44 protein-coding genes, 1 rRNA gene and 1 pseudogene are annotated in these 48,702 nt (G+C 42.4%); 31 read left to right on the top strand and 15 right to left on the bottom strand.

Annotated elements, in window-relative coordinates; all coding sequences use genetic code 11:
* Nucleotides 1-95: transposase domain-containing protein (locus tag FTU70_RS11345; protein ID WP_046889966.1), on the top strand; the 95-nt coding region annotated here is incomplete at its 5' end.
* Between the two features lie 59 nt (nucleotides 96-154).
* Here FTU70_RS11345 and FTU70_RS11340 read toward each other — a convergent pair.
* Nucleotides 155-928, bottom strand: coding sequence for an SDR family oxidoreductase (locus FTU70_RS11340; protein WP_104853255.1), 774 nt, complete (start codon nucleotides 926-928; stop codon nucleotides 155-157).
* 107 nt (nucleotides 929-1,035) lie between these two features.
* Here FTU70_RS11340 and mazG point away from each other — a divergent pair, with 107 nt between their 5' ends.
* The 9 genes from mazG to yjgA all read left to right on the top strand — a co-directional run bounded on the left by mazG (nucleotide 1,036) and on the right by yjgA (nucleotide 7,746).
* On the top strand, nucleotides 1,036-1,797 hold the full coding sequence (mazG, locus tag FTU70_RS11335) for a nucleoside triphosphate pyrophosphohydrolase (protein WP_004975111.1): 762 nt from the start codon (nucleotides 1,036-1,038) through the stop codon (nucleotides 1,795-1,797).
* 16 nt (nucleotides 1,798-1,813) lie between these two features.
* Nucleotides 1,814-2,281, top strand: coding sequence for a ComEA family DNA-binding protein (locus FTU70_RS11330; RefSeq protein ID WP_004975114.1), 468 nt, complete (start codon nucleotides 1,814-1,816; stop codon nucleotides 2,279-2,281).
* A 129-nt stretch (nucleotides 2,282-2,410) separates the two neighbouring features.
* Nucleotides 2,411-3,877: a polynucleotide adenylyltransferase PcnB gene (gene pcnB, locus FTU70_RS11325; RefSeq protein WP_180060596.1), complete on the top strand. Its 1,467-nt coding sequence runs from the start codon at nucleotides 2,411-2,413 to the stop codon at nucleotides 3,875-3,877.
* Nucleotides 3,874-4,362 carry a 2-amino-4-hydroxy-6-hydroxymethyldihydropteridine diphosphokinase gene (gene folK / locus FTU70_RS11320; protein WP_004975118.1) on the top strand — a complete coding sequence of 163 codons (489 nt, stop codon included), beginning with the start codon at nucleotides 3,874-3,876 and terminating at the stop codon, nucleotides 4,360-4,362. Before pcnB ends, folK begins: the two co-directional genes overlap by 4 nt.
* A gap of 49 nt (nucleotides 4,363-4,411) precedes the next feature.
* The gene (panB, locus tag FTU70_RS11315; protein WP_004975120.1) at nucleotides 4,412-5,221 is read left to right on the top strand and encodes a 3-methyl-2-oxobutanoate hydroxymethyltransferase; all 810 of its coding nucleotides are present in this window, start codon (nucleotides 4,412-4,414) and stop codon (nucleotides 5,219-5,221) included.
* A 1-nt stretch (nucleotide 5,222) separates the two neighbouring features.
* On the top strand, nucleotides 5,223-6,068 hold the full coding sequence (panC, locus tag FTU70_RS11310) for a pantoate--beta-alanine ligase (RefSeq protein ID WP_131260754.1): 846 nt from the start codon (nucleotides 5,223-5,225) through the stop codon (nucleotides 6,066-6,068).
* Between the two features lie 24 nt (nucleotides 6,069-6,092).
* A complete protein-coding gene (gene rapZ / locus FTU70_RS11305; RefSeq protein ID WP_154320378.1) occupies nucleotides 6,093-6,944 on the top strand; it encodes an RNase adapter RapZ in 852 nt (283 codons plus the stop codon).
* Nucleotides 6,941-7,210: an HPr family phosphocarrier protein gene (locus FTU70_RS11300; protein ID WP_026438354.1), complete on the top strand. Its 270-nt coding sequence runs from the start codon at nucleotides 6,941-6,943 to the stop codon at nucleotides 7,208-7,210. Before rapZ ends, FTU70_RS11300 begins: the two co-directional genes overlap by 4 nt.
* A 2-nt stretch (nucleotides 7,211-7,212) precedes the next feature.
* Complete coding sequence (yjgA, locus tag FTU70_RS11295) at nucleotides 7,213-7,746, top strand: ribosome biogenesis factor YjgA (RefSeq protein WP_167846246.1); 534 nt, start codon at nucleotides 7,213-7,215, stop codon at nucleotides 7,744-7,746.
* Nucleotides 7,747-7,853: 107 nt separating this feature from the next.
* On the opposite strand, the gene FTU70_RS11290 is transcribed toward yjgA, so the two are convergent.
* Together FTU70_RS11290 and FTU70_RS11285 are read right to left on the bottom strand one after the other, a co-directional pair.
* Entirely contained in the window at nucleotides 7,854-9,500 is a 1,647-nt protein-coding gene (locus tag FTU70_RS11290; RefSeq protein ID WP_131260752.1) for an acyl-CoA synthetase, read from the bottom strand.
* Between the two features lie 202 nt (nucleotides 9,501-9,702).
* A complete protein-coding gene (locus tag FTU70_RS11285) occupies nucleotides 9,703-10,731 on the bottom strand; it encodes an AraC family transcriptional regulator (RefSeq protein WP_004975134.1) in 1,029 nt (342 codons plus the stop codon).
* 121 nt (nucleotides 10,732-10,852) lie between these two features.
* On the opposite strand from FTU70_RS11285, the pseudogene FTU70_RS11280 reads away from it, so the two are divergent.
* The 8 genes and pseudogenes from FTU70_RS11280 to FTU70_RS11245 all read left to right on the top strand — a co-directional run bounded on the left by FTU70_RS11280 (nucleotide 10,853) and on the right by FTU70_RS11245 (nucleotide 19,559).
* A pseudogene (locus FTU70_RS11280) lies at nucleotides 10,853-12,570 on the top strand (neutral/alkaline non-lysosomal ceramidase N-terminal domain-containing protein).
* Nucleotides 12,571-12,761: 191 nt separating this feature from the next.
* Complete coding sequence (locus FTU70_RS11275) at nucleotides 12,762-14,045, top strand: D-arabinono-1,4-lactone oxidase (RefSeq protein ID WP_167846245.1); 1,284 nt, start codon at nucleotides 12,762-12,764, stop codon at nucleotides 14,043-14,045.
* Nucleotides 14,046-14,103: 58 nt separating this feature from the next.
* A complete protein-coding gene (locus tag FTU70_RS11270) occupies nucleotides 14,104-15,273 on the top strand; it encodes an alanine racemase (protein WP_180060595.1) in 1,170 nt (389 codons plus the stop codon).
* A gap of 188 nt (nucleotides 15,274-15,461) precedes the next feature.
* Nucleotides 15,462-17,384: a threonine--tRNA ligase gene (thrS, locus tag FTU70_RS11265; RefSeq protein WP_004975142.1), complete on the top strand. Its 1,923-nt coding sequence runs from the start codon at nucleotides 15,462-15,464 to the stop codon at nucleotides 17,382-17,384.
* A gap of 5 nt (nucleotides 17,385-17,389) precedes the next feature.
* Nucleotides 17,390-17,938 (top strand): translation initiation factor IF-3, encoded by a 549-nt coding sequence (infC, locus tag FTU70_RS11260; RefSeq protein ID WP_096902435.1) that lies wholly within the window; start codon nucleotides 17,390-17,392, stop codon nucleotides 17,936-17,938.
* Nucleotides 17,939-18,148: 210 nt separating this feature from the next.
* The gene (locus FTU70_RS11255; RefSeq protein ID WP_004975146.1) at nucleotides 18,149-18,766 is read left to right on the top strand and encodes a glutathione S-transferase N-terminal domain-containing protein; all 618 of its coding nucleotides are present in this window, start codon (nucleotides 18,149-18,151) and stop codon (nucleotides 18,764-18,766) included.
* Between the two features lie 72 nt (nucleotides 18,767-18,838).
* On the top strand, nucleotides 18,839-19,123 hold the full coding sequence (locus tag FTU70_RS11250; RefSeq protein WP_004975148.1) for a hypothetical protein: 285 nt from the start codon (nucleotides 18,839-18,841) through the stop codon (nucleotides 19,121-19,123).
* Nucleotides 19,124-19,130: 7 nt separating this feature from the next.
* On the top strand, nucleotides 19,131-19,559 hold the full coding sequence (locus FTU70_RS11245) for a YqaA family protein (protein WP_004975149.1): 429 nt from the start codon (nucleotides 19,131-19,133) through the stop codon (nucleotides 19,557-19,559).
* 28 nt (nucleotides 19,560-19,587) lie between these two features.
* Here the strand turns inward: FTU70_RS11245 and FTU70_RS11240 are convergent, their stop codons facing one another.
* Nucleotides 19,588-20,346: an energy transducer TonB gene (locus tag FTU70_RS11240; protein ID WP_026438356.1), complete on the bottom strand. Its 759-nt coding sequence runs from the start codon at nucleotides 20,344-20,346 to the stop codon at nucleotides 19,588-19,590.
* 340 nt (nucleotides 20,347-20,686) lie between these two features.
* On the opposite strand from FTU70_RS11240, the gene rpmI reads away from it, so the two are divergent.
* Both rpmI and rplT read left to right on the top strand, forming a co-directional pair.
* The gene (rpmI, locus tag FTU70_RS11235; protein ID WP_004975152.1) at nucleotides 20,687-20,881 is read left to right on the top strand and encodes a 50S ribosomal protein L35; all 195 of its coding nucleotides are present in this window, start codon (nucleotides 20,687-20,689) and stop codon (nucleotides 20,879-20,881) included.
* A gap of 11 nt (nucleotides 20,882-20,892) precedes the next feature.
* On the top strand, nucleotides 20,893-21,252 hold the full coding sequence (rplT, locus tag FTU70_RS11230; protein WP_004975153.1) for a 50S ribosomal protein L20: 360 nt from the start codon (nucleotides 20,893-20,895) through the stop codon (nucleotides 21,250-21,252).
* Nucleotides 21,253-21,544: 292 nt separating this feature from the next.
* On the opposite strand, the gene FTU70_RS11225 is transcribed toward rplT, so the two are convergent.
* On the bottom strand, nucleotides 21,545-22,573 hold the full coding sequence (locus FTU70_RS11225) for a hypothetical protein (RefSeq protein WP_004975155.1): 1,029 nt from the start codon (nucleotides 22,571-22,573) through the stop codon (nucleotides 21,545-21,547).
* Between the two features lie 159 nt (nucleotides 22,574-22,732).
* Here FTU70_RS11225 and pheS point away from each other — a divergent pair, with 159 nt between their 5' ends.
* From pheS to FTU70_RS11210, 3 genes are all read left to right on the top strand, one after another.
* Nucleotides 22,733-23,713 carry a phenylalanine--tRNA ligase subunit alpha gene (pheS, locus tag FTU70_RS11220; RefSeq protein ID WP_004975156.1) on the top strand — a complete coding sequence of 327 codons (981 nt, stop codon included), beginning with the start codon at nucleotides 22,733-22,735 and terminating at the stop codon, nucleotides 23,711-23,713.
* Nucleotides 23,714-23,887: 174 nt separating this feature from the next.
* A complete protein-coding gene (gene pheT / locus FTU70_RS11215; RefSeq protein WP_180060594.1) occupies nucleotides 23,888-26,269 on the top strand; it encodes a phenylalanine--tRNA ligase subunit beta in 2,382 nt (793 codons plus the stop codon).
* Entirely contained in the window at nucleotides 26,266-26,562 is a 297-nt protein-coding gene (locus tag FTU70_RS11210) for an integration host factor subunit alpha (RefSeq protein ID WP_004649746.1), read from the top strand. Before pheT ends, FTU70_RS11210 begins: the two co-directional genes overlap by 4 nt.
* Nucleotides 26,563-26,932: 370 nt before the next feature.
* Here the strand turns inward: FTU70_RS11210 and FTU70_RS11205 are convergent, their stop codons facing one another.
* From FTU70_RS11205 to trxA, 3 genes are all read right to left on the bottom strand, one after another.
* The gene (locus FTU70_RS11205) at nucleotides 26,933-27,220 is read right to left on the bottom strand and encodes a hypothetical protein (protein WP_004975160.1); all 288 of its coding nucleotides are present in this window, start codon (nucleotides 27,218-27,220) and stop codon (nucleotides 26,933-26,935) included.
* A gap of 421 nt (nucleotides 27,221-27,641) precedes the next feature.
* Nucleotides 27,642-28,910 (bottom strand): transcription termination factor Rho, encoded by a 1,269-nt coding sequence (gene rho, locus FTU70_RS11200; protein WP_004975162.1) that lies wholly within the window; start codon nucleotides 28,908-28,910, stop codon nucleotides 27,642-27,644.
* A gap of 322 nt (nucleotides 28,911-29,232) precedes the next feature.
* Entirely contained in the window at nucleotides 29,233-29,559 is a 327-nt protein-coding gene (trxA, locus tag FTU70_RS11195; RefSeq protein ID WP_004975164.1) for a thioredoxin, read from the bottom strand.
* Nucleotides 29,560-29,822: 263 nt separating this feature from the next.
* On the opposite strand from trxA, the gene ppx reads away from it, so the two are divergent.
* From ppx to FTU70_RS11170, 5 genes are read left to right on the top strand one after another with little or no spacing between them, the layout of a single operon-like run.
* On the top strand, nucleotides 29,823-31,343 hold the full coding sequence (ppx, locus tag FTU70_RS11190) for an exopolyphosphatase (RefSeq protein ID WP_180060593.1): 1,521 nt from the start codon (nucleotides 29,823-29,825) through the stop codon (nucleotides 31,341-31,343).
* Between the two features lie 32 nt (nucleotides 31,344-31,375).
* Nucleotides 31,376-32,197: an acetyl-CoA carboxylase carboxyltransferase subunit alpha gene (locus FTU70_RS11185; RefSeq protein WP_004975170.1), complete on the top strand. Its 822-nt coding sequence runs from the start codon at nucleotides 31,376-31,378 to the stop codon at nucleotides 32,195-32,197.
* The gene (gene tilS / locus FTU70_RS11180; RefSeq protein ID WP_180060592.1) at nucleotides 32,134-33,480 is read left to right on the top strand and encodes a tRNA lysidine(34) synthetase TilS; all 1,347 of its coding nucleotides are present in this window, start codon (nucleotides 32,134-32,136) and stop codon (nucleotides 33,478-33,480) included. The genes FTU70_RS11185 and tilS overlap by 64 nt, the downstream gene beginning before the upstream one ends.
* A 30-nt stretch (nucleotides 33,481-33,510) precedes the next feature.
* Nucleotides 33,511-34,338: a pyrroline-5-carboxylate reductase gene (proC, locus tag FTU70_RS11175; protein WP_096902428.1), complete on the top strand. Its 828-nt coding sequence runs from the start codon at nucleotides 33,511-33,513 to the stop codon at nucleotides 34,336-34,338.
* 42 nt (nucleotides 34,339-34,380) lie between these two features.
* Nucleotides 34,381-34,950 (top strand): YggT family protein, encoded by a 570-nt coding sequence (locus FTU70_RS11170; protein WP_004975174.1) that lies wholly within the window; start codon nucleotides 34,381-34,383, stop codon nucleotides 34,948-34,950.
* A gap of 162 nt (nucleotides 34,951-35,112) precedes the next feature.
* Here the strand turns inward: FTU70_RS11170 and polA are convergent, their stop codons facing one another.
* Nucleotides 35,113-37,872: a DNA polymerase I gene (gene polA, locus FTU70_RS11165; RefSeq protein ID WP_180060591.1), complete on the bottom strand. Its 2,760-nt coding sequence runs from the start codon at nucleotides 37,870-37,872 to the stop codon at nucleotides 35,113-35,115.
* 182 nt (nucleotides 37,873-38,054) lie between these two features.
* Between polA and FTU70_RS11160 the strand changes: the two genes are divergently transcribed.
* Nucleotides 38,055-41,093 carry a DUF2339 domain-containing protein gene (locus tag FTU70_RS11160; protein ID WP_180060590.1) on the top strand — a complete coding sequence of 1,013 codons (3,039 nt, stop codon included), beginning with the start codon at nucleotides 38,055-38,057 and terminating at the stop codon, nucleotides 41,091-41,093.
* Nucleotides 41,094-41,141: 48 nt separating this feature from the next.
* Here the strand turns inward: FTU70_RS11160 and FTU70_RS11155 are convergent, their stop codons facing one another.
* The gene (locus FTU70_RS11155; protein ID WP_096902425.1) at nucleotides 41,142-42,065 is read right to left on the bottom strand and encodes a mechanosensitive ion channel family protein; all 924 of its coding nucleotides are present in this window, start codon (nucleotides 42,063-42,065) and stop codon (nucleotides 41,142-41,144) included.
* A 9-nt stretch (nucleotides 42,066-42,074) separates the two neighbouring features.
* On the bottom strand, nucleotides 42,075-42,896 hold the full coding sequence (locus tag FTU70_RS11150) for a hypothetical protein (protein ID WP_004975182.1): 822 nt from the start codon (nucleotides 42,894-42,896) through the stop codon (nucleotides 42,075-42,077).
* Nucleotides 42,897-42,998: 102 nt separating this feature from the next.
* Here FTU70_RS11150 and gspE point away from each other — a divergent pair, with 102 nt between their 5' ends.
* A complete protein-coding gene (gene gspE, locus FTU70_RS11145) occupies nucleotides 42,999-44,486 on the top strand; it encodes a type II secretion system ATPase GspE (protein WP_004975184.1) in 1,488 nt (495 codons plus the stop codon).
* A gap of 76 nt (nucleotides 44,487-44,562) precedes the next feature.
* Here gspE and FTU70_RS11140 read toward each other — a convergent pair whose 3' ends face one another.
* The 4 genes from FTU70_RS11140 to FTU70_RS11125 all read right to left on the bottom strand — a co-directional run bounded on the left by FTU70_RS11140 (nucleotide 44,563) and on the right by FTU70_RS11125 (nucleotide 48,043).
* On the bottom strand, nucleotides 44,563-45,387 hold the full coding sequence (locus FTU70_RS11140; RefSeq protein ID WP_154320390.1) for a carbon-nitrogen hydrolase family protein: 825 nt from the start codon (nucleotides 45,385-45,387) through the stop codon (nucleotides 44,563-44,565).
* 21 nt (nucleotides 45,388-45,408) lie between these two features.
* Nucleotides 45,409-45,936 (bottom strand): anti-anti-sigma factor GigB, encoded by a 528-nt coding sequence (gene gigB, locus FTU70_RS11135; RefSeq protein ID WP_004975187.1) that lies wholly within the window; start codon nucleotides 45,934-45,936, stop codon nucleotides 45,409-45,411.
* A gap of 113 nt (nucleotides 45,937-46,049) precedes the next feature.
* Nucleotides 46,050-47,018 carry an RsbU family protein phosphatase GigA gene (gene gigA, locus FTU70_RS11130; protein ID WP_096902424.1) on the bottom strand — a complete coding sequence of 323 codons (969 nt, stop codon included), beginning with the start codon at nucleotides 47,016-47,018 and terminating at the stop codon, nucleotides 46,050-46,052.
* 101 nt (nucleotides 47,019-47,119) lie between these two features.
* Nucleotides 47,120-48,043, bottom strand: a complete 924-nt coding sequence (locus FTU70_RS11125; protein ID WP_180060589.1) for a VacJ family lipoprotein — start codon at nucleotides 48,041-48,043, stop codon at nucleotides 47,120-47,122.
* Nucleotides 48,044-48,589: 546 nt separating this feature from the next.
* Between FTU70_RS11125 and FTU70_RS11120 the strand changes: the two genes are divergently transcribed.
* A 16S ribosomal RNA gene (locus FTU70_RS11120) occupies nucleotides 48,590-48,702 on the top strand; the annotation flags it as partial.

The following is a 48,702-nucleotide window of genomic DNA, read 5'->3' as shown; positions in this document are numbered from 1 at the left end:
CCTATTTAAGTGATGTGCTGAAAAGGTTACCGACACACAAAGTGACCCAAATTGAAGAATTGCTGCCGCACTGCTGGAAACCTAAATCGAATTAAAAAATAGGTATGGGATTCAGCGGACGCTTACACTTAATTTAAATATGATAGATGTAGAATTAATGACGCTTCGCCAACAAGCTATTTGACAGACGATTTAACCATTGTGGGCTAATACTCGAAAGCTGCATTAGGGTTTTGGCTTTTAAACCGACCGCACGATGCGTATTGGTCAGGATCGAATCTTTAACCGTCGCTTGTTGATACACCACCTGGGCGACATCTTCTGTCGATAAATGCACACCCATGTTTTGAATGGTGGCTGCATCCATATCTTTCACCATTGCAGTTTGTACAAATAGCGGCATGACATCTAAGACCCGAATGCCGTATTTTTGCCACTCTATATCTAAACCTTCCGTAATGCCACGTACTGCAAATTTGGAAGCAGAATAAGAAATTAAATCGGCTTGTCCATAAATCGCAGATGCCGAAGACAGGTTAATCACCCGTGCAAAACTTGCTTGTTTTAAATAAGGCAAAGCCGCATGACAACCGTTTAATACACCATTCACATTCACTGCCATAGTCCGATGATGCGCTTCTATGGGTGTGTCTTCAAATGCGCCTGAGTAGAGAATTCCTGCATTATTCACCAAAATATTCAATTCACCTGCCCATTGGCAAAAATCGGATAACGCAGCTTGCCAACTGGCATAGTCTGCCACATCAAGCAAACCTGCATGTGCACGCTCACCCAATTGTTCTGCTAATTGCTGTGCTTGTGCGAGATGAATATCATAAATACCGACACGGTAACCTTGTTGATAAAACAATTGTGCGATTGCGGCACCAATGCCTTGTGCAGCGCCACTAATCAAGATACTGTGCATTTGAACTTGCTCCCTGATGTTATTTTTGTTGTGCATATCGTCCTTGCCATCTGAGCATAACAAAAAAATGGTGCATTCGTGCAATAAATTGAAATAAGGAACAACCCATGCAGCAATTGCTTTCAATCATGCAACAGTTACGTCAACAATGCCCGTGGGATCAAAAACAAACCCCAGAAAGTTTGACTCAATACGCGATTGAAGAAGCTTATGAAGTTGAAGCGGCAGTGCGTTCAGGCAAGGTAGATGATGTACGTGATGAGCTGGGTGATTTGTTGTTGCAAGTGGTGTTTCAGGCACAAATGTATAGCGAGCAAGGTGCATTTGATTTTCAAGATGTGGTACAAGCCATTTGCGATAAATTAATTCGTCGGCATCCACATGTGTTTCAGGCAGAACAGTTTGCGCAGCTTAGCGCAGAAGATGTCGCTGCCTTATGGAAAACCATCAAACAACAAGAAAAACAGGGTAAAGCAAAGTCACGTTTAGATGAGGTGAAACATGCACCCGCTTTGGTGCAGGCACAGCAAATTCAGCAGCATGCGGCACAATTGGGCTTTGACTTTCATACCGTGCAAGATGCGTATGGCAAGTTAGAAGAAGAATTGCAAGAATTACAACAGGCGATTCAACAGCAACAATCCGATGAAATACAGGATGAGTTAGGGGATTGTTTGTTTTCTTTAATCAATGTTGGGCGTAAACTTGGCGTGTCCAGTGAGTTGGCATTATTGGGCACAATTCATAAATTTAGAACACGCTTTGCTTACATTGAAGATCAGGCCGAATTACAACAAAAAACAATAGAAGATATGACTTTAGAAGAAATGGATCAACTTTGGGAGCAGGCAAAACAACAATTAAAATGACAGGTTTTGCGGCAGCATGAATATATCGCAGCAATTAAAAGTTTCTTTTCGCTTTTTTTCTTTTGGATGGCAGTACTGGCTTGCATTGCTGTTATGCAGTATCAGTGTATGGAGTACAGCACAAAATGTGCAGTCCAAGCCTGCTCAGGTGAATGGGCATAGCTATGATCAAAACTATTTAAAATGGAAAGCACAGCAAGCCGCGCAAGATCAGCGTTTAAGTGCGGCTCAAACCGCATCATCAAGCGCAGAACATTATTTAGCGCGTCCCACTCAGCAAAGTGCGCCTACAAATCAAGTGCGTTTAAATAGTGCTTCGTTAGAACAATTGCAGCAATTGTCTGGGGTGGGTAGGAAAAAAGCACAAGCGATTGTGGAATACCGAAAACAAAATGGAAAATTTCAAAGTATTGAAGAACTTCAGCAAGTCAAAGGGATTGGCCCTGCCTTATTTGCCAAGAATAAACACAAGTTGGCATTGTAGCTGCAAGCAGAATTTTAGCACTGCACATTGCAAAATTAGCGTGTGAATCAAATTGCCCTTTGATTGTGTTAGAGATATGATTAGCGACATCTTATCTGTTTTACGTTCAGACGTAGGAGACAGCGTCTTTTGCAAACTTTGCGCGCGTCAAAATGTGGTTTATCTACCGCTCAATTACCTTCTTCCATTTTAGATGTTCTAGATGCTTTAACCAAAGCAGGCTATGAAGCTTATATCGTCGGTGGTGGAGTTCGTGACTTAATGTTAGGGCTAAATCCGAAGGATTTTGATGCCGTAACCAATGCCACACCCTCACAAGTGAAAGAAGTTTTCGGACGACGTTGCCGAATTATTGGACGACGTTTTGAGCTGGCGCATGTCTATGCAGGGCGTGAACTAATTGAAGTGGCCACTTTCCGTGCGCCACCGAAAAAAGCTGTGACTTCTGCGGCGGGGATGATTCTGCGCGATAATAACTGGGGCACAATCGAGCAAGATTTTGCCCGTCGTGACTTTTCAATCAATGCGTTGTATTACCAGCCACGCAAAGGCATCGTGTTAGATTTTTGCAATGCCGTAGATGATATAAAGCACAGAAACTTGCGTTTATTGGGCGATCCAACTTTACGTTTTGAAGAAGACCCAGTGCGTATGCTGCGTACTTTGCGTTTTGCTGCCAAATTAAATTTCAATATTGATCCAAAAATTCTTAAAATTTTTACGCCTGAAATGACGCAGTTATTGCGTGATGTATCGCCACACCGTTTATATGATGAGTCGCAAAAACTCTTTACGATGGGACATTTAAATAAAGTCCTGCCGATGTTGATTGAGTTTGGTATTTGGCGTCAGTTATTTGCCGACATCAAGCCAGACATCAACTCATTTATTGAACGTGCAGCAAAAAATACCGATCAACGGATTACGATTGGTAAAACCATCAACCCTGCATTTTTCTATGCGGTGCTGTTGTGGCAACCGTTTTTAGAGCGTTGTGACTTTTATCTTTCTAAAGGTGTGGTGGCAGCCGAAGCGCGAGCCCAAGCAGGTTTAGATGTACTGAAACGTCAGGCGACACGTACCATTATTCCTCGTTTTGCTGAAACTTTTATTCGTGAAGTTTGGGAAATGCAAACCCGTTTATTGCAACCGAAACCACAGCAAATTGAAGCATTGTCTGGGCATGCGCGTTTCCGTGCAGGTTTTGACTTTTTATTACTGCGTGAAAAAGCAGGCGATAGCTCGACTTTAGGAATGGGTCAGTGGTGGGATGCCTACCAGCTTATGAGCACCGATGAAAAAGAACGTGCGATTGCCCAATATAACCGATTACGTGCCAAGAGCCGCCGTAAAACAGCGCAAGAACCTGTTGAAGTGGCACCAGCAACACATGCTGCCGATATGCAGATTGAACCCTTGGTGAATGAGCCTGAGCCTCGTAGTCGACGTGCGCGTAAAGCCAAACAGTATGAAGAAAATCGGGCGCAATTGACTGCTACAGCAAACGGTTCAGGTATTGGTGCAGATCATCCGATTTTAAAACGTAAACGTGTGCAACGTGATTTAAGCCAAGTGATTTTTGGGCCAACACAATGAGCAACATCACCTATATTGGTTTAGGCAGTAATTTGGGCGATTCGCGTCAAATTTTGACTGAAGCGGTGCAAAAACTGGCAACTTTGGGGCAAGTGCAGACTTCTAAACTGTATCAAAGCCCACCAATGGGGCCACAAGATCAGCCTAATTATTTGAATGCTGTGGTACGTTTAGATACCGAACTTGAAGCCTTGGCATTGTTAGATGAATTACAGCGTTTTGAACAAGAGTCGGGTCGGGTGCGTTTACGTCATTGGGGTGAGCGTACGCTAGATTTAGACTTGTTGATTTATGCTGATGCCAACATTCAAAATGAACGTCTGACTGTACCGCATGTGGGGGTGTTAGAACGTGATTTTGTCGTCATCCCGTTGTTAGATTTGGATGCTAACTTAAGCGTTAAGGGACAATTATTAAAACACTCGCCATTGCTTGAACATCCGAGCTTAACTGTTGTAGATGCCAGCAATTGGGCAGGGCTATAAAGTTTTAAATTAAGCATGCGTGATGCTTTTTCCATAGAGGAATATTTTCATGATTAGTTTAAGTGACCTAAGAAAATTTAAAGCGGAAGGTCGAAAATTCTCCTGCCTGACTTGCTATGATGCAAGCATGGCGAAAGCAATGGAAATTGCTGAAATTGATACGATTTTAATTGGCGATTCTTTGGGGATGTCCATTCAGGGGCGTGACTCAACCTTGCCTGTCAGCGTGGCGGATATGGCTTATCATACTGCGGCGGTGCGTCGTGGTAATCAACATGCTTTTATTTTGACTGACTTGCCATTTATGAGTTATGCCACCTTAAATGATGCATTGCAAAGCTCGAAAGAGGTGATGCAAGCGGGTGCACAAATGGTCAAAATGGAAGGTGGTGCATGGCTCAGCGAAACCGTTGCAACACTGACCCGTAATGGTATTCCTGTCTGTGTACATTTAGGTTTAACGCCACAATCGGTGCATGTATTTGGCGGTTATAAATTACAGGCACGTACCCGCGAAGCTGCAGATAAACTGATTGCTGACTGTAAAGCTGTGGTAGAAGCAGGCGCGGCGATTCTGTTACTAGAATGTGTGCCAGCACAGCTAGGTCAAGAAATTTCTGCCTTGTTCCCTGAAATTCCAGTGATTGGGATTGGTGCAGGTGCAGACACTGACGGTCAGGTACTAGTGGTGCAAGACATGCTGGGGCTGACTTTTGGTCGTGTCGCAAAATTTGTACGTAACTTTATGAAAGAACAAGCGGGTGAAACTGCCATTTTGGATGCGTTTAAAGCCTATCATGCTGCAGTTCAAGATGGTTCTTTCCCAGCACGTGAACAAACTTTCCAAGTCGAGTTGTAATATGAAAACTGAAACCACAATTCAAGGCTTAGCGGCTTCATTACAGCCTGCACGCGCTGCGCGTAAAACCATTGGTTTTGTTCCGACCATGGGCAATTTGCACGAAGGGCATTTGACCTTGGTGCGCGAAGCGAAAAAAATATGTGATGTGGTGGTGGTCAGTATTTTTGTCAATCCAATTCAATTTGGCCCTAATGAAGACTTTGACAGTTATCCGCGAACTTTAGACCAAGACAGCCAATTGTTGGCAGAGGTCGGTTGCGACATTATTTTTGCGCCTTCAGTTGAGCAAATGTATGGTAACAAACCACGTTTGACCAATATTTCAGTGAGTGAGATTACGGCAGACTTGTGTGGCTTGCAGCGTCTTGGACACTTTGATGGTGTTGCGGTGGTCGTGACCAAATTATTCAATATGGTACAGCCAAACTATGCTTTCTTTGGTGAAAAAGACTATCAACAACTGGCAGTCATTCGTCAGTTTGTACGTGACTTGAATATTCCGCTAGAAGTGATTGGTGTGCCAATTGTACGTGCAGCAGATGGTTTGGCACTTAGTTCACGCAATGGGTATTTGAGCGCTGAACAGCGTCAAATTGCACCGACAATCTATCAAAGTTTAAAGGCTGCTGCACAAGCATTACAGCAAGGTGAAACTTTGTCACAAGTGTTAGCGAATATTAAAGCAACATTGACAGCAGCAGGCTTTGTTGTGGACTATGTAGAGGCGCGTACAACAGAATTGCAGAAAATTGAAGCATTTAGTGAAGATCTGGTGTTGTTCGTTGCAGCAAAATTGGGCAATACACGTTTAATTGATAATTTGCAGGTCAAACATTCTGCATAGCTGGCAATAGAAGGGTTGCATGCCATGAAACGTATTTTGATCGTGACAGGTCAATCGGGTTCAGGAAAATCTTCGGCATTACAAGTGTTGGAAGATTTGGGTTATTACTGTATTGATAATTTACCTTTGGCATTGCTCCCCGAAATTGTGGATAAACTGGATCAGGAAAATAACTTGGAGCAGTTGGCATTGGGGGTAGATGTACGCAGCACCCGTGCCGACTTGCAAGAGTTTGATTTGGTATTTGAGCAACTGCAAAAGCATGGTTCAGTCGATATTATTTATCTGACCACGCAAGATCAGGAATTGATTGCCCGTTTTAGCGCATCACGCCGTCCGCATCCACTCTCTAGCCGTTTTAAAAGCTTGAATGAATGTATTCAAGAAGAAAAAAACTTGTTGATGCCGATTCAGTTCCGCTCTACGGTTCATATTGATACCACTGACAAAAGTGTGCATGATCTAAAACACGTATTGTTGTCTAAGCTTGGACAAACCGACAATCTTATTGTAATTTTACAATCCTTTGGCTATAAGCACGGAATTCCTTTAGATGCCGATTATGTGTTTGATGTGCGCCATTTGCCTAATCCACATTGGGATTTGGAGCTCAGGAAATATTCAGGCTTAGATGCCCCTGTGCAGGAATTTTTGCAACAAAGTTCACAAACGCATGAAATGTTTCACGACATTCAGCAGTTTTTAGAAAAATGGTTGCCAGCCTTTGCCGAAGGGCATCGACACTACATTACCATTTCAATTGGCTGTACGGGTGGGCAACACCGTTCTGTCTATATCGTTGATAGACTAAAAAAAGCACTTGAGGCAAAATGGTCTATTCAAGTCTTACACCGAGAAATGAAGCACTGGTCATGATTGACACAACTGTTGACGTAATTAATAAACTAGGTTTACATGCACGGGCATCTGGGAAACTGATTGAAGTGACCACCAAATTCCGTTCGTCAATCCAAATTGGTAAAGGCGACAAATTGGTTGATGCCAAAAATATTATGTCCTTGCTCATGTTAGGTGCAGGCAAGGGAACTACTTTACGCTTGGTGATTGATGGTGCAGATGAAGAAAAAGCTTTATCTGATATTCAAGCACTGTTTGCAGCAAAATTTTACGAGGCAGATTAATCGTGGCACGTCGACCGCAACGTTTTACCGAAGATGACTTTGAATCTTTAGAAGGGCGTGCAAGTAAAACCGAACAGAAAAAAGCCGTACAACGTATGGCCGCGCTTGGCGAACAATTGGCGCAGTTAAGTACTAAACAAATTCAAAAACTTCCAGTAGAAGAGCGTTTAATTGATGCTTTACTGGAATTGCAAAGTATTACTTCACATGAAGCACGTCGTCGTCAGTGTCAGCGTATTGGTAAATTGTTGCGTAATGAAGATGAAAGCGTAATTTTGTCTTATTTGACGCCGCAGCAAGGTGCGAAAAAAACCGCACAGTTACAGCGTTGGGTAGAGCGAATTATTAAAGACGGCGACCCTGTGATTAATGATTTTAGTAAAACCTATAAAGCAGCTGAGCGTCATACGCTGCGTCAGCATGTGTTGCGTATCCACCGTGATATGAAACAGGAAGTGTCTGCGGAAGAACTTGAAGCATCTAAGCTCAAGTTGTTTAACTATGTGCAGCAAGTGGCTTTGCTGTCAGAAAACTAAGCTATCAGAGAACCAAGTGATCAAACGCGAGCTTGTCTGATTGCAATAAAAAACGACTCATAACGAGTCGTTTTTTATTGTCTTTTATGTGTAAGGATTTTCAAATTTTAGCCGAACTCACCGACTGAACGCTCTTTGGCCCATTCACGCAGTACAAATTTTTGTAATTTACCTGTCGATGTTTTTGGAATTTCAGTAATCACCACATCCTTTGGTACTTTAAAACGCGCCAAATGTTGACTGCAATAGGCAATAATTTCTTCAGGGCTGACCTGCTTGCCTTCTTTCAGTTCAATAAAGGCACACGGGACTTCCTGCCAACGTGGATCTGGTTTTGCCACCACTGCAGCAGTCAAAATTGCAGGATGTTGATACAACACCTCTTCCACTTCGAGTGAAGAAATATTTTCACCACCTGAAATAATCACATCTTTAGAGCGGTCAGTAATTTTGGCGTAGCCATCGGGTTGGCAGACAGCTAAATCGCCCGTATGGAACCAGCCACCTGCAAATGCTTCTGCGGTGGCTTCTGGGTTTTTCAAATAACCTTTCATCACGATATTGCCACGGAACATAATTTCGCCCATGGTTTTGCCGTCTTTTGGTACAGGTTGCATGGTTTCTGGGTCTAAAACTTTCATGCCATCTTGCAGCGGATAAGGCACGCCTTGACGCGAATGTAATTGTGCTTGTTCTTGAATGGATAGGTCGCTCCAGCCTGCTTGAGAAGCACACAGCGCAGATGGGCCATAGGTTTCAGTTAAGCCATAAACGTGAGTTACGTTAATGCCAATATTGCGCATACCTTCAATAATTGCTGCTGGCGGTGCAGCACCCGCAACCATCACTTCAACACGGTGATCAAACTGGGTCTTTTTCTCCTCAGGGGTGTTGATGAGCATCGACAAGACAATTGGCGCACCGCAGAAATAATCGACTTTGTGCTCTGCAATTAATTTAAAAATCAGTTCAGGGTCGACTTTACGTAAGCAGATATTGGTGCCACCGTTGGCTGCCATCGTCCATGCAAAGCACCAGCCATTACAGTGGAATAGGGGCAGTGTCCATAGGTAGGTTGCACGTGGGGTCATCCCGCAGGCAATAATATTACTGGCTGCATTAATGTAGGCACCGCGATGATGATAGACCACGCCTTTCGGGTTGCCTGTCGTGCCAGACGTATAGTTCAGGCTAATTGCATCCCATTCATCTTGTGGCAAATGCCATTCAAAATTTGGGTCACCTGCAGCCAGCCAAGTTTCGTATTCAATCTGTCCGATGCTAAGGGCATTGGCAGCATGCTCATATTCTGCATCGTTGACATCAATCACGTAAATTTCATGATTGACCATCGCTAAGGCTTCTTGTGCCAAAGCCGCAAATTCAGGGTCAACCAAAAGCACTTTGGATTCTGCATGATCGAGCATAAACGCCAGTGTTTTGGCATCTAAACGAGTGTTTAGTGTGTTCAGCACTGCACCCGCCATTGGCACAGCAAAGTGTGCTTCTAGCATGGCAGGAACATTCGGAAGCAGCACCGAAACAGTGTCATTTTTGCTGATGCCTAAATTTTGAAGTTGATGTGCAAATTGGCAGCAGCGCAAATAAGTTTCGCGCCAGGTAATTTGACGTGAACCGTGAATAATCGCGTTTTGGTGCGGGTAAATATAAGCTGCCCGTTCTAAGTAACGTAACGGGGACAAGGCGACAAAGTTCGCAGGGGTACGCGGTAATTCATCGTATGCGCTGACCATTGTTATTCTCCATAATATGTGTCGTTATTTTATCCAACTTAAAAAGATAGGGATTTTATGGCAGCTTTGCAGTTATGCTTTAGTCGAAAATCTGTTGTTTTTGTTTTGAATCGCTTGTAAGTAAATTTAAAAAATAGTTTAAGTAAAATTTAGCAGCTATTTTTTATTCAATAAAAATAGTAGCTTATTGGAAAATATTAACTTATTCTGTCATTTGGCTTTTATAGAGTGATGGGCTGAGACCTGTCCAACGCTTAAATGCACGTCGAAATTCGCGTAATTCACTAAAGCCAAGTTGTTGGCTAATTTCAGTCATGCTCAAAGGCTGTTGTAGCAGTTGTTTGGCTTTATTTTCCAAAACGTGTTGGCGCAGGTTTTGGAAGTTGCAGCCTTCGGCAAGTAATTGTCTGCGTAAATGTCTTTCGCTCATTTGAAAATGTTGTGCCGCTTGGTGCATATCAAAGTGCTGAGGTAAATGCTGTTCGATTAGATAACTCAACACGTGTGCATATTGCTGTTGATTAATCGCCTGCATATCCTGATACGCTTGTTGGCAGACACGCAGGGCGGTGCTGTAATTGGCGGCACTAGAGGTTTTAATTTGGCGTCCTAAAATCTCTGGTCGGAACACCAAAGCATTCATGTATGATGAAAAGTGCAGAGGACATTGATAATGCACCTGATAAGCCTCTAAATAGTCGGGTTGGGCAAAACTAAAATGCACTTCGACCAAATCTTGATGATTGCCAAGCATGACGTCTAAGCAGCTAACAATACTGGAGAGGACTTCATCGCAAAAAAAGCGCAGTAAGTTCCCCGTGGGATAACGCTCTTTCATCACCAGTGTAGGAGAGGTCGAGGAAAAATCGTACTCCAAATCCATCACACTGCCTGAAATGGGATGGTACTGCAGTCCTGTCTGTAAGGCTTCTACAACATTTTGACTGGACACCATGGCAAAACCGAGCATGCCCATGGAAATCAGCCCCTTGTCACGTCCAATTTCTAAGCCTAAATGTGCACATTGAGTGTCTTGCAGGGCGCGTGTCACCACTTTGCAAATATCTTGAAATGAAACAAAACCATTGCCTTGGACGATTTGATCAAGATCTTGAGAAATTCCCTGAAACCATGGTTGATAGGGGATCTGTTGTTCTTTGGCGTAATGAATCAGACCTGACAATAAGGCAGGCGGCACGTGCTGCAGCAAGTAGTTTGAAGTTGCTGACATAAGTCCGATTATCCCCCCATGCCATTGTCGCTTTGACCCTTATTTGCCGTGATGCAATTTTGTTTAATGGCGTTGATCAGCGTCATGACTGATTGTATAGATGAAAAGGAATACGATTGCAATGTATTTGGTGGGTTGGGATAAACAGGAAATTCATATTCAGCCAAAAGGGCTTGCCATGTTTGGTTATGGCAACTGGAAACATCGTGCCTATGAACAACGAACAGCTTTATTTGCCCGCAGTATTTGTATTCAAACCTTAGACAATGACTTATTAATTTTTTGCTGTCTGGATATGGGGTGTGTGACCTATGCCATGCGTCATTTAGCGATACAGCGTTTACAGCGTAAACTGGGGGAGCGTTTTCAGCCGCAGCGTTTGGTATTGATGGCAACGCATACTCATTCTGCACCTGGCGGTTGTGCACATGAAGCGTTGTACAATATGCCCACACCTGGTTTTGTGCCTGAACATTTAAATGCAGTGGTCGATGCGATTGTGGGCAGTGTGCTCAAAGCTTTGGCGACCCAGAAAAAACCGATATTTATATGAGCAATGGTCGTTTTGCAGAAGAAACGCCAGTGGCATGGAATCGCTCTTTAACAGCGTATAACCGTAATCCTGATGTATCTCGTAGAACGCTGGAACAGGCACATTTGGCCTTAGATCGTGATATGCAATTGCTTGGTTTTTATCGCGAAGGTAATTTACAGGCAGTTTTTTCTTTATTTGGGGTGCATGCTACCTGTTTAAGCAGTCGTTTAAGCGCTCATGATGGTGATAACAAAGGTTATGCCGCACTTTGTACCGAGCGTGCACTGCAACAACGTGGGGTCAAAAATCCTGTGGCAATTTTTGCCCAAGCCGCAGCGGGTGATGTTTCTCCACATTATCATGGCCCTGAGCAGTCACAGGTACGTGCTGCAATGCGCGATGAAAAAGAATACGAATATACACAGCAAAATGGTCGCTATCAAAGTGAATTGGCACTGAAAGCTTTGGCACATAGAGGTACGCCGTTAATGGGAGCTTTAGATGCTGTGTGCCATTATGTCGATTTAAGCAATATTGAAATTCCAATTGAATTTGCGATGGGGCAAACAGATGCAAAAACCAGTGCAGCCTGTCATGGTGCAGCATTTTTTGCAGGAACACCTGTAGATGGTGCAGGTGTGGCACAACCGATTTTTAAAGGTATGCAATGGTTAGCGCAGCGAGTGAAAAAGAAAAAGTTGAGTAATCCTCAAGCCGCAGATTATACCTATTATCAACAGCTATATGCCTCACAAGGCCCCAAAGATCTTGTGCTGGAATGTGGTTCTAAAACCATTTTTGGCAAGCCACTGAATCATTATCCTAAATTTTTAGACAAACTGATTGCAGAAATGAACAAGCAGGCCAGTGTAGGCGCAATTGATCATAGCTTGTTGGTACCGAATGTAGTGCCATTACAATTAATTAAAATTGGCGACTTAACCTTGCTGTGCTGTCCTGGGGAAATTACTACTGTTGCAGCTAAGCGGCTCAAAGTAACCGTACAACAAGAATTGGAATCGACTCAAAAAGTATGGTTGGCTTCATATTGCAATGATTATATGGGCTATGTGACCACCTTCGAGGAATATCAACAACAAGCCTATGAAGGTGGTCACACTTTATATGGACAGTGGACTTTGGCAGCGTTGCAAACTAAATTTCAATATTTCGCAGAGCAATTGAATTTGCCTATTCCACAACGCGATACAGCATCGTTATTACCGCCCGCTGTACCTTTGGATGAATTAGAAAAAAGAACATATCGTGACAGTTTGAAAGCTAATGCGCTAAATGAATTGTAGTTTTTTTATACATTGTTCCATGTGAAACATATTCTAAATCATGTACTAGTCAGGAGGTTAATCTAAATCAATATGGATAGAGAGGTCATTTATCTCATCCATGTGTCTCTATTTTTTTAATGCGGTACTTTAAAAAGTAACGCAAAACAAACTGCAATAAAAATAAATGCCACGCAGAAAAAGGAAGGATTATGAAACAGCGTTGGAGTAACTGGTCTGGAAAGCAAACAGCCTATCCAGACTTTTTACAGCCGAAAAATGTAGATGAACTGAAAAAAATTGTGCGAAAGCACGACAAAATTAGAATGGTCGGAGCAGGGCATTCCTTTAGCCCCTTAGCCACAACCGATGATGTGATGGTGAATTTAGATCATATTCAGGGGGTGCATCAATTTAATGCACAAAAGCAGCAATGCACCTTACATGCAGGGACTCGGCTGTACAAACTGGGTGAATGTCTAGCTCCGATTCATCAGGCGCTGCAAAATCAGGGCGATATTGATCATCAGAGTTTGGCAGGTGTGGTTGCAACAGGAACACATGGCACAGGTGTGGATTTACCTTGTCTATCGGCTTTGGTGACTGATTTTGAACTGCTCACAGCAGAGGGTGAGGTGTTGCAATGTTCACCTGAACACAATGCTGAAATTTTTCAGGCAGGTCGGGTCGCGCTGGGCAGTTTTGGGGTGATGACCAAAATCACTTTACAAAACCGTTCGCGCTATAAACTCAAAGAGCAGCTACGTTTATGTGCCTTGAGTGATATTTATCAATATATAGACCGTTGGAAGCATCAACATCGCCATATTGAGTTTTGGGCATTTTTACACAGTGATCAGGTGATTTTAAAAACCTTAGATGAGAGCCGAGGATTGACGGATCCTCGTCCGCAATATTGGTTATCAGAAGACCGTTTATTAAATTTTTGTTCGGAAATAACCCGTGTTTTTCCACAGTTAAATCCGTATTTACAATCTTTGTTGGGCGTGTTTATCAAACCGAGTACTCATGTCGATTGGTCGAGTCAAATTTTCCCAACGCCACGCAATACCAAATTTAACGAAATGGAATACCAATTGCCTGCCGAGCAAGGTTTGGCGTGTTTAGAAGAATTATTGGCGGTTTTGAAACAACAGCGTGTCGCCATGTTTTTCCCAATCGAGTTTCGCTATGTCAAAGGCGATGATATTTGGCTGAGTCCTTTTTATGGACGGGATTCGGTGTCTATTTCAATCCACCAATTTTATAAACAAGATTGCCAACATATTTTTAAATGGGTTGAACCGATTTTACAAAAATATCAGGGACGTCCACATTGGGGCAAATTGCACAGTATGCAAGCGGATCAATTACGTGAGTTATATCCAAAATGGGATGATTTTATGCAACTTCGTGAGCAGCTTGATCCACAGCAAAAATGGATTAATCCATATTTAAGACAAATTTTCACGATTCCAAGTTTGAGTGCAGCGTGATGTTCAATAAACAACTCAAGCAATCGCAAAATAAGAGCATTCAATTAGGGAGCGTGACATGCAAAGTGATTATTTTCAGCAACTCACCCACAGTTTGCAGCAACAGGGTACAGGAACACCGCAACTGATTGTGGATATGGCACGTTTTCAGCATAACTTGGATTATGTTGCAGCCCATTTGCCTGCACGGTTGCAACCACGACTGGTGGTGAAATCGCTAGCGTGTTTGGAGATATTGCAACACGCAAGCCAAAGTCTGAATACGCAGCGTTTTATGTTGTTTCATCTGCCACATTTGTATGAAGTGATGCAGCACTTTCCACAAGCAGATGTACTGTTTGGCAAGCCAATGCCAATACGTGCGGTAGATGCTTTTTATCAGCAGGTGATGGCGTCTGCTGAGAATATCCAATTGCATTTACAATGGTTGGTTGATCAACCTGCACGTTTACAACAGTATTTACATTTGGCACAACAACGCCAGCTTTGTTTGAATATTAATCTTGAAATTGATATCGGTTTGCATCGTGGTGGGGCGCAAGATCATGCTGGATTTATGCAAATGCTGGAATTGATTCAGCAGCATCCACAACATTTAAAACTGTCAGGTTTGATGGGGTACGATGCGCATGTGGTGAAATTACCAAATGTATTTCATGCACAAGCCAAAGCCTATCAACACTCACAGCAGCAATATAGAAATTATAAACAACTGATTCAGCATCATTTTCCAAAGTTGTGGCAGGATGACTTGTGTTTTAACGGTGGTGGTAGCCTGACATTTATGCAGCATTGTCAGCACAGTGAATGTAATGATCTGGCTTTTGGTTCGATATTGCTTAAACCCAGTGATTTTGATTTAAAAATCTTGTCAGATTTGCAATCGGCTTTGTGGATTGCAACACCTGTTTTAAAGGTATTGGCTGGGGTACTAGTGCCAGGCTTAGATCGTTTGCAGTCCTATTTGCCACAATCCAATCAAGCCGTTTTTGTTTATGGTGGCTATTGGATGGCAGATTATGTTTATCCTGAGAGCAGTCATCCACATGCTTTATACGGACGCAGTAGCAATCAAGAGTTGATTCAAGTACCCAAACAGCATCGCATCCAAATAGATGATTATGTATTTTTACGCCCGCAACAGAGTGAGGCGGTGTTGCCACAGTTTGAAGCGGTGTATGCCTATCAACATGGACAATTCACGCCGTGGGCAACCTTTAGGGAATAAAAACAGCTGAAATGCCGATTCTTTGGCTTTTTTAGTACACAAAGGTTTAAACCTGTACGCAAGCCGTGTAAAATTTAAGGCGCTTTTTATTTATACACCGTTTTTATCTTTTGAGGGTCTCCCTTAATCATAATCTCGCGGTGATATGCTCCATGGTACGGGGCATCACTCCTTAAGGATTTTTATCTATGCCTATTATCACTTTGCCAAATGGCGATCAAAAACAGTTTGATCAAGCCGTATCTGTGATGGAAGTTGCTCAAAGCATCGGTCCGGGTCTTGCCAAAAATACAGTTGCTGGACGTGTGAATGATCGTTTGGTCGATGCCTGCGATTTAATTACCGAAGACGCAACCCTACAAATTATTACGCCTAAAGATGAAGAAGGCGTAGAGATTATCCGTCACTCATGTGCGCACTTGGTGGGGCATGCGGTAAAACAGCTTTTTCCTGAAGCGAAAATGGTGATTGGTCCTGTCATTGAAGAAGGTTTCTACTATGACATTTGGATGCCACGTCCATTTACGTTAGATGACTTGGCAGCAATCGAAGAGCGCATGAAAAAGCTCATCGACCAAGATTATGATGTTGTAAAAAAAATGACCCCGCGTGATGAAGTGATTGCAGAATTTACAGCGCGTGGCGAAGAATATAAATTACGTTTGATTGCAGACATGCCAAACGAAACCCAAATGGGCTTGTACTATCATCAAGACTATTTGGATATGTGCCGTGGTCCACACGTTCCAAACACTAAATTCTTAAAGTCGTTCAAACTCACCAAAATTTCTGGCGCTTACTGGCGCGGTGATGCGAAAAACGAACAGTTACAACGTATTTATGGTACGGCTTGGGCAGACAAAAAGCAGCTCGCGGCGTATATCAAACGTATTGAAGAAGCAGAAAAGCGTGACCACCGTAAAATTGGTAAAGCTTTGGACTTGTTCCACATGCAGGAAGAAGCGCCGGGCATGGTGTTTTGGCATCCAAATGGTTGGACGATTTACCAAGTACTTGAGCAATACATGCGTAAAGTACAACAAGACAACGGTTACCTAGAAATTCGTACCCCGCAAGTGGTCGATTTCACGCTATGGGAAAAATCAGGACATGCTGCCAACTACGCAGACAATATGTTTACCACCCATTCTGAAAACCGTAACTATGCAGTAAAACCAATGAACTGCCCATGTCACGTACAAGTCTTTAACCAAGGGCTAAAGTCATATCGTGATTTGCCAATTCGTCTGGCAGAATTTGGTTCATGTCACCGTAACGAGCCATCAGGTTCACTGCACGGCATTATGCGCGTACGTGGCTTTACTCAAGACGATGCCCACATTTTCTGTACCAAAGAACAAATTGGGCCAGAAGTTGCAGACTTCATCAAACTGACTTTAGATGTTTATAAAGATTTCGGTTTTGAAGAGGTGCAAATGAAACTGTCTACACGTCCTGAAAAACGTGTGGGAGATGATGCACTTTGGGATATGGCAGAAAAATCTTTGGCTGATGCCTTGGATGCTGCAGGTCTGGAATGGGAGTTACAACCGGGTGAAGGTGCGTTCTACGGCCCGAAAATTGAATTCTCACTGAAAGACTGCTTAGGTCGTGTGTGGCAATGTGGTACAATTCAGTGTGACTTTAACTTGCCTGAGCGTTTAGAGGCATCTTATGTCACTGAAGACAATGATCGTGATCAGCCTGTAATGTTGCACCGCGCAATTCTTGGCAGCTTTGAACGATTTATTGGTATACTTATTGAACACTATGCAGGCTTTATGCCACCATGGTTAGCGCCAGTGCAAGCTTGTGTCATGAATATTACCGATTCACAAGCTGCTGCAAGTGAACAGGTCGTCGCAAAACTTAAAGAAAACGGTATTCGTGCTATTTCTGACTTGAGAAATGAGAAAATCGGCTTTAAGATTCGTGAGCGTACATTAGAGCGTATTCCATACTTACTGGTACTTGGGGACCGTGAAGTGGAAGAAGGAACGGTAAACGTCCGTACTCGCTCAGGAACAAATTTGGGTACTATGTCAATTGATGCTTTCATTGACCTAGTGAAAACAGCCGTCGCAGAACGCGGCCGGTATATTGTGGAGTAACAGCGATTAAACAGCCTGACCGTAATCAACAGGGCGGAAAATCTAACCGTCCTGCTTTGAATGATGAAATTCGTGCAAAAGAAGTCCGTCTTGTAGACGAAAATGGTGAGCAAAAAGGTATTGTAAGCTTGGCTGATGCTTTACGCGCAGCAGAAAGCGTTGACCTTGACTTGGTGGAAATTGTGGCAAATGCCGAACCACCGGTGTGCAAAATCATGGACTTTAACAAGCATTTGTTTGATCTAAAGCAAAAGCAGAAAGAAGCGAAGAAAAAACAGCATCAAGTACAGGTGAAAGAAATCAAGCTCCGCCCTGCGACTGATGTTGGTGATTACAACGTAAAATTACGTGCAATTATCAAATTCCTTGAAGAAGGGAACAAGGTAAAAATCACTTTACGCTTCCGTGGTCGTGAAATGGCTCACCAACAGTTAGGTTTGGCTCAATTGCAAAAAGTTGAAGCAGATGTAATTGAATATGGTGTAGTTGAACAAGCACCAAAAATGGAAGGTCGTCAAATGGGTATGTTGCTTGGTCCTAAAAAGAAAAAGTAATCCCATCTTGAACAAAAGAAGCACTGCACCTTGGCGGTGCTTTTTTTGCGTGATGAAAGTGAGCATCTATGTTTCATGTTTATGAGATATGCCATTCGATAAAAAAACTCTACGCAGCGACACGCAACAAACGCTTAAAAACATGCTATAACTAAAACCGCAGTAGAAGAATGCTGGTCAAAAAGCAAAAAAAGTAATCAAGGATAAAACATGATTGATCTTTATTATTGGGGCACCCCCAACGGTCATAAAATTAGTATTGCACTTGAAGAAATGGGTTTGGAATATCAAATTTTCCCCATCAATATTTCAGAAGATGATCAATTTCAGCCAGATTTTTTAAAAATTTCGCCCAATAATAAAATTCCTGCAATTGTCGATCAGAACGGTCCGCGTGGTGAGCCAATCTCTGTGTTTGAGTCGGGTGCAATTTTGCAATATCTAGGGCGCAAAACTGGCATGTTTTATCCTACCGATGAACAGGAGCGTGTTGAAGTAGAGCAGTGGCTCATGTGGCAAATGGGTGGTTTTGGGCCAATGTTAGGACAGAATCATCATTTTAGCCGTTATGCACCAGAGAAAATTCCTTATGCGATTGAACGCTATATCAATGAATCCAAGCGTTTGTATGGCGTGTTAAATAAGCAGTTGATGGGGCAAAAGTACGTGGCGGGCGAATATTCAATTGCTGATATGGCTATTTTGCCGTGGGCGTTACGTCATGACTGGCAAAATATTTCGCTGGAAGATTATCCGTATGTACAAGACTATATTACACGGCTGACTGCGCGCCCTGCAGTGCAGAAAGCACTCGCGATTCAAGTTTAAATCTACTTTTATGCTAAGATGCCAGCCACCTGATACCTCACTTTTTCAGGTGGCTTTTTTATTGGATGAGCTATGCAAGAATTTTTTTTAAACTTTACCAAGATTGTTGAGCAAAATGCCAAAGTGTATTGGAGCATTATTTTGGGCATTGTGTCTTGCTTGATCTTATTTGTGATCGAAGCATTTCATGTGCAGAATATGATTGCGGCTTTAAATAGCACAGATCAACAGGTTTTACGTGCTGCGATTGAGCCTGTTACTCAGCGTTATACATGGGCACGTGCGGCACTTATTTTGCTTAGTATTGTTTGGGCGAACTGGGAATATCGTAAAACCAAGCAGGCTTTAGGGCTTTAAATCGTCTATGCTTTGGACGCTGTTTGGTTTATTTTTATCTGCATTTGGTGCGGCAACTTTATTGCCTTTACAGTCCGAAGCTGTGTTGTTGGGGCTGTTATATGAAGGCAGCTATGCACCCATTTGGCTGATTAGCATTGCCAGTCTAGGCAATATTTTAGGTTCTTGTGTGAACTGGTATTTGGGACTCAAGATCGAACATTATAAAGATAAAAAGTGGTTTCCTGTTTCGGCTACACAATTAGAAAAAGCACAGCACACCTACGCCAAATATGGGTTTTGGTCTTTACTGCTCAGTTGGGTGCCGATTATTGGTGATCCAATTACGCTGATTGCAGGTTTAATGAAAGAACATTTTGCCCGTTTTGTGTTGATGGTGAGTCTAGCCAAAATCGGGCGTTATCTGTTTATTTATTTTGTTTATACATGGGTTTAAGCAAGCAACCCCTATTATCTATAGACACTTATGACTGTTCTTGAGCATCACACGTGTTTAAATCAAAATAAATTTCATCTTTTAATTTTGACTTTTTATACAGCCAAAATTGACGCGGTACATCTACTTGAGCAGCTTTCACTGCAGCTAAAACTTGTTGATCAAGTGCGTATTGTCCCGAACCTTGTGTCAATTTCACACGTTTCACTTCGCCATGCTTATTTACTTTGAATTGAAACTTTAACTTACGTGAGTGATTTTTTAAATCTTCCGCACTTAAGTTTAATTGTGGTTGACTACGATACTTAAATTGAACTTTTTGCTGTTGTTGCTGTGCTAACCATTGTTTAGATTGAAAATCAAACTGGCAATCTTCGTGCTGGTTATCCTGAAATCTTAAATTAAAGCTTTGAAAACCAATGGTCGGTACGGCAGTATCTTCTACATAGGTCGGTTGAATTTCAGCAGTGCGAACCGCTTGTAATAAGGCATCATCTAATTTTTTCAGCCCTGTACTTTCTTGAATAGTGGCTTGACTGATTTTGCCGGTTTCATCTGCATAAATACGCACAATTGCAGCTCGGTTTTGTTGATTTAAATCTTCATTTTTATATTTGGGTTGTGGAAACTTGCGCCATGCTAAGCGTGTGGTGAGATGAGCAGGCAAGGCAGCACTTTTTTGTACTTCGAGTGTGGCTTTTGGTGTCGATTTCTGCTGCGGTGGTTTTGCAAAAAGATGCGTCGCACTGAGTCCAAGCAATAGAGTTATATATAAAGATGTTTTCATCATATTACGGTCTTTTTTATCTCACACAAGACGAGGCGAAGTATTGATGGAATTGTGGATAATCGCAAGGGTAATCCGCAACTTATTGCAAGTTTTTAGGGTGTTGATCTGCACAATTTTTGACAGAGCTTTAGCTTTATTTTGAATTGTAGTGGGTGTTCACAATTCCAGTATTTTTTCCTGAGTTGAATTACGGCAAATGAGTGAGGTAATGATCATTTTTTATTTAGCCAATATGCTTTTGTTTTAAGCAAAGATGCTTTAGAATACTCGCTCCCTTACCTGCAGGTCGTTTTTGCAATGGTGCAGACGTGCCGAACAGGTGTTTAAAGAGGTTGTTATGGCTAAGTTAAAAACTCGCCGTGGTGCAGCTAAACGTTTCAAAGCGACTGCTAACGGTTTCAAGCGTAAACAAGCGTTCAAACGCCACATTTTGACCAAAAAATCTGCTAAACGTATCCGTCAATTGCGCGGCTGTGTAATGGTTCACGTGAGTGACGTTGCTGCTGTTCGTGCTATGTGCCCATACATCTAAGGAGATTATAAATGGCTCGTGTAAAACGTGGTGTACAGGCTCATCGCCGTCATAAAAAAATTCTTGCTCGTGCTAAAGGTTACTATGGTGCTCGTTCACGCGTATATCGCGTAGCGTTCCAAGCGGTAATCAAAGCAGGTCAATACGCTTACCGTGACCGTCGTCAAAAGAAACGTCAATTCCGTGCTTTATGGATTGCGCGTATCAATGCGGGCGCTCGTCAAAATGGTTTATCATACAGCCGTATGATCGCTGGCTTGAAAAAAGCACAAGTGATTATCGACCGTCGCGTACTTGCTGACATCGCTATGCATGACGCAGTTGCATTTGCTGCTTTAGCTACAAAAGCTAAAGATGCATTAGCTGCATAAGTCTTTATGACTTAAAAGAAAGACCGCATTTGCGGTCTTTTTTTATGCCTGAAATTTAGGGTCTCTGCCAAGTTTCATAACTCAATCTGAGAAATTTTTAGCCACAGCCTGAGCAAAAACAAGCACTGCTTTGTTTGCAGCGGAAGGCGCAGCGAAGGACAAGCATATTTTTTGCTGCTATTGCGTTATGTGCCGGTCATTTAGAATGACTAAATTTCCTGTCCCATGCCTTATATCAGCTAAAAAATATGCGTTGTCGCAAACATAGACGAATTGTCAACAGCCCCTAAGCTTATAAACCAAAATAATAGGCAGCTGCACAAATAACCACAGTCATTAAAATCAATTTAATCACGGCAGATGTACCCACTTTATGCGTAGCTGCAGGTGTTGGTATTTGTGGTGAAGCGATGTTTTGTACTTGGCTAGGCGTTGATTCAAAAGGATCAGGTGTTTGCACTGGCGTGAGCTGTGCGGTCTGATAATGGTTCGCAACCTTGGTGATAAATTTGGCGTGTAAATCTTCAAGTTTCTGAGAAAAATGACGTAAATTGAGTTGTTCGCTTGGTTCAAGTTCTGTGCCATCGGCATGATAAGGATGCTGGATTTTATTCTGAATGTGTTGATCCAGTGCATCTAAACGATACAGCATCTGATGTGCATAGGCAGCAGGGTAGTCTGCGGGAATTAACGCCAAAGTTGGGTACATGCTTTCAGTTGCGTTTTGAGTAAGATCTACACCGAAATAAGGTTTAGCGCTTTGCTCTGGTTCAACAAACTCTGTAGCACAAGGATTTAAAAATAACTCGGAGCGAATAAAGCGATCAATTTCATCCCAGTTTGGAGAGGCAAAATCTGTATCGAGCTGTCTGGCAAGTTTGTGATTTAATTGATAACGCCACATGACTTCTTGACGTAGCTCGCTCTGTTGGGAAACAGGCGCCATATAATCTTGTTCTGCGGTATACCATTCTGCAAGCTCTTTTCCGAAAATCCAAGCAGATTTGTGCTGTGCCTCGTGACTCACAATAAAGTGTGCAAAAGGCAATAACTCTACATTTGGATTGGGGTTTTTTTCATCATTTAAAATACTTGCCTGATGTAGGCTTAAACGTCGCACACCTTGTTGTTTAAGATGCTCTAACCAGATTTGAAAGTGTTGTGCCAGTAAATGTTGTGACAATAAATCACGAAACTGAATTTGATGCTGGTTAAACACTTGATGCTTGAGCCAATGATTAAAACTTAAATCTTGAGCCAAATATTCATTGCCATAAGTCACAAGGGCAAGTTGCTGTTTCCAAATCTGATCGAGCGCCATAATGTTGAGATCTCGTGGTGATTGGCTTTATCTTATACTTTTTGTATTTCAAGATGCTAATCTAATTTTCATTACATCGAAGCTTCATCAAAGCGACTAAAAACTGTTAGAATACGGGGTTTTTAAATTATTTCTAAATTGTTGCTTTTGAGAGTTACTATGTCACTGGAAGCCCTGACCAATGAAGCGCTCGCTGCAATTGCAGCAGCAGAGGACCTTGCTACACTCGACCAGGTGCGAGTGCAATTTACGGGGAAAAAAAGCCAGCTTGCGGAACAATCCAAAGCACTGGGTAAAATGGACCCTGAACAGCGTAAAGAATTTGGTGCACAAATTCATGCTGTGCGTGAAGCAATCAATGCGGCATTAACTGCGCGTCAAACTGAATTACAACAAGCGGCTTTGGCACAAAAACTGGCGAATGAAACCGTTGATATTACTTTGCCAGGTCGTGGTCAAAGCATCGGCAGTATTCACCCAGTTACGCAGGTACAGGAACGTATTTGCCAATTCTTTACCAAAGCAGGTTTTACCGTGGCAACGGGCCCAGAAGTTGAAGATGACTATCACAACTTTGAAGCGTTGAATATTCCAGGACATCACCCTGCGCGTGCCATGCACGATACTTTCTATTTTGATGTGAATCATTTATTGCGTACCCACACGTCGGGCGTACAAATTCGCACCATGGAAAATCAACAGCCGCCTATTCGTATTGTTTGTCCTGGTCGTGTGTATCGCTGTGACTCAGACCAAACACACTCACCAATGTTCCATCAAATTGAAGGCTTATACGTCGCAGAAAATACCAGTTTTGCAGAACTCAAAGGTTTGTTGATTAACTTATTAAATGAATTCTTTGAAAAAGACTTAAAAGTACGTTTCCGCCCATCTTATTTCCCATTCACAGAGCCAAGTGCTGAAGTGGATATTATGGATGAACGTGGTCGCTGGTTGGAAGTTTTGGGCTGCGGCATGGTGCATCCAAACGTGTTACGCGCTTCAGGCATCGACCCAGAAAAATATAAAGGTTTTGCCTTCGGTTTAGGGGTAGAGCGTTTTGCGATGTTGCGTTATGGCATCAATGACTTGCGTATGTTCTACCAAAATGATGTGCGTTTCTTGCGCCAGTTTGCTTAAAACTTTTTAAACAACCTTTCCTAAAATTAGGAGAGGGAAAAGAGATTATTTTTAAATTTTAAAAATCCCCCTAAATCCCCCTTTGTAAAAGGGGGACTTACGCGAAATAAATAGAAGTGTGGGAATTCCCCTCTTTGTTAAAGAGGGGTTAGGGGAGATTCAGGAAATGAATGTATGAAAATTAGCGAAAATTGGCTACGCACGTGGGTTAACCCAGCCATTGACAGCGATACTTTATCGAATCAACTCACGATGCTGGGTCTAGAAGTTGATGATATGTCACCAGCAGCAAAGCCATTTACAGGCGTTGTGGTGGGTGAAGTCTTAACGGTTGAACAGCATCCAGATGCAGATCGTTTACGTGTGACTACGGTAAATATTGGTTCAGGTGAGCCGTTGCAGATTGTGTGTGGTGCGCCAAACGTGCGTGTAGGTATGAAAGCACCTGTGGCAACCATTGGTGCGGTATTGCCAGGCGACTTTAAAATCAAAAAAGGCAAACTGCGTGGTGTGGAATCACAAGGGATGCTCTGCGGCGCATCAGAAATTGACCTTGAAGATAAACTTGATGGTTTATTGGAACTGCCTGCAGATGCACCTGTAGGTGTGAATGTACGTGAATATCTTGATCTAGATGACCATGTCATTGATATCAGTATTACTCCAAACCGTGGTGATTGTTTCAGTATTCGTGGTATTGCCCGTGAAATTGGGGTGATTAACCAATTGCCAGTGAATACACCTGACATTCAGGCAGTAGCGGCAACTATTCAGGATGAAAAAACTGTACAAAGTTTGACGGAAGGCTGCCCACGTTATTTAGGTCGTGTGATTAAAAATGTAAATACCAAAGCCGCTACACCTGAGTGGATGGAGCGCGCGTTGGCACGTTCAGGTATCCGTCAGCACAGTATTTTGGTTGATATTACCAACTATGTCTTGATTGAATTGGGTCAGCCAATGCACGCTTTTGATGGTGCTAAAATTCAAGGTGGCATTCAAGTTCGTCAAGCGACTGCAGCAGAAAAATTGGTGCTGTTAAACGAGCAAGAAGTTGAGCTGCAAGATGATGTGATGGTGATTGCCGATGACGCAAAAGTATTGGCGATGGCGGGCATCATGGGTGGTTTATCTTCTGCGGTAAGTGATGAAACCACAGAAATTTTCCTTGAATCCGCTTTCTTTGCACCATTGCATATCGCAGGTCGTGCACGTCGTTATGGTTTGCATACCGATGCCTCACAGCGTTATGAACGTGGTGTCGATTTTGAATTGCCATTATTGGCGATGAACCGTGCATCACAACTGATTGCAGAATTTGCTGGCGGCGAATTTGGTCCAATTACAGTGGCAGAACAAGCAGCACAATTGCCAACACGTGAAGCAATTGCGTTAAATCAAGCGCAAATCGATCAGCTCTTGGGTTATCACGTTGATGCTACATTTATTACCGATGCTTTAACTCGTTTAGGCTGCGAAGTTACTGTTCAAGCTGAAGGTCAGTGGAGCGTTGTACCACCATCACATCGTTTTGATATGGCAATTTACCAAGACTTAATTGAAGAAGTTGCTCGTATTCACGGTTATGACAACATTCAAATCAGTTTGCCTGTGATTGATGTGCAATTAGCAAAATACCAAGATCAGTTTGAAGTTGCGCAATTACGTCAAACCGCAGTGACTTTAGGTTATCAAGAAGCAATTAGTTTTAGCTTTGCCGATGCAAAATTGGAAAAACAATTAAACCCTGCAGTGAATCCGTTGGCATTGGCGAATCCAATTTCAAGCGATTTGGCAGTAATGCGCTCAACGTTGTTATCCAGCTTAATTCCATGCGTTCAGTACAACGTGAATCGTCAACAAAACCGTGTGCGTTTCTTTGAGTTGGGTTTACGTTTTGATTATCAACATGCAGCAAGCATTCATGACTTGAAGCAAATTCCAACTTTGGCATTGATTGCGGTGGGTGCTAAACATGCAGAATCTTGGCATGCTAAAGCTCAGCCTATGGATTTCTTCGATTTTAAAGGCGATATTGAAGAAATTTTAGCTGCAGGTCGTGTGCAGGTAGAGTATGTTCGTTCAGAGCGTACTTGGTTGCATCCTGGACAATCTGCTGAAATTTTGGTAGATGGTCAGTCTATTGGTTACTTTGGTCGTTTACATCCATCTTTAGAAGATGAGCTGGATTTAGGCACGGCTTGGGTAGCAGAACTCGATCAAACAGCAGTTTTGCAAACTTATGTATCTAATTTTACAGAATTATCACGTTTTCCATCGGTTAGACGTGATATTGCGCTTTTAATTAGTGATAAGATAAATGTAAGCGAAATTCAGCAACTTATTGAAAAAACGGGTGGAGCGCTGTTAGACTCAACTTGGTTATTCGATGTGTATACTGGACAAGGTGTTGAACAAGGCAAGCGTTCTTTGGCTTTTGCTCTGTTATGGCAACATCCAACACGTACACTTGAAGATGCTGAAATTAAATCTGGTATGGATAACATTCTGCAAGTGTTGGAAAACACTTACCAAGCGACATTGAGGGCTTCATGACAGCATTAACAAAAGCAGAAATGGCTGATCATTTAAGTGAGCTCACGAGTTTAAACCGCCGTGAAGCGAAACAAATGGTCGAGTTATTTTTTGATGAGATCAGCCAAGCACTGATCTCTGGCGAGCAAGTTAAACTTTCAGGGTTTGGGAACTTCGAGTTACGTGATAAACGTCAACGACCTGGTCGCAACCCGAAAACAGGCGAAGAAATTCCAATTTCAGCCCGCCGTGTAGTCACATTCCGCGCAGGGCAGAAATTCCGCCAGCGTGTGGGAAATGAGCAGATCGATTGATCTGCTTTTTTTTATGCTTTTTATAAGAGATTTTAGAAAGACGCTGTGATTTAGCAAGACATAGTGATTGATCTTGCAATTGAGAGACTTGAATCAAACTATGGATATGAATGAAAACACTGTAGAGCTGAACAAGACGCTACCTAAGAATTGAGCGTGGAGATGAGAAACCAAAAGGTTATATCGAAATAAATGCCGAATGGGGTTAAGTGTTTTGGTTAAATGCTTTTATATGCTGAATCATCTACTTGAAAAAGATGGATTGAGCGATTTGGAGATATTGTGCTGAGTAAAATAAATTTTAGACAAAATATTCAGAAATAAAAAAGAGAGCCATCGGCTCTCTTTTTGTACTGCATAATCGTATCGATTATTGAGCAGCAGCTTCAGAAGCAGCAGCAGCAGCGTCTACAGCAGCATCAGCAGCGTCAGTTGCAGCAGCAGCAGCAGTGTCAGCAGCATCTACAGCAGCTTCAGCGCCAGAAGCAACTTCTACAGCAGCAGCGTCAGCAGCAGCTTCAGCTTCAGATGCAGCTACAACAGCTTCAGATGCAGCAGCGTTAGCGTCAGCAGCAGCTTCTTCAGTTTTTTTAGCACAACCAACGAAAGCTAAAGTAGTAGCAACTGCAGCAGCAATAGCGATTTTTTTGAATAACATGGCATCACTCTCTAAAATATGAGATTAAAAAAAACCGACGTTAGTCTGTTGTATGCTTTTATTATTCCTAAATTTTGTTAGGCACTAACAACGCAGGCGCAGTCTAACTGGTCTGCGAATATGCTATCACTGCGCTTTTTGAATTGCTACTAGGTTGATTGAAAAAAAGGCAAAAAAACGCGAAAAATACGTGCTTTTTTAACAGAAAATAACAATTAATTTAGCATTTTAGATTGGAGAGTTGCACGGTAACTGGCTAAAAACTAAAAGGTTTTTACTAAATATTTTTTTATAATCATTTACTTAAAAATAAGTTTACATATACCGCGTGCAATTGTGTCTTTATGTAAATTTTGTCAACCAAATAAAAAAGCCATCGTTTTAAGATGACTTTTTTAGGTGTTTTAATATTTATAGCCGTTTAATTGGCTGCTTTACGTTTCATTTGATCAAAGAAGTCGTCATTAGTTTTGGTTTCTTTCATGCGATCAAGCAAGAATTCCATTGCTGCCAATTCATCTTGAGTGTGTAACAATTTACGCAAAATCCAAACTTTACGCAAATTATCTTCACTCATTAAGCGCTCTTCACGACGTGTACCTGATTTTTTGATGTTCATGGCAGGGAAAACACGTTTTTCTGCAATACGACGGTCTAAGGTAATCTCTTGGTTGCCTGTACCTTTAAACTCTTCGTAAATCACTTCATCCATTTTACTGCCAGTTTCAATCAGTGCAGTTGAAATAATGGTTAGAGAACCACCTTCTTCAATATTACGTGCAGCACCAAAGAAGCGTTTTGGACGTTCTAAAGCGTGCGCATCAACACCACCTGTTAAAACCTTGCCTGAAGAAGGTACGACAGTGTTGTAGGCGCGTGCCAAACGGGTAATCGAATCCAGTAAAATCACCACGTCTTTTTTATGTTCAACTAAACGCTTGGCTTTTTCAATGACCATTTCTGCAACTTGAACGTGACGAGCAGGTGACTCATCAAATGTTGATGCAATCACTTCACCGCGCACGGTGCGTTCCATTTCAGTCACTTCTTCAGGGCGTTCATCAATGAGAAGTACAATCAAGAACACTTCTGGGTTGTTACGAACAATCGACTGAGCAATATTTTGCAGCAACATGGTTTTACCCGCTTTTGGCGGTGCCACAATAATAGAACGCTGACCTTTACCAATTGGTGCAACCAAATCTACCACACGTGCGGTTAAATCTTCTGTTGTACCATTACCCAATTCCATCACCAATTGTTCGGTTGGGAAGAGTGGGGTCAAGTTTTCAAATAAAATTTTATTACGTGAATTTTCTGGGGTGTCGTAGTTAATTTGGTTTACTTTAAGCAAAGCAAAATAACGTTCGCCTTCTTTTGGTGGGCGAATAGTCCCTGTAATGGTGTCACCTGTACGCAGGTTAAAGCGACGAATTTGTGAAGGACTCACGTAAATGTCATCTGGGCCAGCAAGGTATGAACCTGCAGCTGAGCGTAGGAAACCAAAACCATCTGACAGAATTTCTAGAACGCCATCACCAAAAATCTCTTCACCATTCATGGCATGGCGCTTTAAGATGGCAAAAATAATGTCTTGCTTACGGTTACGTGCCATTCCTTCAAGGCCCATAAACTCGGCAATCTTGATGAGTTCGCCAATCGGTTTTTTCTTGAGTTCGGTTAAGTTCATAGAGGTTCTGATAGAATAAAAATTCTGGGGTACAGGTTAGAGAGGGAGCAACATTTAGCCGCATTCATACAATAAAATGAAAGCAATTGTATTTGCACAATAACGATTCAGAGCACTGATTCATTGTTTGATTGAAAAATGTGAAAAACAATTTCTGTTGCCGAGCGGCATTTTTGTGTTGTGTCTTTTAAGAAAGCGGATGGAAGATCCTATGTTTCTTGAGCATGCAATATAAGAGAGAAACGGGAGTTTGTCAATTTATAGGCAAAAAAAATACGCCAACAGAGAGCGTATTTTTTTATTCATGATCTGTAAAACAGACTTAGATATTTTCATCAATAAATGCAGTCAATTTAGATTTTGGTGCTGCACCAACTTGTTGCGCAACAACTTCACCATTTTTGAACATAAGTAATGCTGGAATATTGCGGATGTTGTAGTTCACAGCAGTTTGTTCGCAAGAAGTCACATCCACTTTCACAATTTTTACTTTGCCTTGATATTCGTCTGCAAGTACTTCAAGTACTGGTGCAATTGCTTTACATGGCGCACACCAGCCAGCCCAGAAGTCAACCAATACAGGAGTATCTGATTGAAGAACATCTGCTTCGAAGTTTGCATCAGTGGTGTTTACGATGTTGCCAGACATGGATTACGCTCCAAATAATTTTTAAAAATAGCTATACCAATTAGTATTACATAGCCATCTTGAACAAAGTAGGGGGGATCTTTGGATTTTCCATCCAAAATACAAATTTGTCTAATTGATCCTCACGATCACGACAATTCTGTAACACAATTGTCATATATGCAGAATTTTTAAATAGTCGTCAAATTGTGCTGATAAATGGCTTTTAAATTAGGTGTATGTGAATTACTCTAGGCACAATTCTGTCTAGGTTTGTTTGAAGAATGTCTGATTTTTTAATTGATGAAGAGTTACTCGCAGCCATCGATATGGGGTCGAATAGTTTCCACTTAGCCATTGCGCGGGTGGATCATGGTGAAGTAAAAAAAGTGGCATCAATGTCAGAAAAAGTGCAGTTGGCCGCTGGTTTAGATGAAAACAAGAATTTAACCGAAGCAGCACAACAACGTGGTTTGGCATGTTTAGCACGTTTTGTTGGGCGTTTAACTGCGGTACAGTCAAACCGTTTGCGTATTGTTGCCACCAATGCTTTGCGTCAGGCCAAAAACGGACATGAGTTTATTCAAAAAGCTGCAGAAATTTTGCCTAAGCCAATTGAGATTATTGCAGGGCGTGAAGAAGCGCGCTTAATTTATTTGGGTGTATCACACACCATGGCCAATAGTGGTCGTCGTTTAGTGATTGATATTGGTGGTGGTTCGACAGAATTAATTATTGGCGAAGAATTTGAGCCAATTCACACCGAATCTTTACAAATGGGCTGTGTGGCCTATACCAAAGCCTATTTTGCCGATGGTGAAATTAGCAAAAGCAGTTTTGAAAAAGCAGTGGTAGCGGCACGTAAAGAGCTGTATTCAATTGCCAATACCTATAAAGAAGCAGGTTGGGATACCGTTGCAGGCTCGAGCGGCACCATTAAGGCATGTCGCCAAATTACCGTGAATATGGGTTGGAGCAATGAGCAGGAAAATCTCACCCGTGAAGGTTTGGAAAAACTCAAAGACCGTTTACTTAAGTTTAAGCACGTATCAGAAATGGAGTTTGATGGTTTAAAAGAAGACCGTCGAGCAGTTTTGCCAGCAGGTTTGGCCATTTTATATGCTGTGTTTGATGTTTTAAATATTGATAAACTGGTGTATTCCGATGGTGCCTTGCGTGAAGGCGTAATGTATGACTTGTTGGGACGTTTCCAGCATGAAGACATTCGTGACCGCAGTGTACAAGCCTTAATGGGGCGTTATAACTCAGACCCGAAACAGGCTGGACGCGTGGTCAAAACTGCGCAACATTTGTTTGATAGTGTGGCAGAACCATTAAAATTAAATAATGAAGATAGTGACTTATTGCGTCGTGCTGCGTACCTGCATGAAATTGGTTTAGCCATCAGTCACAGCAGCTATCATCGTCATGGTGCATATTTATTGCAACATTCGGACATTCCCGGTTTCTCACAAATTGACCAAAACTATCTCTCGCATTTGGTCGGCAACCATCGTCGAAAGTTACGCCAAGACGCGAAAACAGAAGCACTGAAAGCGGGTGGCAATAAAATTGTTTACTTAAGTTTGTTGCTTCGCCTTGCAGTTTTGGTCAACGCAAGTCGTAGCGATGCGATGCTTCCTGCCATTGAATTAAGCATCCGCAATGCGCAACAATGGCAGCTCAGCGTGTCGGGTGATGCCAAACAGTGGCCATTGCTTGTCGCTGAATTGCACGATGAACAAGTGCAATTCAAGAATTGGGACATTGAATTGAATATTCAGTCGGAACAATTTGTCGATTAAGATTTGGTTAATTTAGGGATAACAGTCGACTTATGAAAAAAGCTGCTCAATCTAAAGCATGGAAAACCGTGCAAATTGCACGTCATCCTGAACGTCCGCAATTTCTAGACTATGTGGGTGAAATTTTCACTGAATTTGATGCCTTGCATGGTGATCGTTTATTTGGTGATGATGGTGCAATGATCGGTGGATTGGCACGCTTTGATGGTCAGCCTGTCATGGTGATAGGTCAACATCGTGGTCGCAGTACCCGCGAAAAATTACAACACAACTTCGGGATGTGTAATCCAGAAGGCTATCGTAAGGCACAGCGTCTTATGGATATGGCAGAGCGTTTTAATCTGCCAGTTTTCACTTTTGTTGATACGATGGGTGCATACCCAGGTGTAGGTGCAGAGGAACGTGGTCAGGCAGAAGCGATTGCGACCAGCTTAGCGCAATTGTCGAACTTAAAAGTACCTGTAATTGCTACAGTATTGGGCGAAGGTGGTTCAGGCGGTGCGTTGGGTATTGGCGTGGCTGACCGTGTGGTAATGTTGTCACACAGTATTTACTCTGTTATTTCACCAGAAGGTTGTGCGTCTATTCTGTGGAAAACTGCAGAAAAAGCCGAACAAGCCAGTGAAGCATTGGCATTGACTGCAGAAAAACTGCAAAAGATTGGTATTGTAGAATACGTGGTTGATGAAGGTGAGGGTGCGCATTTAAACCCTGAACAAGTCATGCACAGTCTGAAAAATGTGTTAAAAGAAGCTTTGGATGAATTGCAAGCGATGGATGCAACACAACGATGCGAAGAACGTTACCAGCGTTTAATGAAGTTTGGCAGCGACAATTTAGGTCTAGCGTCTTAAGCCAATTACAGGCTTTTTCTGCACAGACAAAATTTTTAATCGGATGTAGTGGCGGCATGGATTCCATGCTGCTACTGCATCTTTTGTCGTTTTTGTGCCCTGAAAAAGTACGCGCGATTTATATTGATCACCAATTGCAAAGTCCAAGCGCAGCGTGGGGCACATTGGTGCAAGCCACCTGCCAAAATATAAATGTGCCGTGTGTGCTGCAAAAAGTCAGTGTGTCTGAGGGTAATTTAGAAAATCAGGCACGTCAGGCGCGTTATCAGGCCTATATGCAGCACTTAGATAGCAACGAAGTTCTAGTATTGGCGCATCATCAGCAAGATCAGGCAGAAACCGTATTGCTGCGTTTGTTTTCAGGCGCAGGTGTGCAAGGACTTGCTGCCATGCAAGCTGTCGATGTGCGTGATGACATCAGTATTTGGCGTCCGTTATTGGATATTTCGCGTGAGCAGATTTGCCAATGGAGTGCTGAATTAAAGCTCGATTATGTGCAAGACCCAAGCAATCAGGATGTGCATTATGACCGAGCTTGGGCAAGAGAAATATTGTGGCCTGTCGTGCAACAGCGTTTTCCTAAAATGCAGCAAGCTGTGACGCGTACTGCAAACTTGATGCAAGATACTGAAAACATTTTGGCAGAAGTTTTGGCGCAGGATTTAGCTGCATGTGGCACAGACTCGCAGTTGAATTTAATTCAGTTACAACAATTGTCTTTGTCACGGCAACGTCAGCTATTATCGGCATGGATGAAAGGACAGGCACAATATCGCCCAAGTTTTGATATGGTCGAACGCTTGCAACGTGAGGTGATTCAAGCCAAAGCCGATGCACAAGCGGCATTACATTGTCAGGATTATTATTATCTGCGTTATCAGCAACAATTATTTCGTTTGCCGAAAGCGGAGTATTTAGCTGCAGAACATTTTGAGGCAGAAGAACAAGTGTTATGTTTGCAGGCAGATCAGACTTTTCAAGTGTGGTCTGGCTGTTATCAACTGCAACAAGCCAAAGTCGGTTTATCTGCAACTTTGCTGAATCGTCCGTTAACTTTACGGCCACGTTTGGGTGGTGAAAAAATTCATTTGTATGGTCGGGTGGGCACATGGCCACTGAAAAAAGCCATTCAGGAAGCACAAATTTTTCCGTGGACGCGTCATACAATTCAAATATTAAGCCTAGATAATGTTATGCTAGGCGTTTTTAGCCCCAAAGGCTTTTGGCTTGCACAGTCGGACTATTGTGTCGCAGATGGATGGCAACCGAATTTAGTCTCTTAACGACAAAGAACTCAACGAAGAGCGTGAATCATGAGTGCAGTATTGAATTGTAATATTAGTTTCATTGGCGGTGGCAACATGGCGCAAGCCTTGATTGGTGGTTTGATTGCCAGAGGTTTGCCGCCAACCCGTATTACAGTTTCAGACCCTGTAGAACAAGTGCGTGAATTATTAAAAGAAAAAGATGTGCATGTCACTGAGGATAATTTGGCCGCGATTGCAGATGCAGATATTGTGGTATTTGCAGTCAAACCACAGGTTTTGGCACAAGTATTGCGTCCATTGCACGGTCAGTTTGAAGATAAACTGGTGATTTCGATTGTTGCGGGCGCAGAAATTGCCACGATTTCTGAGTTATTACGTACAGAACGTGTAGTGCGGGTAATGCCAAATACGCCTGCTTTGGTGCAAACAGGTGCACATGGTTTGTATGCAACCGAACAGGTCAATAGCACTGACCGTGAATTGGCAAGTCAGGTTTTGGCAGCGACAGGTTTAACTATTTGGGTAAACTCTGAGGCGCAAATTGATGCTGTGACTGCAGTATCTGGTTCAGGGCCAGCATATTTCTTCTATTTGATGGAAAGTATGATTCGTGCAGGCAAGAACTTAGGTTTAGATGAAAAAGTGGCGACAGCACTGACGTTACAAACTGCTTTGGGTGCAGCACAAATGGCAATTACCAGCTCGAATACACCTGCAGAATTACGCAAAAATGTAACTTCACCAAATGGCACGACCCAAGCGGCAATTGAAGTGTTTGATCATGCGCAAATTTCACAAAATATTCAGGCGGCATTGGCTGCTGCTAAAACGCGTAGTCAAGAATTAGCGCAAGAGTTGAGTGATAGTATTTAATTATTGAAAAACAATGAATTTAAATTTTAGGAAAGTTTAAGTATGGGTGCAAATTCTGCGCTAATTTTTGGCATTATCATTAACGTAGCGATTTTGCTCGTATTCTTCCGTTTCTTAATGCAATTGGCAGCGGTGAGTCCTTATAACCCTGTGGTGCTTTCAACCATTAAAGCCACCAAAATTGTAGATGTATTTGGACGTATTTTTCCAACGGTTGGCAAAGGTCGAGTTAACTCTGCAGCCTTGGCTTTGTTGGTGGTGTTGTATCTACTCAAAATTTTTGGTGTTATGTATCTCAATGGTGCGATGCCGAATAGTCCAATTCACTTACTGATTCTGACTTTTGTGACCATGATTCAGGATTTAATCCGTTTCTGTCGTTATTTGATTTTTGCCACCATTATTTTGAGTTGGGTGGTGATGTTTACTCAATCTCGTGGCCCGTATATTGAGGTGATTCAAGAGTTGGCAGAGCCGTTATTAGCACCATTTCGTCGTTTATTGCCGAACATGGGCATGATTGATTTGTCGCCAATTATTGCATTTTTGGCTTTATATATCGCTGAAATTATTATGAATCAGGTAGCGATTGTATTGCTGACTGGCTTATAAGTCGCATTATCCTAAAACATTAAAAAGGACTCAAATCGAGTCCTTTTTTTGTAGTTTAAGTTTGGGCTGACGACCTTAATGAGTCTTCAGAAATACAAATAACCTGCATCCTGACCTCCTTCTAGGCGAAGGAAGGTGCTGAAAAAAGAGAGCGCAACGACTTTAGTGCGCTTCATCCCAGTTATTGCCTTTTCCGACTTCCACCACCAATGGTACAGAAATTTCCACCACAGATTGCATGACTTCTGCCAACTTCGGCGCGAGTTCATTTGCCGCATCTGCATCGACTTCAAATACCAATTCATCGTGTACTTGCAGCAACATTTTGGCTTGCGCTTGCGGTAACATTTTGTCGACTTCAATCATCGCCATTTTAATAATATCAGCTGCAGAGCCTTGTAATGGCGCGTTAATTGCCGCACGTTCTGCCGCTTTACGTACCATCATATTACGTGCAGCAATATCTGGCGTATAGAGGCGACGACCTAAAATAGTTTCTACAAAACCTTGTTCTAGCGCGACTTGGCGGGTACGTTGCATATATTCATAAATGCCCGGATAACGCTGGAAGTATTGCTTGATGTAGTTTTGTGATTCTTCACGGGTAAACCCAAGCTGACGAATTAAGCCAAATTCCGACATGCCGTAGAGCAGACCGAAGTTTACAGCTTTGGCCTGACGACGCTGATCTGAGGTTACGTCTTCTAAGGCAATACCCAAGACTTCTGCCGCAGTACGGCGGTGCACGTCTTGTCCATGGTTAAAGGCATCGAGTAGGGCATCATCTTGTGAAAAATGTGCCATTAAACGCAATTCGATTTGCGAGTAGTCGGCTGCCAACAACACGCGACCTTCAGGTGCGACAAAGGCTTTACGAATTTGACGACCAATTTCGGTACGAATTGGAATGTTTTGTAAGTTTGGATCAGTAGAAGATAAACGCCCTGTTGCAGTCAAAGCTTGGTGATAACTGGTATGCACTCGATGCGTATCGTTGTTGGCTTGTTTCAGTAAGCCATCGGTATAGGTGCTTTTGAGTTTAGATAAACCACGGTAGTCTAAAATTAAACTACTGATCGGATGCTCAATTTTTTCCAAAACACTTTCACTGGTACTGTATTGACCTGTTGCGGTTTTCTTGCCGCCTTTGAGTCCGAGTTTATCAAACAGGATTTCGCCCACTTGTTTCGGTGAGCTGACATTAAAGTTTTCACCTGCCAATTCTACAATTTGGTTTTCCAAATCTTGCATGGTTTGGGAAAAATCGACACCCAATTGATCTAAAAATTTCAGATCAAGCTGAATGCCATTTTCTTCCATACTGGTCAGCACACGCGCCACAGGCATTTCAATGTTGTGCAAAATATTGACCAATTCAGGATGCTTTTGTAGCTTCGCAGACAGCACTTCATATAAACGATACGTAACATGCGCATCTTCTGCAGCGTAGTGCGCAGCCGTTTCAATTTCAATTTGATTGAAAGTTTTTTGCTTGACGCCTTTGCCTGCAATTTGCTCATAAGATGTGGTCAGGTGGCTTAAATATAAGCGTGCCACATCATCCATGCCGTGACGGGTTGCGACAGAGTTAAGCACATAAGATGCCAACATGGTATCGAAATACCAACCTTGTAAATGAATACCGTGATTTTCAAGCACATGCGCATCATATTTTAAATGATGCCCAATTTTATCCACCGCATTATTTTCTAAAATAGGTTTGATTTGTGCCAAAACCTGATCACGGTTGAGCTGCTGTGGTGCGCCCTCATAATCATGCGCCAAAGGTACGTAATAGGCATCTTTGGCATCGAACGCGATAGAAAAACCAACAATTTCTGCAACGCGATAATCCAGACTGGTGGTTTCTGTATCAAAGGCAAAACGCTGTGCAGTTTGCAAGCGTTGCAGCAAAGCATCCCAATGCGCCTGATCTAAAATGGTGTGGTATGTTGCTGCACCGAGTTGATCATCAACACTGCTTTGCGTGGCTTGATCTTCAGTTTCAATTTCATTGGCTGTCGGTGCGGCGACTGTTTTTGCAGCTTGTTGATAATTGCTGTTATTTGGGTTATTTGGATGATCGAGCGATTGTAATTGATTACGGAATTCTAGCTCGGTATATAAATTGCGTAAGGCTTCAACATTAGGGTCTTGTAGTTTTAGATCGGCATAACCAAAGTTCAGATCAAGGTCACAAACAATGCTGGCGAGTTGATGATCTAGCGCGATGCCATCGGCATTGTCTTTAATATTTTGTCCGACTTTGCCTTTAATATGATCGACATTTTCTAAAATCGCACCAATCGAGCCATATTCGGCCAGTAGTTTTGCAGCAGTTTTGGCGCCAATGCCGGGCACGCCCATAATACCATCAGAAGCATCACCCATGAGGGTCAGATAATCAATAATTTGATGCGGCCATACGCCAAACTTGTCAAATACAGCCTGAATATCCATTGGCTTTTCTTTGAAGCTGTCTTCAAGGGTAACTTTTTCAGTCACCAACTGCGCCATGTCTTTATCGCCCGTAGAAATCAGTACTTGCTGTCCTTCGGCTTCGGCACGTTTGGCTAAAGTTCCAATAATATCATCGGCTTCTGCGCCTGGTAGCATGTAAAGTGGAATACCCAAAGCACGAATTAAAGCATGTAAGTATGGAATTTGCTGAGAAAGTTCCTCAGGCATACTTGGGCGGTCACCTTTATAAATTGGCGATAGTTCGTGACGGAAAGTCGGCTCAGGCGTATCAAAAATTACCGCCATGTGAGTAGGCTGAGTACGACGCATCAACTTTTGAATCGCAGAGATCGCGCCACGAATAGCATTGGTATGTAAACCAGTTGACGTGGTTAATGGTGGTAGTGCGTGAAAGGCACGAAATAGAAAATATGAGCCATCGACCAAGACAAATGGTGGCATGGATTGATTCCTTCTGCAAATAAGCAGTTTATTGTACGTGATTTTTGCAGTTGTCGCAGAAACTGATTTTTAAGGCAAGTGTTGCAGACGCACAGTTACCGAATTGCTGATGAATCCTGATTCAGAATCGTGCTGTCTGTTGTATGATCGGAGCCATGACAATATCAATAAAATGAAGAGCAATGCAGACAGAGCAGAATGAAATTCGAATCATTTGGTTCATGCTATTAATCATAATTTCAATTGGCGCATGGTGGCTCGGTGTGCCGATGCTGAGTTATATCTGTGCAGTTGCTGCGGTGGTCAGCGTGATGTTTTTTGTGGGACGAGTGCAGAACTCACTGGAACAGGTTGTGGATGCACAGTCACAAGTACAACGCCAAAGCTCTAAAACTCCTTTATATATCGCGGCTTTGATTGCTTTTTTAGGGATATTGCTGGATTGGTATTTACTGGCATCGATTGCTTTAAGTGCATGGTTTTTTATGTTGCTGCGATGGTTGCAGCGTTTGGAGCAAGGACTGTATCAATTACAGCAATTACAAAGTGCTGCTAAGCTTCAGGCGCATGCTCAAAAGAGCTATCCCCAAAAGACCAATGCTCAAGAGAGAAAGACTCAAACGCAATTCGCAGAGCATATTTTAGCCAACACATCTGAAGTTGGTGCAAGTCTTTCATCCGCTGAGGCAAATGTGGATGAGGGTGTTATATCAACCGCTTCTCAACCTGAAACTATCACTATTCAATCTGATACTGTATTGTCGAGCGAGCCGAATTCTGTTCGGGAACAAGCAGCTCAAGTTTCTTATCCATATCCAGATTCATATCAAGACCAAGAACATCCACATCAAGGGCATCTACATCAAGAATATTCAGCTCCAGATTTAGCCAAATCCTCAAGGTCTGCCGCCCCTTTTGCAACAGAGTCAGGTGCATCAAGTAACAGTTTATTGCAACAAGCCCAATCATGGCTGTTGCATGGCAATCCTGTATTAAAAGCAGCAATTGTAGTGTTACTCATAGGCGTGGTGTTACTGCTACGTTTTGCTACTGAACATTGGCAATTTAGTTTGGCAGTGAAACTTTTGTTCGTTGCTGGCGTGAGTGCAGCAGTGACAGTATTCGGTTATCTGTTACGCAACAAAAATCGCAGCTTTGCTTTGGGTGTGCAAGGTTTGGGGTTGGCTGGGCTGTGTCTGACCTTATTTTTTGCCTATTACAATTTGGTCATTCCAAATTTAGCTATCGCCAGTCTGTGTTTTATTGTGGTGATGGTGCTCACGCTCTGGCTGAGTTTAAAACAACAATCAGTCGAACTTGCCCTCATGGCAATGCTGATTGCGTATTTCGCACCGTTTACTTTACCTGTTCGTAATGCAACAGCCATTGAATTTATTGCCTATTATTTGCTGATTAATATTTCGGTTGCCATTTTAAGTAGTTTACGTCCGTGGAAATATTTAAATCAAATTGCGTTTTTAATGACGGTTGTGGTGGGTGGCAGCTATGCCTTTTATCATGGTTATATCTTTGAACGGCAGGTGCTAACGCTTTTAGTTTTGGCGCATGCGGCTATTTTTATTTGGTTGGGTTTTCGCTTTAGTCAGCTTTTGGCACAGGAAGATGTCGCCACGTTTCAGCTGAAACCTATTTTAGACCTTGCCTTGATTTTTGGCGCACCCATTGTCGGTTATGCCTGTTTATATCTGATGTATTTTGAAGAAACAGCAGAGCAGGCAGCCTTTAGTTTGTTATTTGCGGTGGTTTTTGCAGGTTTGTATTGGCTGGCCAAACAGCATCGGCAGACACAATTTATTGCACAAAGTTATTTCAGTTTGATGCTGATTTTTAGTGTGTTGATTCCACCTATTTTACTGCCTGAACAATGGAGTGTCATTGGTTGGGCATTACAAGGCGTGGCTGTGTTTATTTTTGCCTTTATTCAATATTCTAAAATTAGCCGTTATTTGGCACTAGGTTTGTTTGCCGTAGCGGGCTTATCTGGGCTGTATTATTTAGTAGAGTTGCCTTATTTCGAGCGCAGTATTTATTGGGTACTGAGCCTAAGTTATGCCACGGTTGTGGTGTTTTCCAACAGCCGTGCAGCTTTCAGACAACAACTGAGCACAGCAACCACGAGCGTACTGTGTTTAATGATGTTGTCTGCAACCAGTTTATGGCTATGGTTAGGTTTAGATTACTTTGATGGAGAACTTGCAACCGTACAGACGCTTTTGGCGGTGGTGGTCATTTATTTACTTATCAACGAAGTACTACTTTCTCGTCAAGCGACATGGTCATGGCTATTGCCCAAATGGTTAGGTCTAACGCCAGTTTCGCTCACTGCAGCAGGTTTATTATTCAGCCGTAGCTATGATGGAGCGGTGCATTGGGTTTCGGGTACTGAACGTCTGCTATTTGCCTTGTTTGCAGGCGTGCTCAGTGTGTTGTGGTTGCGTCCTTTATGGACTGTCCGCAGCGACAAAGAATGGCTGAGTTTAGGACTGTTACCCATTTTGGCGATGGCGAGTTTAACGCTGTTACCACAGCATCCGTATAGCAGCGTGGTGATTTTACCATTGCTCTTTGCGGCGTGGTGTTGGTGGCAACAACCGGATTCAGATTGGCGCAAATTTTGGTATGCGCGTAGCAATTTAATCTTCATGTTGATGTGGATGCTATGTTCACAACTGTTGACTGAACACGCATTTTACGGCTATGTACTGCCTATTTTGAATCCATTTGATTTGGTCAGTATAGCCATGTTGGTGGCTATTTTGTGGATGTTGAATCTGCAACGCAAAACCCATTTAGACCAAGGCTTGGCAGCGGTAATTATGGTCTTGAGTTTACTGTGGCTAAGTAGTTATGTGCTATTACGTGCCTTACATCTGTATTTGGGAACGCCAATCAACCAAATTGCTGTTTGGCAAGATGCCACTGTGCAGCTCAGTTTGACCTTGCTTTGGGTGAGTTTGGCTTGTATCGCCATGTGGATTGCCAGTCTGAAACAATTACGTGCCTTGTGGATTTTAGGCAGCAGTATTTTGGTGATTGTGACCTTAAAATTGGTGCTTTTAGATTTATCTAATATTGGGACTTTAATGCGCGTGCTGTCATTCTTTGCTGCAGGTTTAGGTATGCTACTGATTGCATATATCGCCCCAATTCCTGAGCCAGATCTCGCAAAAAACAACACTTCGCCGTCTTCCAAAGCTTGAGCAGATCCTCAAGTTTAGTTAGAGGCAAAGTGTCGAAGACTGAAACGATTACTTTAAGTCAGGTTCTCGTTTCAGTGCTTGGGCATTGGCATATTGATCAAGTTCTTCATTATTTAAAGGGCGCGATAAAGGATGATCAACAAAACCCATTTTGGGTACAGGAATTTCGATTTGGTTGTCTAGGAAACCATTACGGATACGTTCCTGCATTTCATCACGTACCTTTAAAAAGTTTTCTTGCTGACACCACACCGCAAACAACAATTCAATTGAAGATTCACGGAAAGCTGTAACTGTCACCGCGGGTTTAGGGTCAGACAGCACGAGCGGATATTGATTGGCGACACTGAGCAACACTTCACGCACTTTAATAATATCTTCGTGAAAATTAATCGCGAGGGTAATGGGCACACGTCGGATTGGAAACTTGGACAAGTTATGCACGGGTGCACGAATCAATTGTTCATTGGGTAAACGCACATAAATATTGTCTTGGGTCAGCAATTTAACTGAAAGTAAGTCAATTGAGATCACTTCACCTTCAATGGTGTGTCCGCGAATCAGGGTGATTTGAATGGTATCGCCCACTTCAAAAGAACCTTCGCCAATCAGGAACATACCACTAATTAAATTGGATGCCGAGGTTTGTGAGGCAAAACCCAAAGCCACGGTTAAAATACCCGCTGCACCTAAAAACACGCTGAGTTTAAAGCCTGCTTCTTTCAGGCTCGCCATCACAAACAGCAGGAAAATAAAGTAAAAAATCCCGCGTCGCCAAACTAAGCGTTGATGCGCATTAAAACGTGCGCCAATAGTGCGTACAAAAGTATTGGAAACAAAACGTGCAATTAAGAAACCAATCAAAGACAATACAATTGCGACCAAAATTTCGGTCAGACGATCTGTATTGATACTGGTAAAAATTCCTTTGAGGCTGTTGGTGATTTCTTTGGAAATATTGGAATCTGCCATAACATCCTCTTAGAAAAATGAATCAAACATATTAAATAAAGCACCTGCCGTTTCACGCGGTGGTTGCAAATAGGTCACTTCACCTGCATGTGGCGGGGTGCGATTTTCAATCCGAATTCGTGGCGGGCGGTCTAAACCTTCATGCATCACTTTAATTTGTGAAGTCCATAAACGACCTGTACTTTCGCTGAAAAATAAAGGCAGCGCAGGCACAGGCACATTCATTCGGTCAAAACGCAATTGTTGATTGCTGGTGTTGTGAAATTCAATCGGCGTGACGGCACGAAATGCACGTGGTTTTAATTGATGTAATTCGGTACGGCCATCGACTGCTGTGGCATAGCAAATTTCACCTGTACGATGATTGGGGCCAAACCAAGTATCTTTCGGGCGAATAATCGGCAAATCAAAAATGGGTTCACGTTGACCATCGACAAAGGCAGACATCCACAACGGTGTGCTGATATACAAGGTGCCGCGTTGCCCCGCAGGAATATAAATTGGATCGACAGGTTTAATCACCACTGAACGGTCTGCCAAACGAGGCATGAGCTGTAATTTACTTTGTGTAGATTTGAACATATAGCGTTCAATTTTCACAGGTTGTGGAAAGGCAAATTCAGGATCATCAATGTTATGCCATTGCTGTTCATAATCGTATTGAACCTGCGGGCGATAATATTCCAAACGCCATTCTTGCATACCACGGGTCAAACGTACTAAGAGTGAGCCAAATTGCCACGTTTTAGGACGATTGAGCTCAAACTCATAGTCACCCCACCATTTTAATTTAGCCGAATCAGTTTCTGAAATCTCATGATTTTGTGACAATGGCCTATCCCTTTCTTGATAAATCAGCGAAAACAGACTTCACGCTGTCATACGCTTAGAGTACACTCAAATTAAATTTTTTCATCATTATTATAATCGCTGATGCAAGTACTGAAACAATTACAAATACCGTATAGCTTTGCCAAACGCCATGGGGTGTTAATTCGTTATGAGGGCGATCATGCCTTTATTGTACGTCGTGAAAATACGCCGATGCTTGCCATTCAGGAGGCGCGTCGTTTTTTGGGGCATCCTGCACAGCATCAACTTTGTAGCGATCAGGAATTTCACCAATTATTAAGCAGCAGTTTTGCAGGTGATACAGGCGAGTCGCAGCAAGTCGCTGCGGGATTGGAAGATCACCCTGACTTACTCAGTTTGGCCGATTCAGTTCCAGAAGCAGAAGACCTGATGGATCAGGAGGATGATGCACCGATTGTACGTTTAATCAATGCTTTACTGTCTGAAGCGATTCGGGTTGGCGCATCGGATATTCATATCGAATCTTTTGAGAAAAAACTGTCAGTCCGTTTGCGGGTCGATGGTCAGTTGCGTGAAATCGTGCAACCGCGCCGTGAACTTGCGCCTTTATTGGTGTCACGTATTAAAGTCATGGCAAAACTGGATATTGCCGAAAAACGTATCCCTCAAGATGGTCGTATTTCGCTCAGACTAGCAGGTCGTGAGGTCGATGTACGTGTATCAACGCTGCCATCTTCGCATGGTGAGCGGGTGGTGATGCGTTTGCTGGATAAGCAAGCAGGTCGTTTAAACATGACGCACTTGGGGCTGATGCAAAATGATTATGAGCGCTTAAAGCAACTGGTACATCGACCACATGGAATTATTTTGGTTACAGGGCCGACGGGGTCGGGTAAAACCACGACCTTATATGCGGCTTTGTCAGACCTGAATGATGGCTCTAAAAATATTTTGACTGCAGAAGACCCGATTGAATATCAACTAGAGGGGATTGGGCAAACACAGGTCAACACCAAAGTGGATATGACCTTCGCTCGTGCTTTAAAAGCCATGCTGCGCCAAGACCCAGATGTGGTGATGGTGGGGGAGATTCGTGACTTGGAAACTGCTGAAATTGCGGTGCAGGCCTCTTTAACGGGTCACTTGGTATTATCTACACTACATACTAATACGGCTATTGGTGCAGTCACCCGTTTAAAAGATATGGGAATCGAGCCGTTCTTGCTGTCAAGTTCATTAATTGGGGTGATCGCGCAGCGTTTAGTGCGCACCTTATGTTCGCACTGCGCCACATGGCATGCTGCAGATGACTTTGAACAAGAACTCTTTAAAAGTGTGACCGATGCAAGCGATTTAAAACTTCCGCAACCGAAAGGCTGTGAACATTGCTCACATACAGGTTTTACGGGGCGTACTGCAATTTATGAAATTGTCCCTGTGGATGAAGCAATGCGCCGTTTGATTCATGGCAATGCCGCGGAATATGAACTAGAAGATTATGCACGACAGCAATCAGGTTCGATTCGTGAAGATGGATTGCGTAAGGTATTGGCAGGTAAAACTACCTTGGAAGAAGTGCTGCGCGTGACCAATGAAGCGGCTGAATAGCTAAAAAGTAAGATGAGAAATAAAAAGGGTTGATCGTTATATTGTTGATCAACCCTTTTTTTATTGAAATTTGATTTTAAAATTGCAATAAACGACGATGCTGCATTAACGGCATCGACTCTCGAATTTTGCTTTGTTCGTCTAAATCAAAGGGCACTGTAATCAGTTGCGTACCTTCGTCTTGCACCATTGACAATAACTGTCCGCGTGAATTGGCAGCGCCTGAATGTCCCCAAGTCTGACGTTTTTCACCATGCCAACCTTGTTGGGCTGCACCTAAAACCTGACATTGACTGTCCATGCCACGCGCCTGCAAGAGCAATTGCCAATGCATTTGACCTGTGGTGTAAGTAAAAGCCGATGGCGCAGTTAAAATATTGGCGCCTTGCGCACGTAAAGTTAAGGCCAATTCAGGAAAGCGCAAGTCATAACACACCATTAAGCCAATGTTGCCAAACGGTGTTTTCGCCACAACGACTTCAGAGCCGGGTTCAAAAAACTTAGATTCCTGATAACCACCAACAGAGTCACCAACTTGCACATCAAACAAATGAATTTTGTCATAACGTGCTTCAGTTTTTTCTGGGCTAATACATAAACTGATCGTACGCACACGACCATCTGCAATTGTTGAACCATCAGGGCGATATGGGCAGGGCAATGTACCCGCCACAATCCAGATTTGATATTGATGTGCAAGCTGTTCCAAACGCTGTTGAATACTTTCAAACTGTGCCGCGGTTTCGCATTGTTTGCCTGCTGCAAAGCAAACAAAGTTTTCTGGAAAAACGATCAGTTCTGCACCATCGGCTTTACTTTGTTGAATCAATGTTTCAATGATTTTGAAGTTTTCCTCAATATCATTTTGTGAGTTCATTTGAGCAACAGAAAGTAAAGTCATCAAAGCATTCCTGAGTGAAGATCAAGCGTTCTGCTGATTTTGCTCAGCACATTGATCGAGATTATCTTGTTCTTTTTGTAGCTGTTTCACCAAAGGTTCGAACATATTTTGGTTGTTTTCATTCAGCTTCATGAGGGTTTTATGGGCATCTAATACCGTAGTGAGCATATTGCTATGCGTGACGTGTTCTTCTACCAGCTCACGCGTGCAGACAGTTGGGTCACCACAGTAATTTAAAATCACAAACACCTGTCCTAAGCCCATGCTATTGGCGAGCGTAGTAATGTCTGGATTAGTAGAGAGCATAACTGCTTGAATGTTATGGATTTGTTTCAGTTTTAAGCCTAGCTTAGCCAATACACCTAAAACTGTACTGTCAATAAATGTAGTTTGGGTTAAATCTACAATTGCACCCACCACATTAGATTGCTGTTCAATTTTACTGAGTAGTTTGTCTAGACTAATACAAGATTGGGCACGCACTTCGCCAAAAAGCTTAAAGATATGCGTTCCATTCAAACTTGCATATTCAACATGACCTGTTGACATATAAATGCCATTTGCAGAGAAGGATTAGATAATTATCCCATAGCGACTATATAGACTCAAGTGGCTTACAGTCGTATATCTTGGGTTGAGAAGTTAACTGGCTGATTTATTGGTTATTTTGTTCGACACAAACTCAAGATCGCAATATCATCTGCTACATGATCGGGGGCTTGGAATGATTGATTTTGCAAGTGAAAGACCAATTGTTCAAACTGTTCATTCAAACCACCACTATAAGGTTCTAACGCACCATCGGAGCAGATAATAAACCGCGCCTGTTTATTTAATACGCACTCAAATTCCTCAACTTCTAAATCTTCAGTCAGTCCCAAAGGAAAACTACTGGTATTTAAAATTTTAGGTGCTTGATTGGGTTCGATAATAATGGCAGGTGGATAATGCCCCGCACTCGACCAACGCAGTTCGTGGGTTTCAATATTTAAAATCCCACTAATCATGGTGATATGCTTTTCAATATTTTCTTGAACCAACATGCCATTCAGCTTCTTAATCAGTTCGCGTGGTGTTTTGGAGCGACCATGAAATGCAGCCATCCAAGACGTTAGTAAACTACTAGTTACACCATGCCCAGAGACATCGGCTAAATAGAACATGATTTCTTTATCACTGATTTTCCAGTAATCAAACCAATCGCCCGACAAATAAGCCGAAGGCTTAAATAACGTATCTACACGGTAGTTGCACAGTTCAATAGGATTGGGCAGTAATTTTTTTTGTAGTTCAGCAGCTGAAGGTAAGTCGCGGCTGTCTTGATTGCGTTTATATTGTGCGTCTATTTTGCGTAAGGCTTGTGGTGGATTTTCTGGTAAACGACTCCACAACCAACCTGCTAAAGCGCCTTGTTCCCATGCTTGCACCAATGCTGTGCCTTCATCTTCAAAGGCCAATACAATCGTGGGTAAATTCCATTGATGTGTTAAATAATCTTGCACATCGGCAATTGCAATAATGGTTGGGTCATACAAGCTGATGTCATCTATGTGAATCATTTGCACACTAGGAAGTGTGTCGAGCACCTGTTCTAGATATGGAATATCACGTGTGGGTTGAATGAAATACATAGAGTTTTGTGTTGACCCTGAACCTAAACAAAGCGTTACTATAACAATGCCTGAATACTCAAGGAAAGTAAAAACTCACCTTGAGTAAAATGTTTTACAAATTATTCTTTGCTTTCTTCAGGCGGGTTTATTTCTTCTTGATCATCAAAAAGTTCTTCGCTTTCATCATCTACAAAAAAAATACTATCTGCATCGAGTCCTTTCTTTTCCGCAATTTCAAAGTTTTTACGTTGCAAGTAAATATCCCGAATCGCGGCATATTTATCGCCCTGTAATACTTGTTCTACATCTAGGAGTTGCGAGCGTGTATCTAGGCCGCGCATAACTTGCTCCGACCAATATAAACGGTCATTGCCATCTAAAATGTATTTTTGTGGACGCGCCTGACCATCTACAAGTGTGCCAAAACCATCACGGAAAGTACTTGGGCCGTAAAATGGTAACATAACATAAGGCCCTGAAGGGACACCGTAGTAGCCCAAGGTTGTACCAAAATTTTCTTCTTCTGTGTCTAAACCTAAACGACGTGCAGGGTCAGCCATGCCTAAAGTGGTAATCGTATTTAAACTAAAACGACCTAAAGTTTTAGCGGCACGTAAAGGACGACCTTGAATCAATTGGTTAACCGCATTCCATGGTTCACCCAAGTTTTTACGAAATTGACGATATGAACCGCGCACTTCACCAGGGACTTTCTTTGTATATTGAACCGCAAGTGGACGCGCGATATTACGATCTAACATATCGTTGAATGCATAAATCTGACGGTTTAAAGGTTGCAGTGGGTCTTTGACTTCATCGGGTTGTGCAGCATTTGCATTCACTTTTAAATCTTTGGCTTTTACATTTTTTAATTCTTTAAGCGCATTCAAACGACTACTTTTAGTTTCAGAAGATGAGTCTGCCGCAATAACTTCAGTAGTTTCTTCTTGAGCAACTTCTTCAGTAGAAGGCGTTGTCGCATGTGTTGAGGTGATGAATCCTAAAGAAACAAGGCACACCCAAAGATATTTTTGTTGATACATAAAGAATCCTAGCGCTTAAATCTGAGTAAGCAAAAGCTGTTATATCGCCGATGGGTATATAGTAACAGTTAATTGAAACGATGTATTAAAGCAAATTTGCTCAAAATGTGTGTAGAAAAAGCAAAAATGAACAAAAAATAAACACCCGATATATTTCTTTTGAAAAAAGTCTTGCAAGGTAAAATATTTGCCCTATAATGCACATCCATCGGCGGTGATGAAGATTAAAACTTCTGATAAAACAATGACTTGATTGAAATCGATTGGGTTGGGTTTTAGAAAGAAAGTTTAAAATAATTTAAATTACCAGTTGACACTTTAGAAATAAAGCGTAATATAGCTGACCTAGCTTGATGCTGACGAAGCATCGAGAAGATCATTAAGAGATTATGAAGAACAACTTGTGTGGATTTTTACTGATTGATTGATCGAAAATATTTCATTGATTGATTGGTTTAAATTACTCGAAGTTTATTTGAGCGAAATTTAAGTCAGAAAATTGATGAGCCAGATTTGGAAGTTTAGATTAAAGCTTCAAAATGATTTTAACTGAAGAGTTTGATCATGGCTCAGATTGAACGCTGGCGGCAGGCTTAACACATGCAAGTCGAGCGGGCGAGGTTGCTTCGGTAACTGAGCTAGCGGCGGACGGGTGAGTA

Source organism: Acinetobacter sp. YH12135 (genome assembly GCF_013418565.1).
Taxonomy (GTDB): Bacteria; Pseudomonadota; Gammaproteobacteria; order Pseudomonadales; family Moraxellaceae; genus Acinetobacter; species Acinetobacter towneri.
Note: the sequence above shows the minus strand (reverse complement) of the source record. Positions and strands in the feature narration are given on the sequence as shown.

What these genes read in the sequence shown, in the direction of transcription:
- FTU70_RS11205 (WP_004975160.1), bottom strand. Translation starts at nt 27,220, where the DNA reads ATGTTATTCAAAAAAATCGCTATTGCTGCTGCAGTTGCTACTACTTTA.
- FTU70_RS11285 (WP_004975134.1), bottom strand. Translation starts at nt 10,731, where the DNA reads ATGTCAGCAACTTCAAACTACTTGCTGCAGCACGTGCCGCCTGCCTTA.
- folK (WP_004975118.1), top strand. Translation starts at nt 3,874, where the DNA reads ATGAGCAACATCACCTATATTGGTTTAGGCAGTAATTTGGGCGATTCG.
- polA (WP_180060591.1), bottom strand. Translation starts at nt 37,872, where the DNA reads ATGCCACCATTTGTCTTGGTCGATGGCTCATATTTTCTATTTCGTGCC.
- FTU70_RS11155 (WP_096902425.1), bottom strand. Translation starts at nt 42,065, where the DNA reads ATGGCAGATTCCAATATTTCCAAAGAAATCACCAACAGCCTCAAAGGA.
- FTU70_RS11210 (WP_004649746.1), top strand. Translation starts at nt 26,266, where the DNA reads ATGACAGCATTAACAAAAGCAGAAATGGCTGATCATTTAAGTGAGCTC.
- FTU70_RS11250 (WP_004975148.1), top strand. Translation starts at nt 18,839, where the DNA reads ATGCAAGAATTTTTTTTAAACTTTACCAAGATTGTTGAGCAAAATGCC.
- gigB (WP_004975187.1), bottom strand. Translation starts at nt 45,936, where the DNA reads ATGTCAACAGGTCATGTTGAATATGCAAGTTTGAATGGAACGCATATC.
- thrS (WP_004975142.1), top strand. Translation starts at nt 15,462, where the DNA reads ATGCCTATTATCACTTTGCCAAATGGCGATCAAAAACAGTTTGATCAA.
- ppx (WP_180060593.1), top strand. Translation starts at nt 29,823, where the DNA reads ATGTCTGATTTTTTAATTGATGAAGAGTTACTCGCAGCCATCGATATG.
- FTU70_RS11185 (WP_004975170.1), top strand. Translation starts at nt 31,376, where the DNA reads ATGAAAAAAGCTGCTCAATCTAAAGCATGGAAAACCGTGCAAATTGCA.
- FTU70_RS11225 (WP_004975155.1), bottom strand. Translation starts at nt 22,573, where the DNA reads ATGGCGCTCGATCAGATTTGGAAACAGCAACTTGCCCTTGTGACTTAT.
- FTU70_RS11240 (WP_026438356.1), bottom strand. Translation starts at nt 20,346, where the DNA reads ATGAAAACATCTTTATATATAACTCTATTGCTTGGACTCAGTGCGACG.
- FTU70_RS11340 (WP_104853255.1), bottom strand. Translation starts at nt 928, where the DNA reads ATGCACAGTATCTTGATTAGTGGCGCTGCACAAGGCATTGGTGCCGCA.
- tilS (WP_180060592.1), top strand. Translation starts at nt 32,134, where the DNA reads ATGCGAAGAACGTTACCAGCGTTTAATGAAGTTTGGCAGCGACAATTT.
- FTU70_RS11330 (WP_004975114.1), top strand. Translation starts at nt 1,814, where the DNA reads ATGAATATATCGCAGCAATTAAAAGTTTCTTTTCGCTTTTTTTCTTTT.
- FTU70_RS11170 (WP_004975174.1), top strand. Translation starts at nt 34,381, where the DNA reads ATGGGTGCAAATTCTGCGCTAATTTTTGGCATTATCATTAACGTAGCG.
- FTU70_RS11290 (WP_131260752.1), bottom strand. Translation starts at nt 9,500, where the DNA reads ATGGTCAGCGCATACGATGAATTACCGCGTACCCCTGCGAACTTTGTC.
- gigA (WP_096902424.1), bottom strand. Translation starts at nt 47,018, where the DNA reads ATGTATTTCATTCAACCCACACGTGATATTCCATATCTAGAACAGGTG.
- proC (WP_096902428.1), top strand. Translation starts at nt 33,511, where the DNA reads ATGAGTGCAGTATTGAATTGTAATATTAGTTTCATTGGCGGTGGCAAC.
- rho (WP_004975162.1), bottom strand. Translation starts at nt 28,910, where the DNA reads ATGAACTTAACCGAACTCAAGAAAAAACCGATTGGCGAACTCATCAAG.
- pheS (WP_004975156.1), top strand. Translation starts at nt 22,733, where the DNA reads ATGTCACTGGAAGCCCTGACCAATGAAGCGCTCGCTGCAATTGCAGCA.
- FTU70_RS11255 (WP_004975146.1), top strand. Translation starts at nt 18,149, where the DNA reads ATGATTGATCTTTATTATTGGGGCACCCCCAACGGTCATAAAATTAGT.
- pheT (WP_180060594.1), top strand. Translation starts at nt 23,888, where the DNA reads ATGAAAATTAGCGAAAATTGGCTACGCACGTGGGTTAACCCAGCCATT.
- FTU70_RS11275 (WP_167846245.1), top strand. Translation starts at nt 12,762, where the DNA reads ATGAAACAGCGTTGGAGTAACTGGTCTGGAAAGCAAACAGCCTATCCA.
- rplT (WP_004975153.1), top strand. Translation starts at nt 20,893, where the DNA reads ATGGCTCGTGTAAAACGTGGTGTACAGGCTCATCGCCGTCATAAAAAA.
- FTU70_RS11125 (WP_180060589.1), bottom strand. Translation starts at nt 48,043, where the DNA reads ATGTATCAACAAAAATATCTTTGGGTGTGCCTTGTTTCTTTAGGATTC.
- mazG (WP_004975111.1), top strand. Translation starts at nt 1,036, where the DNA reads ATGCAGCAATTGCTTTCAATCATGCAACAGTTACGTCAACAATGCCCG.
- FTU70_RS11300 (WP_026438354.1), top strand. Translation starts at nt 6,941, where the DNA reads ATGATTGACACAACTGTTGACGTAATTAATAAACTAGGTTTACATGCA.
- FTU70_RS11160 (WP_180060590.1), top strand. Translation starts at nt 38,055, where the DNA reads ATGCAGACAGAGCAGAATGAAATTCGAATCATTTGGTTCATGCTATTA.
- panB (WP_004975120.1), top strand. Translation starts at nt 4,412, where the DNA reads ATGATTAGTTTAAGTGACCTAAGAAAATTTAAAGCGGAAGGTCGAAAA.
- gspE (WP_004975184.1), top strand. Translation starts at nt 42,999, where the DNA reads ATGCAAGTACTGAAACAATTACAAATACCGTATAGCTTTGCCAAACGC.
- trxA (WP_004975164.1), bottom strand. Translation starts at nt 29,559, where the DNA reads ATGTCTGGCAACATCGTAAACACCACTGATGCAAACTTCGAAGCAGAT.
- panC (WP_131260754.1), top strand. Translation starts at nt 5,223, where the DNA reads ATGAAAACTGAAACCACAATTCAAGGCTTAGCGGCTTCATTACAGCCT.
- FTU70_RS11245 (WP_004975149.1), top strand. Translation starts at nt 19,131, where the DNA reads ATGCTTTGGACGCTGTTTGGTTTATTTTTATCTGCATTTGGTGCGGCA.
- FTU70_RS11270 (WP_180060595.1), top strand. Translation starts at nt 14,104, where the DNA reads ATGCAAAGTGATTATTTTCAGCAACTCACCCACAGTTTGCAGCAACAG.
- FTU70_RS11140 (WP_154320390.1), bottom strand. Translation starts at nt 45,387, where the DNA reads ATGACTTTACTTTCTGTTGCTCAAATGAACTCACAAAATGATATTGAG.
- rpmI (WP_004975152.1), top strand. Translation starts at nt 20,687, where the DNA reads ATGGCTAAGTTAAAAACTCGCCGTGGTGCAGCTAAACGTTTCAAAGCG.
- rapZ (WP_154320378.1), top strand. Translation starts at nt 6,093, where the DNA reads ATGAAACGTATTTTGATCGTGACAGGTCAATCGGGTTCAGGAAAATCT.